The 56,034-nt window shown below is 60.8% G+C and carries 51 protein-coding genes (2 of these 51 running past the window's edge); 24 read left to right on the top strand and 27 right to left on the bottom strand.

All coding sequences use genetic code 11. The annotated features are described in order from the left end of the window. Positions 1–853, top strand: the 3' portion of a protein-coding gene (gene rarD, locus CAL20_RS13655) for an EamA family transporter RarD (protein WP_094838133.1). Its footprint begins 77 nt before the window's first position; the window shows 853 of its 930 coding nt (coding positions 78–930); its start codon lies beyond the left edge, outside the window; the stop codon is at positions 851–853. Positions 854–867: 14 nt separating this feature from the next. On the opposite strand, the gene CAL20_RS13650 is transcribed toward rarD, so the two are convergent. From CAL20_RS13650 to CAL20_RS13635, 4 genes are all read right to left on the bottom strand, one after another. Next, the gene (locus tag CAL20_RS13650) at positions 868–1,071 is read right to left on the bottom strand and encodes a hypothetical protein (RefSeq protein ID WP_094838132.1); all 204 of its coding nucleotides are present in this window, start codon (positions 1,069–1,071) and stop codon (positions 868–870) included. After that, positions 1,068–2,240, bottom strand: a complete 1,173-nt coding sequence (locus tag CAL20_RS13645) for a PepSY-associated TM helix domain-containing protein (protein ID WP_094821679.1) — start codon at positions 2,238–2,240, stop codon at positions 1,068–1,070. Before CAL20_RS13645 ends, CAL20_RS13650 begins: the two co-directional genes overlap by 4 nt. Positions 2,241–2,300: 60 nt before the next feature. After that, positions 2,301–4,973 carry a penicillin-binding protein 1A gene (locus CAL20_RS13640; protein ID WP_094838131.1) on the bottom strand — a complete coding sequence of 891 codons (2,673 nt, stop codon included), beginning with the start codon at positions 4,971–4,973 and terminating at the stop codon, positions 2,301–2,303. A 149-nt stretch (positions 4,974–5,122) separates the two neighbouring features. Beyond that, positions 5,123–6,982, bottom strand: coding sequence for an alpha/beta hydrolase family protein (locus tag CAL20_RS13635; RefSeq protein WP_373558295.1), 1,860 nt, complete (start codon positions 6,980–6,982; stop codon positions 5,123–5,125). A gap of 142 nt (positions 6,983–7,124) precedes the next feature. On the opposite strand from CAL20_RS13635, the gene CAL20_RS13630 reads away from it, so the two are divergent. Next, positions 7,125–7,562, top strand: coding sequence for a BPTD_2524 family lipoprotein (locus CAL20_RS13630; protein WP_094838130.1), 438 nt, complete (start codon positions 7,125–7,127; stop codon positions 7,560–7,562). 134 nt (positions 7,563–7,696) lie between these two features. On the opposite strand, the gene CAL20_RS13625 is transcribed toward CAL20_RS13630, so the two are convergent. After that, positions 7,697–8,110 carry a PaaI family thioesterase gene (locus tag CAL20_RS13625; RefSeq protein WP_094822102.1) on the bottom strand — a complete coding sequence of 138 codons (414 nt, stop codon included), beginning with the start codon at positions 8,108–8,110 and terminating at the stop codon, positions 7,697–7,699. A 249-nt stretch (positions 8,111–8,359) separates the two neighbouring features. Here CAL20_RS13625 and dinB point away from each other — a divergent pair, with 249 nt between their 5' ends. Further along, a complete protein-coding gene (gene dinB / locus CAL20_RS13620) occupies positions 8,360–9,451 on the top strand; it encodes a DNA polymerase IV (protein ID WP_094838129.1) in 1,092 nt (363 codons plus the stop codon). A gap of 6 nt (positions 9,452–9,457) precedes the next feature. Here dinB and CAL20_RS13615 read toward each other — a convergent pair whose 3' ends face one another. After that, entirely contained in the window at positions 9,458–9,922 is a 465-nt protein-coding gene (locus CAL20_RS13615; RefSeq protein ID WP_094838128.1) for a GatB/YqeY domain-containing protein, read from the bottom strand. 1,049 nt (positions 9,923–10,971) lie between these two features. On the opposite strand from CAL20_RS13615, the gene hmpA reads away from it, so the two are divergent. The 3 genes from hmpA (at position 10,972) to CAL20_RS13600 (ending at position 14,011) form a co-directional block, all read left to right on the top strand. After that, positions 10,972–12,192: an NO-inducible flavohemoprotein gene (gene hmpA / locus CAL20_RS13610; RefSeq protein WP_094838127.1), complete on the top strand. Its 1,221-nt coding sequence runs from the start codon at positions 10,972–10,974 to the stop codon at positions 12,190–12,192. 18 nt (positions 12,193–12,210) lie between these two features. Then, a complete protein-coding gene (locus CAL20_RS13605) occupies positions 12,211–12,648 on the top strand; it encodes an RrF2 family transcriptional regulator (protein WP_094838126.1) in 438 nt (145 codons plus the stop codon). A gap of 115 nt (positions 12,649–12,763) precedes the next feature. Beyond that, a complete protein-coding gene (locus CAL20_RS13600) occupies positions 12,764–14,011 on the top strand; it encodes a D-amino acid dehydrogenase (protein WP_094821671.1) in 1,248 nt (415 codons plus the stop codon). A gap of 88 nt (positions 14,012–14,099) precedes the next feature. Here the strand turns inward: CAL20_RS13600 and CAL20_RS13595 are convergent, their stop codons facing one another. The 3 genes from CAL20_RS13595 to imuA are packed head-to-tail and all read right to left on the bottom strand — an operon-like array spanning position 14,100 to position 19,475. After that, on the bottom strand, positions 14,100–17,309 hold the full coding sequence (locus CAL20_RS13595; RefSeq protein ID WP_094821670.1) for an error-prone DNA polymerase: 3,210 nt from the start codon (positions 17,307–17,309) through the stop codon (positions 14,100–14,102). Further along, complete coding sequence (locus CAL20_RS13590) at positions 17,309–18,781, bottom strand: Y-family DNA polymerase (RefSeq protein ID WP_094821669.1); 1,473 nt, start codon at positions 18,779–18,781, stop codon at positions 17,309–17,311. Before CAL20_RS13590 ends, CAL20_RS13595 begins: the two co-directional genes overlap by 1 nt. Next, on the bottom strand, positions 18,711–19,475 hold the full coding sequence (gene imuA / locus CAL20_RS13585) for a translesion DNA synthesis-associated protein ImuA (protein WP_094838125.1): 765 nt from the start codon (positions 19,473–19,475) through the stop codon (positions 18,711–18,713). Before imuA ends, CAL20_RS13590 begins: the two co-directional genes overlap by 71 nt. A gap of 93 nt (positions 19,476–19,568) precedes the next feature. On the opposite strand from imuA, the gene ypfH reads away from it, so the two are divergent. Beyond that, complete coding sequence (gene ypfH / locus CAL20_RS13580) at positions 19,569–20,273, top strand: esterase (RefSeq protein ID WP_094821667.1); 705 nt, start codon at positions 19,569–19,571, stop codon at positions 20,271–20,273. Between the two features lie 103 nt (positions 20,274–20,376). Here ypfH and CAL20_RS13575 read toward each other — a convergent pair whose 3' ends face one another. From CAL20_RS13575 to CAL20_RS13555, 5 genes are read right to left on the bottom strand one after another with little or no spacing between them, the layout of a single operon-like run. After that, the gene (locus CAL20_RS13575) at positions 20,377–21,849 is read right to left on the bottom strand and encodes an efflux transporter outer membrane subunit (protein ID WP_094822101.1); all 1,473 of its coding nucleotides are present in this window, start codon (positions 21,847–21,849) and stop codon (positions 20,377–20,379) included. After that, positions 21,849–22,727, bottom strand: coding sequence for an efflux RND transporter periplasmic adaptor subunit (locus CAL20_RS13570; protein WP_094838124.1), 879 nt, complete (start codon positions 22,725–22,727; stop codon positions 21,849–21,851). The genes CAL20_RS13575 and CAL20_RS13570 overlap by 1 nt, the downstream gene beginning before the upstream one ends. A gap of 4 nt (positions 22,728–22,731) precedes the next feature. Further along, a complete protein-coding gene (locus CAL20_RS13565; RefSeq protein ID WP_094838123.1) occupies positions 22,732–22,944 on the bottom strand; it encodes a DUF1656 domain-containing protein in 213 nt (70 codons plus the stop codon). Beyond that, positions 22,941–24,995, bottom strand: coding sequence for an FUSC family protein (locus CAL20_RS13560; protein WP_094838122.1), 2,055 nt, complete (start codon positions 24,993–24,995; stop codon positions 22,941–22,943). Before CAL20_RS13560 ends, CAL20_RS13565 begins: the two co-directional genes overlap by 4 nt. Further along, positions 24,992–25,471: a MarR family winged helix-turn-helix transcriptional regulator gene (locus tag CAL20_RS13555; RefSeq protein ID WP_256981486.1), complete on the bottom strand. Its 480-nt coding sequence runs from the start codon at positions 25,469–25,471 to the stop codon at positions 24,992–24,994. The genes CAL20_RS13560 and CAL20_RS13555 overlap by 4 nt, the downstream gene beginning before the upstream one ends. A 162-nt stretch (positions 25,472–25,633) precedes the next feature. Between CAL20_RS13555 and CAL20_RS13550 the strand changes: the two genes are divergently transcribed. Next, positions 25,634–25,954 (top strand): 4a-hydroxytetrahydrobiopterin dehydratase, encoded by a 321-nt coding sequence (locus CAL20_RS13550; protein ID WP_256981485.1) that lies wholly within the window; start codon positions 25,634–25,636, stop codon positions 25,952–25,954. Between the two features lie 90 nt (positions 25,955–26,044). Here the strand turns inward: CAL20_RS13550 and CAL20_RS13545 are convergent, their stop codons facing one another. Then, the gene (locus tag CAL20_RS13545; protein ID WP_094821661.1) at positions 26,045–26,641 is read right to left on the bottom strand and encodes a helix-turn-helix domain-containing protein; all 597 of its coding nucleotides are present in this window, start codon (positions 26,639–26,641) and stop codon (positions 26,045–26,047) included. A 196-nt stretch (positions 26,642–26,837) separates the two neighbouring features. On the opposite strand from CAL20_RS13545, the gene CAL20_RS13540 reads away from it, so the two are divergent. Together CAL20_RS13540 and CAL20_RS13535 are read left to right on the top strand one after the other, a co-directional pair. Next, complete coding sequence (locus CAL20_RS13540) at positions 26,838–27,626, top strand: aldolase (RefSeq protein ID WP_094821660.1); 789 nt, start codon at positions 26,838–26,840, stop codon at positions 27,624–27,626. 13 nt (positions 27,627–27,639) lie between these two features. Further along, complete coding sequence (locus CAL20_RS13535; RefSeq protein WP_094821659.1) at positions 27,640–28,725, top strand: TRAP transporter substrate-binding protein; 1,086 nt, start codon at positions 27,640–27,642, stop codon at positions 28,723–28,725. 10 nt (positions 28,726–28,735) lie between these two features. On the opposite strand, the gene queD is transcribed toward CAL20_RS13535, so the two are convergent. From queD to CAL20_RS13520, 3 genes are all read right to left on the bottom strand, one after another. Continuing rightward, entirely contained in the window at positions 28,736–29,179 is a 444-nt protein-coding gene (gene queD / locus CAL20_RS13530) for a 6-carboxytetrahydropterin synthase QueD (protein WP_094821658.1), read from the bottom strand. Positions 29,180–29,210: 31 nt separating this feature from the next. Further along, positions 29,211–29,843 carry a 7-carboxy-7-deazaguanine synthase gene (gene queE, locus CAL20_RS13525; RefSeq protein WP_094821657.1) on the bottom strand — a complete coding sequence of 211 codons (633 nt, stop codon included), beginning with the start codon at positions 29,841–29,843 and terminating at the stop codon, positions 29,211–29,213. 67 nt (positions 29,844–29,910) lie between these two features. Continuing rightward, positions 29,911–31,032: a LacI family DNA-binding transcriptional regulator gene (locus tag CAL20_RS13520; protein ID WP_094838119.1), complete on the bottom strand. Its 1,122-nt coding sequence runs from the start codon at positions 31,030–31,032 to the stop codon at positions 29,911–29,913. A gap of 122 nt (positions 31,033–31,154) precedes the next feature. Between CAL20_RS13520 and CAL20_RS13515 the strand changes: the two genes are divergently transcribed. From CAL20_RS13515 to arfB, 4 genes are all read left to right on the top strand, one after another. Next, positions 31,155–32,129 carry a Bug family tripartite tricarboxylate transporter substrate binding protein gene (locus CAL20_RS13515; protein WP_094821655.1) on the top strand — a complete coding sequence of 325 codons (975 nt, stop codon included), beginning with the start codon at positions 31,155–31,157 and terminating at the stop codon, positions 32,127–32,129. A gap of 14 nt (positions 32,130–32,143) precedes the next feature. After that, entirely contained in the window at positions 32,144–32,944 is an 801-nt protein-coding gene (locus CAL20_RS13510; protein ID WP_094821654.1) for an HpcH/HpaI aldolase family protein, read from the top strand. Between the two features lie 31 nt (positions 32,945–32,975). Then, positions 32,976–34,736: an IlvD/Edd family dehydratase gene (locus tag CAL20_RS13505; protein WP_094821653.1), complete on the top strand. Its 1,761-nt coding sequence runs from the start codon at positions 32,976–32,978 to the stop codon at positions 34,734–34,736. 150 nt (positions 34,737–34,886) lie between these two features. Continuing rightward, positions 34,887–35,303: an alternative ribosome rescue aminoacyl-tRNA hydrolase ArfB gene (arfB, locus tag CAL20_RS13500; RefSeq protein ID WP_094821652.1), complete on the top strand. Its 417-nt coding sequence runs from the start codon at positions 34,887–34,889 to the stop codon at positions 35,301–35,303. 14 nt (positions 35,304–35,317) lie between these two features. Here arfB and CAL20_RS13495 read toward each other — a convergent pair whose 3' ends face one another. From CAL20_RS13495 to CAL20_RS13485, 3 genes are read right to left on the bottom strand one after another with little or no spacing between them, the layout of a single operon-like run. Continuing rightward, positions 35,318–36,088, bottom strand: a complete 771-nt coding sequence (locus CAL20_RS13495) for an NRDE family protein (protein WP_094821651.1) — start codon at positions 36,086–36,088, stop codon at positions 35,318–35,320. Between the two features lie 38 nt (positions 36,089–36,126). After that, positions 36,127–36,609, bottom strand: a complete 483-nt coding sequence (locus CAL20_RS13490) for a YbaK/prolyl-tRNA synthetase associated domain-containing protein (RefSeq protein ID WP_094821650.1) — start codon at positions 36,607–36,609, stop codon at positions 36,127–36,129. A gap of 45 nt (positions 36,610–36,654) precedes the next feature. Beyond that, positions 36,655–37,575: a LysR family transcriptional regulator gene (locus tag CAL20_RS13485; RefSeq protein WP_094821649.1), complete on the bottom strand. Its 921-nt coding sequence runs from the start codon at positions 37,573–37,575 to the stop codon at positions 36,655–36,657. 150 nt (positions 37,576–37,725) lie between these two features. Between CAL20_RS13485 and CAL20_RS13480 the strand changes: the two genes are divergently transcribed. After that, positions 37,726–38,577, top strand: a complete 852-nt coding sequence (locus CAL20_RS13480; protein WP_094838118.1) for an isocitrate lyase/PEP mutase family protein — start codon at positions 37,726–37,728, stop codon at positions 38,575–38,577. Between the two features lie 30 nt (positions 38,578–38,607). On the opposite strand, the gene CAL20_RS13475 is transcribed toward CAL20_RS13480, so the two are convergent. Further along, positions 38,608–40,326: a glycerol-3-phosphate dehydrogenase/oxidase gene (locus tag CAL20_RS13475; protein WP_094838117.1), complete on the bottom strand. Its 1,719-nt coding sequence runs from the start codon at positions 40,324–40,326 to the stop codon at positions 38,608–38,610. A gap of 47 nt (positions 40,327–40,373) precedes the next feature. Next, positions 40,374–41,243, bottom strand: a complete 870-nt coding sequence (locus tag CAL20_RS13470; protein ID WP_256981481.1) for a DeoR/GlpR family DNA-binding transcription regulator — start codon at positions 41,241–41,243, stop codon at positions 40,374–40,376. Between the two features lie 134 nt (positions 41,244–41,377). Between CAL20_RS13470 and CAL20_RS13465 the strand changes: the two genes are divergently transcribed. From CAL20_RS13465 to CAL20_RS13440, 6 genes are all read left to right on the top strand, one after another. Then, the gene (locus tag CAL20_RS13465) at positions 41,378–42,454 is read left to right on the top strand and encodes an ABC transporter ATP-binding protein (RefSeq protein WP_094838116.1); all 1,077 of its coding nucleotides are present in this window, start codon (positions 41,378–41,380) and stop codon (positions 42,452–42,454) included. Continuing rightward, on the top strand, positions 42,454–43,572 hold the full coding sequence (locus tag CAL20_RS13460; protein ID WP_094838115.1) for an ABC transporter ATP-binding protein: 1,119 nt from the start codon (positions 42,454–42,456) through the stop codon (positions 43,570–43,572). Before CAL20_RS13465 ends, CAL20_RS13460 begins: the two co-directional genes overlap by 1 nt. Then, positions 43,569–44,450: a carbohydrate ABC transporter permease gene (locus CAL20_RS13455; RefSeq protein ID WP_094821644.1), complete on the top strand. Its 882-nt coding sequence runs from the start codon at positions 43,569–43,571 to the stop codon at positions 44,448–44,450. Before CAL20_RS13460 ends, CAL20_RS13455 begins: the two co-directional genes overlap by 4 nt. Then, positions 44,443–45,255, top strand: coding sequence for a carbohydrate ABC transporter permease (locus CAL20_RS13450; protein WP_094821643.1), 813 nt, complete (start codon positions 44,443–44,445; stop codon positions 45,253–45,255). The genes CAL20_RS13455 and CAL20_RS13450 overlap by 8 nt, the downstream gene beginning before the upstream one ends. A 13-nt stretch (positions 45,256–45,268) precedes the next feature. Next, positions 45,269–45,577 carry a DUF2160 domain-containing protein gene (locus tag CAL20_RS13445; RefSeq protein WP_094821642.1) on the top strand — a complete coding sequence of 103 codons (309 nt, stop codon included), beginning with the start codon at positions 45,269–45,271 and terminating at the stop codon, positions 45,575–45,577. Between the two features lie 90 nt (positions 45,578–45,667). Continuing rightward, positions 45,668–47,398: an ABC transporter substrate-binding protein gene (locus CAL20_RS13440; protein ID WP_094821641.1), complete on the top strand. Its 1,731-nt coding sequence runs from the start codon at positions 45,668–45,670 to the stop codon at positions 47,396–47,398. A 212-nt stretch (positions 47,399–47,610) separates the two neighbouring features. On the opposite strand, the gene CAL20_RS13435 is transcribed toward CAL20_RS13440, so the two are convergent. The 4 genes from CAL20_RS13435 to CAL20_RS13420 all read right to left on the bottom strand — a co-directional run bounded on the left by CAL20_RS13435 (position 47,611) and on the right by CAL20_RS13420 (position 50,762). Then, entirely contained in the window at positions 47,611–48,753 is a 1,143-nt protein-coding gene (locus CAL20_RS13435; RefSeq protein ID WP_256981479.1) for a hypothetical protein, read from the bottom strand. 120 nt (positions 48,754–48,873) lie between these two features. Then, positions 48,874–49,449, bottom strand: coding sequence for a restriction endonuclease (locus tag CAL20_RS13430; protein ID WP_094838114.1), 576 nt, complete (start codon positions 49,447–49,449; stop codon positions 48,874–48,876). A 99-nt stretch (positions 49,450–49,548) separates the two neighbouring features. Beyond that, positions 49,549–50,259, bottom strand: a complete 711-nt coding sequence (locus CAL20_RS13425) for a DUF502 domain-containing protein (protein ID WP_094838386.1) — start codon at positions 50,257–50,259, stop codon at positions 49,549–49,551. 32 nt (positions 50,260–50,291) lie between these two features. Beyond that, on the bottom strand, positions 50,292–50,762 hold the full coding sequence (locus CAL20_RS13420) for a winged helix-turn-helix transcriptional regulator (protein WP_094821638.1): 471 nt from the start codon (positions 50,760–50,762) through the stop codon (positions 50,292–50,294). 139 nt (positions 50,763–50,901) lie between these two features. Here CAL20_RS13420 and CAL20_RS13415 point away from each other — a divergent pair, with 139 nt between their 5' ends. From CAL20_RS13415 to CAL20_RS13405, 3 genes are all read left to right on the top strand, one after another. Continuing rightward, positions 50,902–52,209, top strand: coding sequence for a D-amino acid dehydrogenase (locus CAL20_RS13415; RefSeq protein WP_094838113.1), 1,308 nt, complete (start codon positions 50,902–50,904; stop codon positions 52,207–52,209). 95 nt (positions 52,210–52,304) lie between these two features. Next, positions 52,305–53,420, top strand: coding sequence for a metallophosphoesterase family protein (locus tag CAL20_RS13410; RefSeq protein WP_094838112.1), 1,116 nt, complete (start codon positions 52,305–52,307; stop codon positions 53,418–53,420). A 67-nt stretch (positions 53,421–53,487) separates the two neighbouring features. After that, on the top strand, positions 53,488–56,034 hold the 5' portion of the coding sequence (locus CAL20_RS13405; RefSeq protein WP_094838111.1) for an AAA family ATPase. 84 nt of this gene lie beyond the right edge of the window; only the first 2,547 of its 2,631 coding nucleotides appear in the window; the start codon lies at positions 53,488–53,490; the stop codon falls past the right edge of the window.

Genomic DNA, 56,034 nt, shown 5'->3' with positions numbered 1-56,034 from the left:
GTTGTTTGCCATCATGTACGGCTACACCAGCTTGCTCGCAGAGCTGGGCGGCGAGGAGATCTATGGATGGCGTATCTTGTTGACCGCGCCGTGCCTGACGTTGATGGTGTTGCTCACCGGCCGCTGGCACGAGGTGCGTGCGATTTTGCATCGCGTTCGCCACGAGAAATGGTTCTGGGGAAAACGCCTGTTGTCGTCCATTTTGCTAGGGGCGCAGTTGTGGCTGTTCATGTGGGCGCCGATCAATGGTTATGGGCTGGACGTGTCTCTGGGCTATTTTCTCTTGCCGTTGGCGATGGTCGTGCTGGGGCGTGCGGCATTCGGCGACCGGCTCAGCGGGTTTCAACTGGCGGCGTGTTTGCTGGCGCTGGCGGGTATCGTGAATCAGGTGGTGATTGCGCGTGCAATCTCATGGCCCGTATTGGCAGTATGTCTCGGGTATCCCTGGTATTTTTGGCTGCGCCGAGTCACTAATACCAATACGCTGGGCGGTCTGTGGTTTGACATGAATTTGAGTCTGCCCATCAGCCTATTTTTCATTTTTCAGGGCGGCGAAGTGTTGGGCACATTGGACAGTTCGTCCCATTTACTATGGCTGGTGCTGGGATTGGGGGTCATTAGCGCCTCGGCATTGGGGTGCCAGGCATTGTCTGCGCCGCGGTTGAATCTGACGTTATTTGGACTACTGATTTATGTTGAGCCTGTGTTGTTGGTAGTCGTATCAGTTTTGTTGGGCGAGACCATTGCCGCCGCGCAATGGCCCACCTATATCGCGATCTGGTTGGCGGTCCTGGTGTTGATGACAGAAGGCGCATGGCGCTTATATCGCGCGCAACGACCCCGGGGAGCCTGAGAGACCTTTCGATCTCAACGCTTGGCAGTCGAATCCGCTGGCTTTGCCGGGAACCACCAGTACTTGACGATGACCACCAGCAGGATCGCCAGCGAGAGCCAGGAGGCCCAGTGCCATAGGCCCGTACCCAGCAGGGCCGCCAGCAGTCCGAAGACGCTGAGCAGGCCCAGCACAATGGGTGCACCCCATACGAATAAAAAGCGGCTGCGTGAACTCATGCGGGGGTTTGTTGCGGTTTGAGTTGTTGATGACGCCGAACAAGTTCTGCGATGCGAGCGTTGTTTGCCTTGCGGCGAGCGATCCAGAGGTACAGGCCGCTACCGAGCACCACGATGGTGACGAGATCGAGCAGGGTCCACAAAATTTTCAACGGCATGCCGCCATAGTCGCCAAAGTGCAGGGGGCGCGAGACCTCCAGGGCCGTCAGGTACCAAGGCATGCGCGCTACGGCGCTGAGGTCGCCGCTGACGCCATCCACCAGCACGGGCGTATTCAGTTTTGAGGTCAGGGGAGTGTCGCCCTTTAGCCAGACCACGTAATGGTGCGGGCTGCCGTAGGCGTTGCCGGGATAGGCGATGAACGAGACTTCGCGACCTGGCAGGGCTTTGATTGCGGTATCGGCGGCGTTTTGCACAGAGGCCAGGTCCTTGGGCACGCTGCGGCCCTGATAGGGCGCCAGAATGCGCGGCAGTTCCGAGGCTTGCCACATACGGAACAGGGGCGTGGACAGTTCGTTGATCACGCCCGTCACGCCGACGACAAAGGCCCAGACGAGCGTAACAATGCCCAGCAGGTTATGCAGATCCAGCCACTTCAGGCGAGTCGATCGCGCGGCACGCACGGTGCCGAACTCCACTTTTTTCATGAAAGGGCCATAGAGGACAACGCCTGACACGATGGCGATCACGAAAAGCAGGCCCATGAATCCCAGGAACAATTCGCCAGGCAACCCAGCGAACAGGTCTACGTGCAGCGCCAGCATGATGCCCATGAACGAGAAACGATCCTCGGAATAGGGCGGTGCATCGTGCAGGACTTCGGCGGTGCGCAGATCGACACGTACGGCGTGGCCTTTTTCTACCGCCGTGCCCAGCTCTGGGGCAAAGCCTACGTAGACCTGAGGCTCGTGATCGTCCATGTAGACGTAGTCGACGTATTCTTCTGGATATAGGGCCTTGGCCGCAGCGACGATTTTGTCCAGGCTGGCGGGTGGCGTGCCCTCGGGCAAGGCCGCGACGGGTTTGCCTTCGTCGAACAAGTGTTCGATTTCGTGATGAAAAATCAGCGGCAGCCCGGTCAGACAGATGACCAGTAGGAATACGGTGCAGATAAGGCTGGTCCATTTGTGGACCAGATACCAGGTTTTGATCGTGGTGGCGGCAGTCATGGTCGTTGCGAGCTAAGTTGACCTAGTCCGCAACGATATCACGAATAATATTTATTCCTATCAATATTCTGTGACAGGACGCGGGCTGGCCGGTGGCGGAGCCAGTGGAATGGGGATGGCCAGTGCCGCATCGTGCTGGCCCGGTGAGTCGCTGCCGGACGCGCCAGGTGTGCGGTTGGTGGCGGAACGTGTGCCGGGCGATGCTTGTGCAGCAGTAGCCGGTGGCGGGGCTGGAACAGCGACGGCCGGCGCAACGATGGTCCCCTGTGCGGGAGAATTCCCCTGGCTCAGCGGCGCGGCAGGGCTCGCTGGCGCAGGCAGGCTGCCGCCAGGCGTATTTAACGGACGCACTTGCGTCGGGGCGCCATCGCTGGGCCGCATGTTATTGAGGAAGTCGGTCAACTGATCGCCGGTGGGCAGATCCAGCGAAGCGATGGCTTGGCCGGGCGGGAATTCCGAGTAATAGTATTCGCCGTTATCGACCAGCAAACCGTCGGGACGAGGGCGCTGAGGTTGTTCGGGCACGTCTTTGAGCACGGGCTGCATATAGTCCAGCCAAGTCGACAGCGCCAGGCCGCTGCCGAATGCGTTGCTGCCCAGTGACTGCGGTTGATCGAAGCCCATCCAGACGGCGGTGGCCAGTGCTGGGGTGTAGCCCGCAAACCAGACGTCGACCGCATCATTGGTGGTGCCGGTCTTGCCCGCGACGTCGCTGCGCTTGAGTGTGCGCTTGGCGCGCGCCGCCGTGCCGCTGGCGGCCACGCCACGCAACATGTCGTCCATGACCCACGCGGTGCGCGGATCGATGGTACGAGCGGCCTCGTCGCCCGCTACGACGGGTTGGGCCTGCATCAGGACATTGCCCGAGCGGTCCGTGACTTTGTCGATCAGATAGGGCGGCACGTGGTACCCGCCATTGGCAAAGACGGCATAAGCGTCAGCGACCTGCAATGGCGTTGCGCCGCCTGCACCCAAGGCCATCGGTAATACCGCGGGCCAACGATCTTTCTGGAATCCGAAACGAGTCAGGTATTCCTGGGCGTATTGCGGCGTGATGGCCTGCAGGATGCGGATGGAGACCATGTTTTTGGACCGATACAGGCCCTGGCGCATGGTTTGCATCGGCTGATAGTCATTGCCGTCGTTTTTGGGCGTCCAGGGGCGAGAACCGGTCTGTTCTACCGACAGGGTAAAGGGCTGATCCGATATCTGCGTGGCGGGCGTCATGCCGCGCTCGAGCGAGGCCGCATAGATGAACGGCTTGATGGTCGAGCCCGGCTGGCGCCATGCCTGCGTCGCACGGTTGAAGGTGCCGCTATAGAAATCGAAGCCGCCAATCAGGGCACGGATGGCGCCGTCCTTGGGCGCCAATGAGACCAACGCGGCTTGCAGCGTCGGCATATTCAGGATTTCCCACTGATCGCCGTTTTTATGCAGGCGTACGACCGAGCCGCGCTTAATGCGCTGGGTTTCGCTGGCCTGTGGGTTGAGAGCCCGGGCCACTACGGCCAGGGCTTTCTTATCGGAGATGGTGATGACTTCTTTGGCGCTGCGCGCCACTTTGATTTCGGTCGGACTGGCCGAGAGCACCACAGCGGTCAGCAGGTCGCTGCTGTCAGGCGTTTCGTCTTGGACGCCATCGAGGATTTCTTCGAAAGCTTGCGGATCCTGTTCGATGCCGGCAGGCAGGTCGATCTGGTCCTCGGGGCCTGGATAGGCGGCGCGGCGGGTGTAGTCCAGCACGCCCGTGCGCACCGCCTGATAGGCCGCCTGTTGGGCTTTGGAGTCGATGGTAGTGTAGACGTCGATGCCGCGCGTATATGTGCCGTCCTGGAACAGGCCGTACATGATCTGGCGCACCAGTTCCGCCGGATATTCGCCGTGGACCGTGAAGTCGTCGCTTTGGTCGCCTGGGCGGCCGCGAATCTGCAGCGGCTGCTCGCGGGCGGCTTGGGCTTGTTCCGGCGTGAGATAGCCTAGCGTTTGCATCCGTCCCAGCACGTAGTGCTGACGGACGACGGCGCGGTCGAGATTCGTAATCGGGTTGGAGCGCGAGGGGGCTTTGGGAATACCTGCCAACAATGCGGCCTCCGCTGGGGTGACTTCGGCCAGGGGCTTGCCCAGATAGGTGCGCGAGGCGGCCTCGAAGCCGTAGGCGCGGTGACCCAGATAAATCTGGTTCATGTAGAGCTCCAGGATCTGGTCCTTGGTCAGCTCGGATTCGATCTTGAAGGTCAGCAGCAGCTCGTAGAATTTGCGCAAATAGGTCTTGTCGGACGACAGATAGAAATTGCGCGCGGCCTGCATGGTGATGGTGCTGGCACCCTGACTTTTCGACATGTGGACCAGATTGGTCAGCATGGCGCGCGCCATACCCATCCAGTCGATACCGCCGTGGGAGTAAAAGTCGTCGTCCTCGGCTGCCAGCATGGCTTGTTTCATCACCAGCGGGATTTCGTCAAAGGGCACGACGTTGCGGTGTTCCTGGCCAAACTCGCCGATCAGGACGTGATCGGCTGTGTAAATACGCAACGGCACGCTGGGCCGGTAGTCGGTCATGGCGTGCAGCGACGGCAGATTGGGCCAGGTCAGCGCGACCGCGAGGCCCACGAGCACTGCGCCGCACACGCCCAGGCCCGCCACGCCGACTGCCGCCTGCGCCACGATACGTTTGCGCAGAAACTGCTTGATGCCCCGACGGGGGGCTGAATTCGATTTTTCAGGGGTATTCATTTGCTGCTGATTCTAGGCCAGAACCAGATAGACACACCCTCTGCGGATTAGGTTTCCGTAACCAATCGTGGCAAAGGGCGATTTATCCGCCCCGGGGCGAGGCGGTGTTGAAGCTATTTTATCGGGGATCGTCCCTGTTTTGGGATGAATCAGGGTTTGAGATGGGCGACAAAAAATGCCTCCATGGCCTCATAAAACTCGAATTTGTTCTCGTCGTTGTGGAAACCGTGGCCCTCGTTGTCTTTGACGAGGTATTGCACTTCGACGCCGCGTTCGCGTAGCGCCTGTACCACTTGATCGCTTTCGGCCTTGTTGACCCGCGGGTCCTGCGCGCCCTGGGCGATCAAGAGCGGCGTCCGGATGCGATCGACGTGCAGCGCGGGCGAGGTGGCGGCCAGGCGTTCCTGATCATGCTCTGGGTGTCCGACCATGTCGTACATTTTGGCCAACAGGGGTTTCCAATAGGGCGGGATGGTGTTCATGAAGGTGAACAGGTTGGACACGCCCACGTAGTCCACTGCAGCGGCATAGAGGTCGGGGGTAAAGGTGATGCCCGCGAGCGTGGCGTAGCCGCCGTAGCTGCCGCCATAGATGCCGATGCGCGCAGGATCGGCAATACCCTGGTCGATGAGCCACCGCACGCCGTCAGTGATGTCGTCCTGCATGGCCAGACCCCATTGACCGAAACTGGCTTCCCAGAAACGGCGGCCATAGCCTGTGGATCCACGGAAATTCATCTGCAAGACGCAGAATCCGCGGTTGGCCAGGAACTGAATCTCGGGGTTATAGCCCCAACCGTCGCGCGCCCAGGGGCCGCCGTGCGGATTGATGATGCAGGGCAGGCCTTTCGGGTCGCGGCCGGCAGGCAGGGTCAGATAGCCGTGAATCTCCAGGCCGTCGCGGCTGGTGTAGCGGATGGGCTGCACCGGCGACATCTCCGCCTCGGGAATGGACGGGTTGATATCCGCGAGCTTGTGCAGCGCGCCCGTTGCTGTCTGGAACAGGTAGCGCGCGCCAGGCGTGCGGTCGTTGTAGGCCGCAACGATGAAGGTGTCCTCGTTGCGATTCAGGCCCTGGATGGCCAGATCGTAGCCGGGCAGCAGGCTTTCCAATTGCTGGTATAGCGCCTCGGTCTGCGCGTCGAAATAGTGACGGCGCGGTTTGTCGGTTTGATAGGCGGCGACAGTCAGGACACGGCGCTTGCGGGAATAGCCGGCGGCATCGAGATCAACCTCGTCGGTGGCGAATATCAGTTCCTCTTGGTCGGGCGTGGCGGGGTCGATGATGACCAGCGCCAGTTTGTCGCGGCCGCGATTGCTCAGGGCGTAGAACTTGCGATCGTCAAAGGTGAAAAATGCCGGACTGACGGTGGTGCGGTAGTCAGTGGTGATCAACGGCTTGAAAGGCGCCGCCTCGTTGTCACGATAGAGCAGCGTCGTGTCCAGCCCATCGCTGGTGATGGCGGCGCGGACTTTACCGGCGTGATCGGTTTGCCAGCCTACGACATTGCCCGGGTTTTGCGCCACAAGGACGGCCGCGCCGGTATGGACGTTGACGCGATAGACGTCGAATACCTGCGGATCGCGCTGGTTGTGGCTGATCAGGACATGGTCGGGATCGTCAGGCAGATCGTCTTCGATGCCGGCCCGGACGTTTTCGTAGGGGGTCAGATCGTGGGCCACGCCAGTTTGCGCGTTGACAGCCAGGACGTGGAAATTTTCGTCTCCACCGAAATCTTTCTGATACAGGACGATGTCGTCGCCTTTCCAGAAGAAATTGCTGATATCGCGAGCAGTTTCGCTGGTCAGTCTGCGCGGCTCGCCCACGGGCTGGGCGTTTTGCAGGGCTTGCACAAAAATATTCATGCGGGCCGGCTGGTCGTCCAGCGCCACAGGCTGCATGAATCCCAGCGTCTTGCCGTCGTCGGCCAAGCGGAAATAGCCGCGGTCGGGATTACGGAAAAAGTCTTTCAGCGGGTATTTTTTGGGCAACGGCGTGGTGTGAGGCAAAGTCGGTCTCCTGAGCGGCATTCGGGCCGGCGGTTTTACCTCTTGATCATGCCATAGGGGGCAGGGTTCCGTCGAACCGTGGGGCAAACTGGCGATGGAGAGCCGGATTGCGGGATAATCGCGGCTGGTTATTGGAGTGAACATGATCAGAATTGCAGTGGCGGCGCTCGCCGTGGCCGGCCTGGCGGGCTGCTCGACCGGGATTTCATCGGGCGGAAATATGCCGTCGGATAGTTTGACGGTGCAGTCGGATTACCGTTCGACGTACGAGGCGGCGACGGCGCAGGCCGAGCGGTGCCTGCGCGGCACAGGGGCGTATACCGTGCATGGCACGGTGGACGATGCGAGCCGCACCGCATTGATGCGGGTCGAGGCGCCGATTACGGGTGACGACGTGGCGAGGGTGAAAATCACCGGCCAGGGCGATCGTGAGTCTCAGGTGGACATCCTGATGTGGGGGCGCGGCATCTGGAACGAGAAAGCCGTCGACGCCATGCGTGCGGCGGTGATTTACCAGGTGCCGTCGTGCACGACGTATATGCCCAAGGATCCGCCTGCGGAGCAAAAATCCCGAAAATAAGGATAGTAGGACAGTGCGATAGCGAGTGATCCGCTGTTGTCTTGACTGCGGTCGCGGCTATGCTGCTGGGATAGACGCCTGGCGGGCTGCCGTGAGGCCGTTTCGCTGCTTGCCGCGTCGCTCAGTCATGCAGGTCAGTCACTGCCGGGCCGTCGTTTGATGACTTTGAAGGAGGCCGAGGCCTTGGCGACGATTTGACCTTCGGTATTGCGGATTTCTCCTTCACAGAAGGCGATCGATGTGCCCAGGCGCAGACAACGGGCTTCGATGACGAGGTCGCTGTTGCCGGGGGAAAGGAAACTGGTGGTCATGTCGATGGTGGCCATGCCCAGCTCAGGATCGCTGCCGCGGGCGGCGGCGCTGAGCGTGAAATCCAGCACGCTCATCAGCGTACCGCCATGAATATCGCCGCGGCTATTGGTCAGATCCTCGCGCCAGGGCAGTCGCGTACGCGCATGGCCAGGGCCGATGCTTTCGGGAATCACACCCATCAGGTGCATCAAAGGAATCGTCAGGCCAAAATAGTCAGTCGTGGCAGGCGTGGTCATGGATACGAGAAGATCAGCAAAATTGTTAAAAGCGCGATGCGATAGCGCGTCATAATATTCTTTTTTTGGATTGGGCTGCCGGCAGGCGTGACGATTATCGGTCTGTTTACCTGGGAAGCATTGGCGTATTTTTGTCCGCACGGTGGTCGTTCGCATGCGGCAGCCAGTGTGATATCTGCTTATTGGCGGATCCGCCCGTTGCAGTGAGTGTGATGCCGGTTTCCCGGCAGATTGTTATCCCCATTTGTCATGCTTTCGTTTTCGCGCAAGATCGTACATGTAGACATGGATGCGTTTTATGCATCGGTGGAGCAGCGCGATAACCCATCGTTGCGCGGGTTGCCCGTGGTCGTTGCCTGGGAAGGGCCGCGGTCGGTGGTCTGTGCGGCCTCTTACGAAGCTCGCCGGTTCGGGGTGCATTCGGCCATGTCGGTGGCCCGCGCACAGAGGCTTTGTCCCAATGCCATTTACGTGCCGCCCGATTTCAATCGATATCGCGAGGTCTCGCGCCAGGTGCGGCAGGTTTTTGCGCGCCATACCGATTTGATCGAGCCTTTGTCCTTGGATGAGGCTTATCTGGATGTGACGGTAAACAAGATGGGCCTGGCATCGGCCACGGAGGTTGCCCGTGTGATCCGCAGCGAGATCTTGCAGGAGACGCGTCTGACGGCCTCTGCGGGCGTTGCGCCCAATAAGTTCCTGGCCAAAATTGCCTCTGACTGGAATAAGCCCGATGGCCTTTTTGTGATCAAACCATCGCAGGTGCTCGCATTTTTGCAGCCGTTGCCGGTGCGCAAAGTACCCGGGGTGGGCAAGGTCATGCAGGGCAAGCTCGACGCGCTGGGCGTGCAGACTGTGGGCGATTTATCGCGTTTTACTGCGGTCGAATTGGAGCATCATTTTGGGCGCTATGGGGTGCGATTGCACGAGCTGTCACAAGGCATCGACAATCGCGCTGTGCAGCCTGATGCGCCATTGCAGCAGATATCGGCGGAAACGACTCTGATGGTGGATCAGCCGATCGAGGCATTGAATGAGGTGCTGGGGCGTCTGGCGATCAAGGTCTGGGATCAGGGACTGAAAAAGGGCGCGATTGGCCGCACGGTGGTCCTGAAGCTGAAGACAGATCGTTTTCGTATCGTGACGCGCACGTTGACGCTGACACGCGCGCCGGCCTCGGCCCAGGATCTCGCGATGGTTGCTCAGCAGCTCTGCCTGCGCGTGGATTTGCCCGGCACGACGCGGTATCGATTGGCCGGTGTGGGTATGAGCAATTTTGAGGATGTTGCCGAACAAGCCCGACAGGCTGATCTGGACTTGTTCGGCGAGGCAGCTTGCTGATCAGAATCAGCCGTTCAGGCGCTGTTTGACCTGTTGCGATACTTCGGACATATCGGCTTTGCCAGCTAATGCGGGCTTGAGAATCGCCATGACCTTGCCCATGGCAGCACCGCCGCTCAGGCCCTGTGCCGCGACTTCTGCGAGGGCTGCGTCTACTGCTGCAGCGATTTCCTCGGGGGAGGCTGCTTGCGGTAGGAATTCACGCAGCACGTCCAGCTCGGCAGTTTCCTGTGCCGCGGTTTCCAATCGGCCGGCTTGCTCGAACGCGGCAATCGATTCGCGGCGTTGCTTTACCTGCTTTTCGATGATCGCCGTGATGTCTGCGTCGCTCAGTTCTCTGCGTTCGTCGACTTCTTTCTGTTTGACCGCGGCAACGAGGAAACGTAGCGTGGACAAGCGCTGGGCGTCACGGGCGCGCATGGCTTCTTTGACGGCGTCGGTCAGGCGGGTTTTGAGCGTAGTGGTGCTCATGGGGAAACCTTTGTTTAGATACGGAGGGGGAGAGTCAAGTGTAAACCGGATGAGGGTGGGGGTTAGTGCTATTGGACGTCGATGCGGGGCAGTGGCTGCGTGGGGGCTTCACGTTGGCGGTCCGGCGCGCGGGCGCCGGACACCGCGTTCGCTCACCTCGTCCGGCCCGTTCGGGCCTACCTACGGTGTCCGCTCCGCTCGCCAACGAGGCGCCCCCACGCAGCCACTGCCCCGCATCGACTCGCAGTAACTCAAGCTCATCACATCGCTGGCACGGGTTTTTTGCTTGGCATTCTTCTGCATCAGTCTGGGTGAAGAGAAAGATCTTGCAGGGCTGCGATGACCGGGTGCCCTGCACACCCGGTCATCGCGTTCGGGATCTGCATGCAGAGGCTGTGGCACCGTTACCGGCGAAAGATCTCTCGAGTCACATTGACGTAATGCCACGCATGGCACTCGTTCTAGCGCCATCATGGTGAGCGCAAATCATGTCTGCGACAATGAACTCGTGATCCAGAGCACGAGCATGCTACGGATACGCTGCCGAAAAAAAGTAGCCTACGCATCATCGCCGCAAGCCTCACTCGCTGCCAAGCAGATCTTCCAATCAGCCACCACGCCACCCCGTCGCATGCCCGGACCGATCGCTTGAGGTAGGCGCGCTGGGCGCCTGCCGAAAGCAGCACTGCAAGATCTTTCTCTCTACCAACGCGGCTGCAGAAAAATGCCAAGCAAGAAAGTCGTGCCAGCGGTGCAGAGAGCTCTAATTGCTGCCAGTCGAGCCGAGGCAATCGGCCCGGCCGGGCGCCTCAAAGTCGAGTGGAGCGGACACCGTAGGTAGGCCCGAACGGGCCGGACGAGGTGAGCGAACACGGTGTCCGGCGCCCGCGCGCCGGACCGACTTTGTGAAGCCCGGCCGGGCCGATTGCCTCGGCTCGACGACCAATAGAACTCCTACCTCACTTCATACCCACCTTATCCATAGGCAAACTAAATATGTATAATAAATACATGTTTAAAGTTTTCTAGTAGCCGAAGGAGCTAGCATCATGTTGAGCCAGGAAGTCCGCGATCTGGTAAAAGCCACTGCGCCGGTATTGAAAGTCCACGGTGAAACGCTCACCTGTCACTTTTATGCCCGCATGTTCCGCCACAACCCGGAACTGAAGCAGGTGTTCAATCAAGGCCACCAGGACGGCGGGCAACAGCAGCAGGCCTTGGCCGCGGCCGTTGCCGCGTATGCAGAGCATATTGATGATCCTTCGGTGTTGATGCCGGTAGTGACCCGCATCGTGCACAAGCACGTCAGTTTGGGGATACGGCCTGAGCATTACGCGATTGTCGGCAAGCATTTGCTGGCCTCGATCAGAGAGGTCCTGGGCGAAGAGGCCGCGACCGATGAGTTGATTGCGGCCTGGGCTGCGGCTTATGGTCAGTTGGCCGATCTGCTCATCGCCGAGGAAGCCAAACTTTACGCAGAGTCCGCTGGCAAGGACGGCGGTTGGACTGGCTGGCGTGGTTTCCGCGTGGACAGCAAAGTCCCCGAAAGCGCCGAAATCACGTCGTTCTACCTGGTCCCCGCAGATGGCGGCCCTGTACCAGATTATCTGCCCGGGCAATACATTTCCCTGCGCGTCTATGTGCCTCAATTAGGCATCATGCAGCCCCGTCAGTACAGCCTGTCGGATGCGCCAGGCAAAGGCCGTCTGCGCATTTCGGTCAAACGCGAGGATGGCACTGACAATACGCCAGCCGGCAGCGTGTCCAATGTTTTGCACGCCAACGTAAAAGAGGGCGACGTGGTGGACCTGGCTCCCCCGCAAGGCGAGTTCACCTTGAACGATAAAGGCGCCGCGCCAGTCGTGCTGTTGAGCGGCGGCGTAGGTTTGACGCCCATGGTATCGATGCTGAATCATCTGGTGGCACGCGACGACGGCCGTCAGATTCGATTCGTACATGCTTGCCGCGACCGTTCGGTGCATGCCATGAAATCGCATGTGAACGACATTGCGAATTCGCGGCCCAATGTGCGTAAAGTGGTCTATTACGAAACCGTCTCGCCGGACGATCAACAAGGCCAGGATTATGACTACGCAGGCCGTATGAACCTGGAGGCGATTCGCGATGTCGCTGTGTTGCCGGACGCGGATTACTACTTGTGCGGTCCTTTGCCCTTTATGAGTGCGCAACGTCAAGCGTTGACCTCGCTGGGCGTGGCGCCGGAGCGCATCCATGCCGAGTTGTTCGGCACGGGCGGGCCGGGCGCTTAACCGGTATAGTTCGACCGCATGCAACTGACCAAATACACTGATTTCGGCCTGCGCGTCATGATGTACCTGACGCAGGGCAATGGCCGTAAAACGCCGGTGACGATCCCCGAGATCGCCGAGCGGTTCGACGTGTCGCGCAATCATTTGGTCAAGGTCGCGCATTTCCTGGCCCAGCAGGGCTGGGTGACCACCGCCCGGGGCAAGGGCGGTGGCCTGCGGCTGGCGCGCGCGCCGGCCGAATACCGGCTAGGGGACCTGGTGTATGCCCTGGAGAATCAAAAAGCGTTGGTGAATTGCGGGGAGCCTGTTTGTGCACTGCAGGGTTTTTGCCTGCTCTCGGGCGTACTGGCAGACAGCCTGAAGACGTTTTACGACGAATTGAATCGCCATACCTTGGCCGATCTGGTGCGAGCCCCCACGGGCGAGGCGATTGTGAGGCTGCAACTGGTGGCGTGACGGGCTAAGGGTAAACCTTAGGTTATGACTACCCGTCAGATTGGCATTTGTGGGACCGGGGTCAAGCTCTCAGAATAGGAAACAGCGTAAATGTCTCTTATCAGCCAGGGTTTCGATGAAAGTTTGTGTAATTGGTGCCGGCGTCATCGGCGTGACGTCGGCTTATTTTCTGGCGCGTCAAGGTCATGATGTCGTGCTGGTGGATAGCCGTGCGCGTCCGGCGACGGTGTCCAGTTACGCCAACGGCGGGCAACTGAGCTACAGCTATGTGGCCCCGTTGGCAGGGCCGGGCGTGTTGCCCAGCGTGCCGGGCTGGCTATTGCGGTCCGATTCGCCATTGCGGTTCCAGCCACGTCTGGATCCGCATCAATGGCTGTGGTGCCTGCAATTCGCATTGGCTTGCCGCGCGTCCGTGGCCCAGGCGTCGACCGCGCAATTACAGTCCTTGTCGTATCTGAGCCGGGATGTATTGCACCGCCTGCTCGAAGAAGAAGACCTCGATTTCGGTCATGTCCGCAACGGCAAACTGATTGCCTATCGCAGCCCCGAATTGTTGGAGAAAGCGCGCCGATTGGTGGACTATCAGGCGGCGTTGGGGGCTGAGCAGCGGGTATTGAGCGCGGCCGAAACGATTGCACTGGAGCCTGCCTTGTCAGGGCTGGGCGCGAATCTGGCGGGCGCCGTCTACACCCCCAGCGAAGAGGCGGGCGATTGCCGTCAATTCACCGAGGGTTTGTTCCGGCGTCTGAAAGACCTGGGCAACGTTGAATGCCGCATGGCAACGCCCGTGCAATCGCTGCGTCGCGAGGGCCGCAAGATTGTGGCGGTTGAAACCGCGAATGGAGATATACCGGTCGATGCGGTCGTGTTGGCGGCGGGCGTCGCATCGCGCAGTCTGATCAAGCCTTTGGGCCGGGATTTGCCGCTGTATCCGTTGAAAGGCTACAGCCTGAGCGTGCCGATGGAGCCCGGCGACGACACTGCGCCCGAAATCAGTGTGACGGATTACGAGCGGCGCATTGTGTATGCGCGCATCGGGCGAGTATTGCGCATTGCGGCCATGGTGGATATCGGCAGCCCGAATGCCGATATTGACCCGGCGCGTATTGCATTGCTGAAACGGCAAGTGCACGAGGCCTTTCCCCAACTGGATCTGACCCAAGCCGTACCGTGGGCAGGGCAGCGCCCGGCGACGCCCACCGGCAAACCCTTGATCGGCGAGAGCCGCGTCGCCGATAACCTATGGTTGAACGTGGGGCAGGGCGCTTTGGGCTTTACGCTCGCCTGCGGCAGCGCGGCGCTGTTGACGGCGCAGATGTCGGGATTGGAATTGCCGATTGACGCGATGCCGTTTCGGCCTTGATATGTATGGCGATGGCTGATTATCGATATCCGGCACACATAGTGGACGTTTCTATAGCGTATGTTTGGTGGCGATAATCGACGTGCCTTTAATGGAAATCCCGGCTGCGTGCCGCCAGTCCGCCCAGCAAGGACGATAGATCGACCAGCCGTTTCGCAATGAGATGGCGGATGCCCTGGACGCTTTGCCACGTGCCATAAACCCCTAGCAACGTAGATCCGAGAAGCTCCCGGCGTTGGCGCTCTATGAGTTCAGGACGGACGACGACGTTTACAGAGCCTGTTTCGTCCTCCAAGGTGAGAAAGATCACGCCTTTGGAGGTTTGCGGACGCTGGCGGTTGATGACGAGTCCGCAGGCGCGCGCCAGGCGCCGGTCGGGATAGGTGTTGAGTATCTCGGCGGACTCAAAGCGCAGGCTTTGCAGATGTGTGCGCAGCAACGCCAGCGGATGGCGTCGCAAGGTCATGCGCAAGCTGCGATAGTCGTCGATGATCGCCTGGCCTTCTGTTTGGGTAGGCAAGGACGGTGTTTCGCTGTCTATGATATCGGCGTGGCGCAACAGGTCGCGGCTGGCTACGCTGGCGCTGGCCTCCCAACTGGCCAGCCTGCGATGGCCGGCCAAACTGTACAGCGCATCGGCCGCGGCCAGCGCATCGAGGTCGTGGCGCGTGAGCTCCGCGCGGCGGGCGAGGTCTTGGATGTGAGCGAAAGGCTGTCTGGCGCGAGCCTGTTCGATGCGTAGCGCAGCGGCTTCTGAGAGGCCTTGGATTTGGTTCAAGCCCAGCCGGACGGCGGGACGTGGGGATGTGGATTGCGCGGAGGACTCATCCACGGATGACGTGTTGCGATGTGCGTTAGTCTCCAATGTTGCGTCCCAGTTGCTGATGGTGACATCGGTCGGTAACACGCGCACGCCATGGCGTTGCGCGTCTTGGATTAATTGCGCGGGAGCATAGAAGCCCATCGGTTGGGAGTTCAATAGCGCTGCCAGAAAGGCTTCGGGTTCGTGGCACTTTATCCAAGCGCTCGCATAGGCCAGCAGAGCAAAGCTGGCAGCATGGCTTTCCGGGAAACCATATTCGCCAAAGCCTTCTATTTGGCGGATGATGGCGGTGGCGAATGCTTCGGTGTAGCCATTTTTTAGCAAGCCATTGATCAGCTTTTCATTGAATTTTCCGATGCCGCCTTTGCGTTTCCAGGCTGCCATGGAGCGTCGTAATTCGTCAGCTTCGCCAGGCGAAAAATCGGCTGCGACCATAGCGATTTGCATGACTTGTTCTTGAAAAATGGGTACGCCCATGGTGCGTTTCAGTACACCACGCACGGCGTCGCTCGGATAGGTTTCTTTTTCGAGGCCTTGCCGCCGTTTCAAGTATGGATGCACCATGCCGCCCTGAATCGGGCCTGGCCGTACGATGGCGACTTGCACGACCAGATCGTAATATTTTTGCGGCTTCAGGCGTGGCAGCATGCTCATTTGCGCGCGCGATTCAATCTGGAATACGCCGACAGTGTCAGCCTTGCAAATCATGTCGTAAGTAGCAGAATCCCCTTCTGGAATATCGTCCAGGGACCAAGAGCGTCCGCGGCGTTGACTGACAAAATTCAGCGCGCGATGCAAAACGGAGAGCATGCCCAGCGCGAGCACGTCGACTTTCAACAGCTTGAGTGCATCAAGATCATCCTTGTCCCATTGCACGACGCTGCGATCGGGCATGGCCGCGTTTTCGATGGGGACCAAACGCGCCAAGTTGTTGCGCGCGATCACGAATCCGCCGGGATGCTGCGACAGATGGCGCGGAAAATTGATCAAAGTTTCGGCCAAAGCGGCCCACTGCCTGGCGACCGTTGAGTTAGGGTCGAGACCGCAGCTATCCAGGGTGCGCAACAGAGCGAGTTTGCTATCCCACCATTGGTGGGCGCGGGCGACGGCATCGATGACGCCTGGGTCGACTCCCAGCGCACGGCCAGTATCGCGCAGTACGCTGCGGGGCCGATAGGAAATGACAACGCCGGTCAGCGCTGCGCGATGACGGCCGTATTTGTCGTAGATGTACTGGATGATGTCTTCGCGGCGTTGATGTTCGAAATCGACATCGATATCGGGAGGCTCGTTGCGTTCTTTGCTGATAAAACGTTCGAACAATGCCTGGCTGCGTTGCGGATCGACGGCAGTAATGCCCAGGCAATAGCACACGACTGAATTGGCGGCCGAGCCGCGCCCCTGGCAGAGAATGTCCAGGCGCTTTGCCTCTTGCACGATGTCATAGACCGTCAGGAAATACGGCTCGTACTCCAACTCGACGATGAGCTTGAGCTCTTTTTCGATGGTCTCGAGCACGGAGGAAGGAATGCCCTCGGCAAAGCGTTTTGCGGCACCCGCATAGACCTCTTTTCGCAAATAGCTGGTGGGCGTTTCCCCCTCGGGCACGATCTCATCGGGATATTCGTAACGCAAGCTGCGCAACGAAAACGTGCAGCGTTGTGCGATAGCTATCGTTTCGGCCAATATTTCTGCGGGATAGAGCGAGGACAGACGCAGGCGAGTGCGCAGATGCTGTTCGGCATTAGATTGCAGATCGTAGCCGCATTGCGAGACCGCGCGTTTGCTGCGGATGGCGGTCAAGGTATCGTGCAGCGGCTTGCGTGAACGCAGGTGCATCTGCACATTGCCAAGCGCGGTGATGGGTAACCCGGTGATACGGGCGGCATGTTGTATAGCCGCGCGGTGCAGATCATCGCGCGCCTGATGCAGCAAAGTCATTCCGATCCAGGCGCGGCCCGGAAAGGTGCGCGCCAGCCAACGGGCTTGTTCCACGATGATCTCGGGCGGCGTGCCATGAGGGGGCGCCAAAATCGCCAAACATTCAGGCATATTGCGCAGATGTGCATAGGGCGGCTGAGGGGCGGCGATGTCATCCCGATAGAGCTGATAATGGCCTTTCTCTGTGCGCGATCGGCCGAGAGTGATCAGTTCGGACAGATTGCCATAACCCTCGCGCGTTTGTGCCAGCAGCACAAGTGATAGCGCGTGAGCGTCAGGGGCAAAAGGCGCAGCAGCTAAACGCAATGTGCTCCCGATGATGAGCGAGATCTCGTGCTTTTCTGCTTCGACCAGTGCGCGTACTACGCCGGCCAATGAACACTCGTCGGTGATGGCGATCGCGGCGTAACCGAGTTGCGCGGCTTGTGCGACCAACTCCTTTGGATGCGAGGCACCCTGCAGAAACGAAAAATTTGAAAGGCATTGCAATTCCGCATAAGCGGGCAATCCAGGCAAGGGCGCGGCGTGTGTCATCAGGCATAGCGTCCATGCAAAAACCAACGAGCGTTTTCGGTGTCGCGTTCGCGATAAATCCAATAGCGGGCGGACGCGGCATCCTCCGCAACGAAATAGTCGCGTACGGTCAAGGCCGCATCCCACCAGCCGCTTTCGATGCGCTCGGGGCCACGTACGAGACGCAAGGACTGGCCCGCATAGGTGGGACGATTCTGCAGAACCTGCAATGGAATGGGAGGATCCAGCAGCCAGAAGGGGCGGTCCATGAATGCAAATGAGCTCTGCTGGGGCGCTGGCGACGGTTGCTGTGCCGCGCACCAGCGATTGGCAGTCTCGGGGCGATGATCGGCGATGGGGTTGGCTTGCAGCACGCGTTCGCGTCCCAGGCGCGCACTGAGCAGATCCAGCAGACGGGCATGATCCGCCGGCGAGCCGCCAGGTTCGGGAAACAGGCTGGTGCTGGCCGCGGGTTGTTCGACAGTGTCGTCTACGCGCAGACTGAGGGCGATGGCAGGCGCCTCCAGCGGCAAACGGCCGAGTTTTTCACGCAGCAGACTCAGTAAATGCGAGGGCTGCCATGCTGGCTGAGCCAGGTCGATGGGCAGCGTAGTGGGGGCGCGCGCGCGCCGGCCGCGTTCGTGCTCGAGTTCCAGCGTGAGATGTTGAACGGCACGGCGTCTCGCGATGAGCCAGCCGCAAAGGGGCTCTATCAACCGCTGCGCCCAGGACAAGACGGCCTCGGCATGTTCGATGTAATCGGGTAGCTCCAGACGCTGGAGAAACCGCGCAGGCGGCTGAATCCACGCATGGCATTCGGGGGCGGCGCCATAGGCGGCATCGAGAGAGTGCAGCAGTTCGGTGCCGCAACGGCGTTGCAGGCCGGCGCGTGGCAGGCGGCGCAAATCGCCCAGCGTGCGGCAGCCTATGCCGTGCAACCAATCCAGACGAGGCTGTGCGCTGGGCAATAAGGCACAGGGCAATGTGTCCAGCCGCCGCGCCAATGTGCTGAGCTGTAATGCGCGCCGCGATGCCCGTGCGCGAGCCTGATGCGCTAACAACCACGCGCCTTGAGCGGTGGGCGCCATGCCTGACCAGGTATGCAAACCCATACTGTGCAGTGTGGCGGCCATGCGCCCATGCAATCGTCGCGGGCCGCCAAAATACGTCAGGCTGGCGCCGACCTGTAAGAGCAGCGTGTCGGGTTCCGCTATTGCAATCTCGGGCGTGTATTGCAACAAAGCCAGTGCCGTTTCGTGCAGCAGATGCTGTTCGATCAACGGATCACGTGCGAGCAAAGGCACGTCCGGCGCGATGGCGGCAGCACCCGCGCGGCGCATTCCGACATGGATGCCCGACGCTGCGGCAGCAGGCGTCAGCGCCGCGATACGCGCCGCCTGATCCAGCATCGCAAACGCTGCATCAGGAGACCATCGTGGGCGTGCGGCGTCCAGCGGCAGGCTGTGCAGAAAGATGGCGATCCAGAGAGGCATGATCAGAGAGACTGCCAACCGGTACGCTGGCAGTCTGGACAACAGAGGTGTGAATGGTTTCTTCAGTGGCAGACGTATGCGCCGCCGCAGATTCCAACACTAAAAATAACGGCTGCGTGCAACTCGGGCCACGGCGTTTCAGGATGTGCACGGACAGGCCGCCGGGCGCAGGCGATAGGGCCAGCCGCAGCGGCGCGGGAGACGCCTGTTGCGCAGCGGTAGCCGGACGCAACACAAAGCACAGCGTTTCGGCCATCTGCGCTGCCAGATGCAGGCGGCGCAAGGATTCCGGCCGCACACGCGGCAACCAGCACAGCAGCGCCCCGCAACTGCCATGCTTCAGAATCTGTTCGGCTGCCCAGAGCGCATCCAGGGGGCGTTCGGGAGCGACCCAGAGCAATTGCGCAGGATTCAGACGCCAGCCTTGCCAACAGGCCAGATGCGGCACATGAGGCGGCTGCACCAAGGCAATCGGATGCCGGCGGTCGAGTTGCGCCAGCGCGGGCTGCAGCAGGCGGATTTCGCCGATGCCGGCGTGCGGCGTCAGGAGCTCGATCAGGGCGCCCACCGGCCAGCCGCCGCCGGGCAACTGGGCCGACAGCGCCGCATAGCCGGTGGAAATGCCACGATGGGCGCTATGCGCCAATTGAGTAGCACGCCATAAAGCAGGATGGATATGTTCTGGGGACGACATGATAAATCTCGTTTGCTGTATAAATATACAGTATTTTGAGAGGGGATTTACAATGGCTTATTGGGGCCAGGTTGATGCCCCCTGGAGCACCCCATGACAGAGCCCGCCACCCTCGAATTCCTGCCTGACGCCGATACCGAGATCAAACAACTCTTTATCCTGCTGCACGGTGTCGGTAGTACACCGCACAGCCTGGCGGCCTTGATTCAGGCTGTACGCACGGCATTTCCGGCGGCAGCGATTTTGGCGCCGGCGGGGTTTGAGCCCTATGACGGTGGGGGCGAGGGGCGCCAATGGTTTTCGGTGCGAGGAATCGACGAAGACAACCGCGCGGAACGTGTGGCCCGTGCTTTGCCGCCGTTGGTGGATTACGTCCGCGCCGCCCAGGCTCGATTTGGTCTATTGCAGTCCGATACCGCGCTGGCCGGTTTCTCGCAGGGGGCGATCATGTCGCTCGAGGCTGTACAGGCACATGATGGTCTGGCAGGGCGCGTGCTGGCATTTTCCGGCCGCTATGCCCAGCTACCTAAGGTCCCGCCGCAATACACCACGATCCATTTATTGCACGGGGCTGATGATCACGTGATGAACGTGTCGTATGCCCAAACGGCGCAGGCGTGGCTGGATTCTCTGCACGGGGATTGCACCATCGACGTGGCCAGCCGCGTCGGCCACGAACTGCATCCGGCCTTGATTCAACGCGGAATCGAGCGTCTGCAAACCTGCGTGCCGCTGCGCAGCTGGGAAGCCGCGCTGGGACTGGATCAGGCGCCGTCAAAGGGCGAGACGCTGCATTGATCCGATGTGCGGCACGCTCAGCCGTTCTGAGGGTGTCAACACAAAGCGTCGTCCAGGCAGCGCGCTCTCGTCGCGGTGCCTATCGCAGGCCTCGCGTGGCCACTTATCGCGGCGTCGATGCCGGTTGCGACACGGGTTGCACGGGCGCATCCTGCCACCCACCCCCCAGCGCCAGGAACACATCAATCTGATCGCCGCTCAGCGCAGCCTGCGAGGCCGCGAGCGCGCTCTCGTCCGTCGCCAGGGTACGCTGCGCATCCAGCACGTTCAGATAATCGGTTTTACCTGCATGAAATAGCTGCTCGGCTTGCTTGGCCGCGATGGCGCTTTGATTGCGTGCTTCTTGCAGCGCAGCGTGTCTATCGAGTTGCCGGGCATAGGCGACCAGCGCGCTTTCCGTTTCACGCAATGCACCCAACACCGTATCGTCGAAGTTGGCCAGTGCAGAACTCGCGACCGCTTTCGCTTGAGCGATTTGTGCCTGCGCAATGCCGGTATTGGGAATGGTCCAGGAAATCAACGGACCCACGCTCCAGCTATACGTGCCGCGTTCGCCTATCATCGTCATGGGGGCTGCGGACGAACCGGACAGTCCCAATGAAATCGTCGGATATAACGACGCTGTGGCCACGCCGATGCGCGCGGTAGCGGCGGCGAGCTTGCGTTCGGCTTCGCGGATATCGGGGCGGCGGCGCAATAGGGCAGCGCCGTCTCCGACCGGGATCGGTTGCGTCAGTTGTGGCGGCGTATGGCACGCCAATAGCGACGCAGGCATTTCGGCCGGTGTACGGCCGGTCAAGGCTGCCAGGCGATAGAGCGCCTGGCGTTGGCTGGCCTGAAAGGGCGGCAGGTTGGCTTGCAGTTGCTGTAATTGACTGCGTGCGCGTGTGACATCCAGCACGGTGCCGCGGCCGGCCTGCTGCAGGCGTTGTACCGCATTGAGCGAATCGCGCTGTACGGCGACGGAGCGCTGGGCCGAGGCGAGCTGCATGCCGCTGGCGCAGATGTCGGCATAGGCACGCGCCGTTTCCGCTACGACCGTCACGCGCGCGGCATCGTAGGCAGCCTGGGCGGCGGCTTCATCGCCCTCGGCGGCTTCGATGGTGCGGCGGATTCTGCCGGCGAGATCAATCTGGTAGCCAATACTGATGCCGCCCGAATACGACCAGCGATTCTTGGGACGCGTGTCCGGCGCCAGCACCGATACTCCCGACGAATGTCCGTAGGTGGCTGGTGACGCGTTCACGCCGATGGTGGGCTGTTGCGCGCCGCGGGCTTCTTCGGTCAGGGCCTGAGCGCGTTCCAGATTCGCCGCGGCCATACGCAAACTCGTATTGGCTTGCAGCGCCTGGCCGATCAGTTGGTCCAGCGTGGGGTCCTGGTATAACCGCCACCACGTGCCCGGCACTGCGTTCTGCTGAAAGACGGCCTCGTGAGATTGTTGAAACTCGCCAGCTGCGGCGGGACGATTTACCGCCGCGTCCTCTGGGACTTTGTAGTCGGGGCCCACTGCGGCGCAGCCGGCTATTGCCAGGGTGATGGCCAGTGCCAATGGGGTCAATACGCGAGAGGAAATCATTTTGGATCGATCTCCACTGTTGCGGTTTGCCCCGCCACCAGACGCACCCCCTCGGGAACTTGATCGATATGAATGCGCACCGGGATACGCTGCGCCAGACGGACCCAGTTGAAATTGGGATTCACATTGGGCAGCAGGTTGGCGCCTGTGCTGCGATCGCGATCCGCGATGCCCATTGAGATGCTTTCGACATGGCCCTGGATTTGGCGCGATTCGCCCATCAGGGTGACCGTGGCGGCGTCGCCCTCGTGGATGTGAACCAGTTTGGTTTCCTCGAAATAGCCTTCGACGTAGAACGAGTTCGCATCGATCATCGCCATGACGCCTCGGCCCGCCGTGACATAGGAGCCGGCGCGCAGATCCAGGTTGGTCACGCGGCCATCGACCATGGAGACCACGCGGCTGCGATCCAGATTCAGTTTGGCTGTATCGAGCTGGACGTGGGCTTCGGCCAGCGCGGCCTCGGCTTGTTGCAATTTGGCCTGGCTTTGTTCGACGTCCTCGGTCGAGACCAATGAGCCTAGCGAGCGATTGCGTTTGACGTCTCGTGCGGCTTGATCGCGGGCGACTTGCTGTGAGCGCAAGGCAGCCTCGGCCTGATTCAGCGCCAATTGGAAACGGGCGCGATCGATCTCAAAGAGGACATCTCCTTTTTTGATGTCCTGGTTATCGTGCACCGGAACGGCGGTCACCAGGCCGGATACATCAGGGGCGACCTGCACGACGTAGGCCTTGACGCGGCCGTCGCGTGTCCAGGGGTCCATTTCATAATGCACCCATAATTGCCAGCCGGCATAGACCGCCACGCAGACGGTCAATACCGTCACGAAGAATTTGCCTAGACGGCGAAAACGCGGCGAATTGAGGATTTTCATGGAACTACTGCTTGAATATATAAGGTGAAATCAGAAACACGCCATAGAGCAAGACCACATACAGCGCGACATCGAACAAGGCCGGATGCCATACCAGTCGATAAAAGCCGACACGTGCCAATACCCGGCGCACAACCCAGGACACACCCAGCGTGATCAGCCCCAGCACCAGAGGCCAGGGAAAATAAATGCCGTAAAAATTAAACTCGCCGATCATGATGCGTGGGCCGGCTGCAGAATGCCGGATTGATAGTCAGGGGCCTCAGGGAACAAGGCGCGGCGAACCCCGACCAGGGCCACGACGGCACGCTCGCGCGCCACGAGGGCGCCCGGGGACGCTGTGACACGCGCCAATGCGCGGTCGATGTTGTCGAGCAAGTTCGGGAAATCAGAGGCCTTGCGATGATGGGTTGCACGTTGACGGAAAAAGTCGGCCAAGCCTTTCAGTACCGGCCGAACACTGGGGTCAATCGCCGGCAGGATACGGCGGGCACGCTGCAATTCCGCAATGTCATTGCCCACGCGTAAATCTTTCAAGGCATCGTCGGCCAGATGATCGTCTGCGCGTTTGGCCAGCGACAAGCGCGGCTGCAGCATGCCGATCCGGTCCAGCATCCGCGCGGCATAGGCCGAGCGCGAGGGCACCTGGCTGGCGCTCGCCAATGCCACCAGTTCTTTCCAGTTGGCGATCTGGATGCGGCGTGCGCTGCGATCGGCACTGATGGTGCGGAAAATCGCGGCAATGATGGCTGCGGTCGCGACGCCCATGATTTGCGCCGTCATCGTATCGACAAACGACACCAGGTCGGCCGTGTTCGTATCATGCAACGCAAGCGTGCCCAAAAAACCGAACAGCAATGCCATGGCTTTGCCGGTGTAGGCCGGGCGGGGCAGTAGTACACCCAACGCCAATGCTACAGGCGCCATCACCAGCGCCAGCATTTCGAATGAATGGACCGCCGGCAAAATCCCCAGCAGATACAGCGCCGAGATGGGGATCGAGTAAATGGTGTAAGTCAAAAACTGCATGATGCCCGGCACGGGGTTGTCCTGTGCGGCAAAAAAGCAGCTGAAAATCGCCGCCATCATGACAGCGGTCGAGCCGTTGGTCCATGAGGTCTGGATCCAGAAAATGCAGCATACCGACACGGCCAAACCAGCGGCCAGTGCAGACAGCAAGGCCAAGCCATGGTCGCGGTGCATGGTCGAGCCGCTGCCAAAGCGCGCCTGGCGCCCGGACTGGCGGGGTACACCGGCCAGGCCGTCATGAATGTCCTGCCTCAGCGCCAGGCAGCGATCATAGCCGTCAACCAATTCACGCAAGCGATTCACCAGACTGACCATCAGCACATCGTGCCATTGAGAGGCAGGGCCGATCTCGGGGTTGAGCTCTGTCAGCGCAGTGCGCAGCGTATGCGCCTGCGAGCGATCGGCCTTGGGGCCCGCATCGACCCAGGCGGCAATGTCCTGCAGGATCGCGTTGACCGCGTCGGGTAGCGGTTGTCCGTCCTTTTGCAGAGCGTGCAAGCGATCGTCGACGGCTGACACCAATGGCGTCAGGGCTGCGATCTGATCCTGCATGGCGCGCACCGCGCCTGCTGTCCAACGGATATTGCCGGTATCGAACGGCACGTGGGTAGACAGCATCCGCAGTTGCGACAGATCCTCGGCCAGGACGCGGCGCTCTTTACCGCGCTGCACGGTCTCGCGATTGGTCAGGATGTCGTGGACCCAGTTGCGTGCATCGCGTACGGTGGCGTCCAGCCGGGCCATCAAGGGGCCGGCGATGCCGCGCGGGAAAATCAAACTATGAGCCAGCGTCGCACACACAATGCCCAGACAGATTTCCTCGACCCGGGCGAGCGCCGTATCGAATACCGTCAAGGGATCGGTGACGCTGGGAAAACCGATCATGGCGGCGGTGTAGCCCGCCAACATGAACAGGTACGAGCGCGGCGTGCGGTCAAGCACCGAGATATACAGGCATATACCTATCCATAGCGACATGGCCAGCACCATCAGCACGGGCTGGTTGGACAGGCGAGGGACCAGGTAGACAACGACTGCGCTGCCAAAGAATGTCCCGCCAAGCCGGAAAACCGCCTTTGAACGCACGGCGCCGGCCCATGGCTGCGACACGACATAGGCCGTCGTCATGGCCCAGAATGGACGCGGCAGCCCGATCGTGTACGACAGATAAAGCGCCGTGATGGCGCCTATGTAGCACTTGACCGAGAACAGCAGCTCGTTTGCATCGGGCAGTTTCATGGTCGATGTTCCTTTCGTACAGGAACGGCATCGTCGCGGCCTAGCGCTGTTTTTAGCGTGTCGAATACCCGCAGGCAAGCCTGCAAATCTTCGTGGCTCACATCCTTGAAAATTTGGCGGCGCAGCTTGACCAGGACGCCCTCGACTTGTTCGCGCAGGGCGTGGCCATCGGGAGTGAGATGGATGGTGCGGGCGCGGCGGTCATGAGGGTCCTCGCGGCGCTGGATCAGGCCTGAGGAGACCAATTGATCCAGCACGCGGACCAGCGAAGGCCCCTCGACACCGAGAGCCTCGGCCAGCGCGCCCTGGCGCACGCCATCGCCCAAGCGGCCCGTCAGGATGACGGGCCAGGCGGTCGCCTGTGACAAGCCATATTCAGACAGGGCGTTATCCGCTACGCTGCGATAAGCACGCGATAGCACCATGAGGCTGGCGGTGGTCGCCATGAGGCAGGAGTCGGTGTGTGGATTCGTCATATATGCATTGTATGCTATTTATTAGCATCCTATCAATATATTTGAGCGAAAATGTTTGGGTCCTTTTTGCCCCCGGGCCGCCCCAAGGCAAAGACGCCCCTTGGGGGGCAGCAAGCCGCAGGCGCAGCATGGGGGTTTTTACCGCTATTCAGGAGCGCTACTGTGAATAAACCATCCTCACCCCGGCTCGGCGCGCAGAGCGTACTGTCCGGCCTTGCCGGCTGGCGGGCGCATGCCGAGCGTGACGCCATTCAGAAAAGCTTTCAGTTCAAAGACTTCAACGCCGCCTTTGGTTTCATGGCACGCGTGGCCATGTATGCCGAAAAGCTCGATCACCATCCCGAATGGTTCAACGTGTACAACCGCGTTGACGTGGTCCTGTCCACCCATTCGGCTGATGGCGTGACCGAGTTGGATGTGCGCATGGCCCGCTTCATGAACGAGACGGCGGTATCCGTGGGGGTGGCTGCCGTGGGCGGCTGAAGACCTCTCTACTGAGACTCTCGCTCTTCATTACCCGAGATCCGAGCGTATTATTCCGTGGCGGCGGGGCACCGGTCAGGCAAGGCCCTATCAGGTCTGATCGCTGGCGATAATGATGAGCGCCCGCGCGGTCTTGCGGCCCTCGGCGCACAGGCTGTGTGGCAGATAGCCCGGAAAACGCACGCTATCGTCGCGTTCCAGCAGCACTGTATGTTCGCCGAAATGCACGCGGACGCGGCCTTCCAATACAAAAATCAACTCATCGCCGCCATGGTGGGCCACCGTGCGTTCGCCATGCGTGCCGACCTCTACCACCATAACCGACAGACCGCTGTTGCTGGCTCCCATGGTGATGGCTTCATAAGTATGTTCGCCCGGCTCCGTGTCTGACGAGCTCAATCGGTGCCGCTCGCCTGCACGCACGATATGGATTTCGTTTTTGGGATCGGCCTCGCCGAGCAGGGCGGAGAGCGGTGTCCCCAACACCGTCGCCACCGTATGCAGCGTGCCGACCGAGCCGAATTTTTCGCCGCGTTCCAGGCGCGACAGAAACCCCTTGTCCAAGCCGGTTTGCTCCGCTAGTGCTGTCAGCGTCAACTTGCGCTGGCGCCGTGTCGCCCGGATACGTAATCCCACTTGCTGAGCATCGGGGGGCGTGGCGGCTAGAGGTGGACGTTTGGGCGGCATGGAAAGACGGCAACTATCTCGGGCGAAAACGCGATGATGCCACTTTTAGGCGTGACGCACAGCGCGGCCTTGAGGGTTTCCCCTCGTTGCCTATAAAGGCAATTATTTGTACTTTGGGCAACATGTTGCCTATTAGGCAAAACGGACGGGATAGCCGATACGCGTTGTCTCTCCCCTGGAATCAACGGATATCAAGATGTCGGATTACGCTTTTCAAGATAAAGACGCCCTGCGCAGCCGTGTCGATCGCGAGATCGAATCGCGCGCGACGCCCTCGGCGAATTGGACCTCCGCGCAAAAAATGGCCCTGGCTTGCCGGATGCTGGCAGCGCAAGGCCATTGGCATGGCGGCCTGGCCGGTCAGATCACCTCGCGGGGCGATGAGCCTGGCACGATCTGGACCCTGCCTTTCGGGATCGGCGCCGACGAGGCGCGTGCGAGCGAGCTGATTCTGATCGACGAAGACATCAATCCTCTGGACGGCAAATCGCTGCCGAATCCGGCCAATCGTTTCCACGCCTGGATTTATCGCCATCGCCCGGAAGTCCAATGCATTGTGCACACGCATCCTCCCGCCGTGTCGGCGCTGTCGATGGTGGGCGAGCCGCTGGTGGTGGCACACATGGATGCCACGCCTTTCTTTGATGATTGCGCCTATCTGCCCGAGTGGCCGGGCTTGCCCATCGGCGATGACGAAGGCGAAATCATCTCCAAGGCATTAGGCAACAAGCGCGCGATCCTGTTGGCGAATCACGGCCTGCTTACGGCCGGCAAATCGGTCGAGGAAGCCACGGTGATGGCGATCTGGCTGGAACAAGTCGCCGCGCTGCAATTGCGCGCGCGGGCGATCGGGCCAGTCAAATCCGTGCCCGCTGACCGCGCCCGCGAATCCCACGATTTTCTGGTCAAGCCCAAGATACTGGAGCTGACTTTCGCCTATTTCGCCCGTCGCGCCTTGCGCGAGGCGCCTGACTGTCTCGACTAAGAGGAGCTTTGCCATGCAACGCCGCCGTTTCCTAACTTTGGCAGGGGCGGGTGGGGCCCTATTGTCTGCGCCTGTCGTGGCGCAAGAGGCTCCCGCCATCAATTGGCGTATGCCCAGCAGTTTTCCACGGTCCCTGGACACCGTCTGGGGAGCTGCGGAATACCTGACTAAGCGCGTTTCCGATCTGACGGACGGGAAATTCACGATCCGAGGATTCCCTGCAGGCGAGATCGTGCCGCCATTACAGGTGCTGGACGCTGTGCAGAACGGCACGACGGAGTGCGGGCATACGGCGGGTTTTTATTATCTCGGTAAAGAGCCTGCCTTGGCATTCGATACCGGGGTTCCGTTCGGGTTGACGCCACGTCAGCAGATGGCGTGGCTCTTGCATGGCGGAGGTGGCGCATTGATGGACGAGTTGTATGCGCGCTTCAATGCTTTGGCGATTCCTTGCGGGAATACGGGCGCGCAGATGGGAGGCTGGTTTCGCAAGGAAATCAAGACAGTCGACGATCTGAAGGGACTGCGGATACGCACGCCCGGCATGCTGAGCATGGTGTACGAAAAACTCGGCGCCATTCCGCAGCAGGTCGCGGGCAGCGATATTTATCCCGCGATGGAAAAGGGGGCGCTGGACGCAGTGGAGTTTGTCGGGCCATACGACGACGAGAAACTGGGCTTTGCCAAGGTCGCGAGCTACTACTACGGTCCTGGTGTGATGGAACTGGGAGCGAACCTGTGCCTGGCGATCAATCGCGACAGCTGGGCCAAACTGCCGCCTCGCTACCAAGAGGCATTGCGTGCCGCCAGCGCCATGGCAGCGGACGATTTACTGGCCAAATATGACGCCAACAATATCGTGGCGCTCAAGCGCCTGGTCGGGCAGGGCGTCAAGCTGAAAGCCTGGCCGCGCGAGGTCATGCATGCGATGCAAAGCGCGACCAAACAGGTCCTGGAAGACTACGCAGCCAAGAGCCCGCAGTTCGCCAAGGTCTTTGCCTCGTGGCGGGAGTTTCGGGCGGATCAACTGCTGTGGAACAGCGTGAACGATGGCGCGGCCGAAAACTATCTGATGGCAACGCGAGAGAAAGGCCTGTGAGAAGGAGGCTTCAGCCCTCGCAATCCGCCCAGCAATTAGGCGTCTCGTACAGGCGCACACGGCTCAGGCGCAGTTGTGCGCCATAGTGCCCATGATAGTGCGGCGCCAGGGTGCGAAAGACAATGCTGGCCAGGTTTTCGACCGTGGGGATGCAGTCCAGCACCACGGTCTTGTGGCCCGGCAGCGTGTCCAGAAAGCCGCGCACCGTCTCATCGCCGCGATACACCAGAAAGGCATGATCCCAGGGGTCGACGATATGCTGCTTGGCGATGGATTTGATTTCCGAAAAATCCATCACCATGCCGTTGTCGGATTCCCCCGGTGCATCGACGATATCGCCGGTGAGCGTGACCTCCAGGACGTAGCGATGGCCATGCAGGTTGCGGCATTGGCTGCGGTGATCGGGGATGCGATGCCCGGCATCGAATTCCAGCTTGCGAGTCACTGAGATCATCGCAAGCCTCGCTGGGCGTGAGGGGTCATCATTAAGGAATGCCTATGTATTTATGGGTTTGCAGGCTGAGCCGCCATTGCGGGTGCTGCAAACAGTACTGAACGGCCTGCTCGGTGTTCGCGGCGCGCGCCGGCCCATCCATGGGCTGCAGGAAAAAATGCTCGAAATCCAGGTGAGCGTAGGTTTCGGGCAATGCATTGGCTTGAGGGTAGACCAGCTTGAGCTCGTGGCCGCGTTCGATCACGACGGGCGCAGTGCCTTTGGGGCTGACACAGATCCAGTCGATGCCCGGGGGCGGCGGCAGCGTGCCGTTGGTTTCGATGGCGACGGTAAAGCCGTGCGCGTGCACGGCCTCGAGCAAGGCCTCGTCGAGCTGCAACAGCGGTTCGCCGCCGGTAAAGACAACGTAGCGGTCCTTGGTATCCGGGCCCCATGTCGCCGCGATGGTATCGGCGAGCAGGGCGGCCGTGGCGAATTTGCCGCCACCCTCGCCATTAGTGCCGACGAAATCCGTGTCACAGAACGTACAGGCGGCACTAGCCCGGTCGGCCTCGCGGCCCGACCAGAGATTGCAGCCGGCGAATCGGCAGAACACGGCGGCACGCCCCGCCTGGGCGCCTTCGCCTTGCAGGGTTTTGAAGATTTCTTTGGCGGAATAAGTCATGCGAGAACGGCATGGGCCGATCTAGGGTAATCCAGTATTTTACCGGGTTATGCGAAAACCTCGCGGTTCAAGCCCGAAGCCGGCTGCTGTTGCGCACGACCAACTCGCAGGGCACGTGATGGACGGTGGGGGCAGTGATCTCCCCCGCAGCGTTTTGCATGGCAGTCACTAGCGTGGCGGCGGCTTGCTCGCCGATTTTGTAGGGTTGCGTGCGTACCGTGGTCAGTCCGGGTTCGACTATGCTGGCCAGCGGGACATCGCCAAAGCCTGCGATCGCGCAGTCGCGCGGTATGGATAGACCCAATGTAGGCGCGCGCAACAGTGCCGTCAGCGCCAGATGATCGTGCGCAAAGATGACGGCCTCGGGGCGTTGCTCTGCGGGTTCCTGGGCCAACCGTGTCGCGTGAGCCAAGCCCGCCGCGTAGTCATCGTCAGCCGCGACGCGCACGATGTCGCTGCTGAGCCCCGCCTGCTGCATGGCCTGTGAATAGCCTTGCGCCCGCCGTTCGGCGCGCGTGTCCTGCGTGCCGTGCGCGCCATGCGCCATGGCAAAGCGGATGCGCCGCGCGCCTTGCTGCAGGAAATGCTCGGCCAGCATCAGCCCGACATCGTGCTGAGAAAAACCGACTTGGTGATACGGGCGGCCTTCGAGTATTTCCCAGGCCTCTACGATAGGGATCTGCAAGGTCTGCAGCAGGCTGTCGATGGCAGGGGCGTGATCGCCACGAGTCAATATGAGGCCGCTGGGGTGCCATCCCACAAAGGCACGAATCGCGCGTGATTCAGTGTCCACCGAATACTCGGTATTGGCCAGCAGCAATTGCAATCCTTGCGCCTCGAGCGCATCGGTCATTCCCCGTACCATCTGGGCGAACGTAGGGCTGCTGACGTTCTGCATGATCGCACCGACAGGGCCGCCATGAGTCGAGGCGAGCCGCCGCGCGATCTGATTGGGGGCATAGCCGGTCTGGGCGATGACGGCATCGATGCGCTCGCGCAGCTTTTGCGAGACCTTATGCGGCGCATTGAAATAGCGTGACGCGGTGACAGATGAGACGCCGGCCAGGGCGGCCACGTCATGGATCGTGTAATGACCCAGTTTGGGACGGGTGCGGGACCGTGGCTGAGATTCCGCGGGGGGATCGGCCGCTTGGTCAGAGTCAGGAGAGGGCGGGGGTGCTTGCGTCATAGGACGGAACTATACCGCTTGCATGTGCAAAATGATACCGGTACCATAACAAATGAAACCGGTATCATTTGATCCGGAAGCAGATAACGACAACCCTGAATCTGGCAGACAGGAGACAAACCATGACGATCTCGCGCCTAGGCTGCGCCGTTTTTTCCGCGGTGGCGTTGGCCGCCGTGCCGCTTGCCCACGCGGCGGACTATCCGCAGAAACCCGTCACGTTGGTGGTGCCGCAGCCTCCCGGCGGCGCTGCCGATGCAGTGGCCCGGCCGTTCGCGCAGGCCTTGGCCGCCCGGCTTGGCCAACCTGTCGTGGTCGAGAACCGGGCGGGGGCAAACGGCAACATCGCGGCGGCCTATGTGGCGCAGCGTCCGGCCGATGGCTACACCATTTTCTACGGCTCGATCAGCACGCTGGCGGTCAATCCGCATCTCTATAAATCGCCGGGCTTTGATCCGTTTAAGGATTTTCAGCCGATTACGCTGACGAACCAGACGCCGAACGTACTGGTGGTCGGTGCTCAGACGCCATACAAATCGGTGGCCGATGTGGTCAAGGCGGCAAAGGCTGAACCTGGTCAATTGGCGTTTGGTTCTGCCGGTAACGGCAACACCATGCATTTGACCGGCCTGCAGTTCGAGGCCAGTACGGGAACCAAATTGGTACATGTGCCGTACAAGGGCGGGCCAGCCGCCCTGACCGATGTCATGGGCGGACAGATTCCCATGATGTTCCACAATCTGTCGGCGGTGTTGCCGGTGGCGCAAGCGGGCAAGGTGCGCATTCTGGCAGTAGCCGATGAGAAGCGCTCGCCGCTGGCGCCCGACGTCCCGACGATGGCGGAGGCCGGCGCGCCTGGCACCGTGCAGATCGCGTGGAGCGGCATGTTGGTGCGTAGCGGTACGCCAGCGCCCATCGTCGATCGGCTGCACAAAGAAATGGTCGCCATTCTCGCCACGCCGGAGTTTCGCAAACCGCAAGAGGCCCAAGGCAGTGAAATCCTGTCGTCCACACCCCAGGAATTCGAGGCGCGCCTGAAAGCCGATTCCCAACGCATGGCCGAGGTCATCAAGGCCGGCAACGTACACATCGATTGATTTTCTATTCTCCTATGCCTAGCCCTAATCTTTTCAAACGTGCCTTGCAGGCGCGCCAGGCACAGATCGGCCTGTGGTCGACGCTGCCGTTTCCCATGGTATCCGAGCTCATCGCAGGCGCCGGTTTTGATTGGCTGCTGATCGATACCGAGCACACGCCCAGTGATCCCATTGTGGTTCAGCAGCTATTGCAGGCCGTCGCCGCGGAACATGATCGGCCCGCATCCGCCGTCGTGCGGCCCGCGTGGAATGACACGGTGCTGATCAAGCGGCATCTCGATGTGGGAGCGCAGTCGCTGTTGCTGCCTTTTGTGCAAAACCGCGATGAGGCCGAGGCGGCGGTGGCGGCGACGCGTTATCCGCCGCGAGGCGTGCGCGGGATGGGAGGCTCGATGCGAGGTTCGCGTTTTGGCCGGGACACGAATTACGTGCAAGAGGCCGAACGCGAGCTTTGCGTGTTGGTGCAGATCGAGACCATGGAGGCGTTGGATCAGTTGGAGCAGATTGCTTCGGTTGATGGCATCGATGGGGTATTCATCGGTCCCGCGGATTTGTCAGCCAGTATGGGCGTTCCTGGAGAGTTGCATCATCCCAAGGTGCGTGCAGCGATTGACAGCGCCATCCCCCGCATTCTCGCTTGTGGAAAAGCGCCGGGTATATTGATGCTGGACGAGCCCCGCGCCCGCGAATGCCTGGATTTGGGCGCCTTGTTTGTCGCTGTGGCGACGGATCAAGTACTGCTGCGCAAGGCCTGCGATGAGACGGCAGCCCGGTTCGCGAAACGCGGCGCCGATGTGACGCCTGCCACCTATTAACCTGATCGGCCTCGATTATCTGATCGTCCCCATGACCACACCCAAACGCAAGACACCAGAAACGCTGCGCAGCCACCGTTGGTTCGCCAGCGACGACATCCGCGGTTTCGCGCACCGCCAGCGTATGCAGCAACAGGGCCTGAACCGTGAGGAATTCATGGGACGGCCAGTGATTGGCATCATCAACACCTGGAGCGATTTATCTCCGTGCCACGCGCATTTGCGCGAGCGCGCCGAAGCAGTCAAGCGCGGTGTTTTGCAGGCGGGCGGTTATCCGCTGGAACTGCCTGCACTGAGCCTGGGCGAAGTGATGGTCAAGCCCACCACCATGCTGTATCGCAATTTGCTATCGGTAGAGTGCGAGGAGTTGTTGCGCAGCCTGCCTATAGACGGCGCCGTGCTGATGGGAGGCTGCGACAAGACACCGCCTGCGTTGGTGATGGGCGCGTTGTCGATGGACTTGCCCGTCATTTTCATGCCGGCGGGCCCGATGTTGAACGACCGGTATCGCGGCGAAGCCGTAGGCGCCGGCACGCATACTAAAAAGTTCTTTGCCGAGTACACCATTGGCGCCATCGACAAATCGGAATGGGTAGCCATGGAGTCGCGCATGACGCGCAGCGTGGGGACCTGCAACACCATGGGAACGGCCAGCACCATGACTGCCATCGTCGAGGCTCTGGGACTATCGCTGCCGGGCTCGATGGCGATTCCGGCGGTGGACGCTGCACATACGCGCATGGCATGGCAGTGCGGCCATCGCGCGGTTGAAATGGTGTGGGAGGACTTGAAACCCTCGCGGATTTGCACGGCTGCGGCATTTCGCAATGCCGTGGTGACCTATGTCGCCCTGGGCGGCTCGACCAATGCCGCGGTGCATTTACCCGCCATGGCGGGCAGGGCTGGGATCGAGTTGAATCTGGACGAAATCGACGCGATTGCGCGAGACGTTCCGGTGATCGCTAATCTTTATCCATCGGGCACGCGCCTGATGGAGGATTTTTTCTACGCGGGTGGATTGCCGACGGTATTGCGCAAGGTGGCTGCACATCTGGATCTGTCCACGTTGACCTGTACCGGCCGCACCCTGGGTGAAAACCTCGCAGACTGGCCAGAGGTCGAGGAGGACGGCACGATCCTGGACCCTGCGGCGCCGCTCAAGCAGGGCGTAGGAGATTGCGCCGAGGCCGGTCTGGCGATGGCTGTGGTACGTGGCAACCTTGCTCCCGACGGCGCGGTCATCAAGCCTTCGGCAGCGAGCCCGCATCTCTTGCGCCATACCGGTCCGGCGCTGGTATTCGATTCGAACGCCGAGATGTTCGAGGCTATGGCGGACCCCGATCTGGATGTGGACGAGAACACGGTCCTGGTGCTGCGCAACGGCGGACCCATCGGCGGGCCTGGCATGCCGGAATGGGGCAATCTGCCGATTCCCAAAAAGCTCCTGCAAAAAGGCGTACGCGACATGCTGCGTATTTCCGATTCGCGGATGAGCGGCACGCATTACGGTACTTGCGTGCTGCACGTCTCGCCCGAATCAGCCATCGGCGGGCCGCTGGCGTTGTTGCGCACGGGCGATATGGTCCGATTGGACATTGGCGCGCGCAGCCTGGATATGCTGGTGTCCGACGAAGAGCTGGCTGAACGCCGTCGCCAATGGTCGCCGCCGCCTCAGCCGTATACGCGCGGCTTTACGCGCATCTATCAAAACGAGGTGACGCAGGCCCATCTGGGGTGCGACTTTGCCAGTCTGTCAGGCAATGACCCTACGCCGGAGCCTCCTATCCATTAATGCGTGCGGGTATTGCGCTCGATCCGATAAGCAGCAGAATGTGATCGATACTTCACAAAACCGGAAAATAACGATGAAATGTGAGCTGTAGCTCTCATTTTGATCCAGCGCGGCGATGGATGTGTCCTTTGCCGCGCTGATTTTCTATTCATGTATCACATTCAAGACGACCTATACCTCGACGAGCGCGATATCGAGTTCGGCATGATCCGCGCCCAGGGGGCGGGCGGCCAGAACGTCAACAAGGTCTCCAGCGCGGTGCATCTGCGGTTTGATGTGCGGGCATCGAGCTTGCCCGATCACATCAAGGACGCGCTGTGCGAGTTGCCGGATCGGCGTGTGTCGAAAGACGGCGTCATCGTGATCAAAGCACAGGCCTACCGCAGCCAGGAAAAAAATCGCGCCGAGGCGCTGGAGCGCCTGGCGGAGATGGTGCGCGCAGCGGCTCGGCCAGTAAAGGCTCGGCGGCCAACGCGACCGACACGCGCGTCGCAGCAGCGCAGGGTGCAGCGCAAGGTACTACACGGAGAAATCAAGCGCCTGCGCGGGAGAGTGACGGGCGACTGAGCGGCAACGGCGGTTTATGCCTGCCAACTGAACGTCAAATCGCTATCACCCACCGGTTCGCCATTCGGACTGTAGCGGCGTTCGTGCAGTTCACCACGGCCATCCGCGTGCAAGGCCAACACGGTCGAGGCGCGCGTGCCGTAGTTGGGGCTGACGATAAAGGGGCTGCTGAGCAGGCGTTCGCGGTCCAACGGAATGCCAGTCGCCGGTAGATCTGCGTCGTCGGCAGGCGTGCGGTCAAAGAGATTGGCGTAGAGCGCGGGCACGTCGGGTTGCGGCGTGGCCTGCAATATGCGTTCAAAGCCGATCTTGGTACGCGTGAGTTTGGGCCAGGGCGTATCCAGCAGATGGTTCGAGAGGGCATAGATCCCCGGCGGCAGCGCACGCGGTGCGCCGTCGCGATTGCTGAGATAACAGGCGCCGGCGATGTCGCCTACGATCAGGTTGAATCCGTTGTAGAGAGCATCGCGCTCATGCACCGCGGCGAGATAGTCGGCCGGGCTGGCGTCGCTGCGTAGAAAGTCTTCGACCAACGCGCCACGCGACGGGGCGTCGTTCAGCACGTGCTGCGGATCGCGAAAATTGGTGACGATGGCGTAGCGGCCGTGTTCGTTCACGCCCATCCAGGTGCCGCCCGCGCGCAGATCACGGCCCGCATAGATGCGGGGCTCGCCGGGCCACATTGATGCTGCTTGAGCCGGACGCTCGTGAAACTCATCGCGATTGGAGGCAATGAGAACGGGAATGCCGGTGAGGTGGTGGAGGGCAAGTACGGCGAGACACATGGGATGATTCAGTGAGGTGAAAGAGTCAGCGTGCGTCGTCAGCCATGCACAAAAGCCGCCTGTACCGGCTGCGCCAGACGAAAATAATCCTCTGTGCGCATGATGATGGATGCGTCTAATCGTCCTGCGTTGAAAACAATTTCGTCATGCCGTTCGCGCAGCGAAGGATCTACCAATAGCGATAGTTCGTCGTTGAACGAGAAAGGAGGAATGGCGCCGATTTCGCAGCCTGTGAGCTCGCGCGCGAGGTCTTGTGAAGCCAGCGAGGCCTTTTTACCGCCAGCTGCTAAAGCAATGGCGGCCAGATCGGCTTGTTTATCGGCCGGAAAAACCGCCAAGACATTTTTGCGCTGATTAGACGTGATCTTGACGCGGCAAACCAGTGCCTTGGCGCCTTGACTGACGGCAGTGCCGCGGATGACGGCGACTTCTTCGGATTTGCCCGCAGGCTCGTGGCGTAGGAGGCGATAGGAAATCTGGTGATCGGTCAGCAGGGTTTGCAGTTGCTGAAATACATCCATGGCAAGTGAGCAGTGCGGTAGTCGACCCCGAGATAATACGCCCTCTCAATGGGTCGGGCTATCGAGCGCACCGGTTCGGCCATCGCCGGCCTCACTTACCAACTGCAGCAGATTCGACACCACGCTCGACGTTTCATCGCGGCGCGTGGCCAAGCCCAGCACGGCTTTGGGCCAGGACGAGTCCAGAGGGCGAAAGGTCACACCCGCCGGCTGCATGCAGCGCATGGAGGCTGGAATGACGGCGATGCCCATGCCGGCGGCGACCAGGTTGACGGCGGAAGACAGCTGGGGTGCGCGCTGCCCGATGTCAGGGTTGAAGCCGTTTTGACGGCAGGCGGAAATGATGTCGGCGCTCAGGCCATAGCCTGATTTGCGGGCATAGATGATGAAGCGTTCGGCATGCAGATCCCGCAGTTGCAGCCGGGTCTGCGCAGCGAGAGGATGATTGTTTGGCAGCACGACCACGAGCGATTCTTCGGCAAGCTTCACAAAATGAATGCCGCTGGCCACGGAAAAGGGCGGCCGTACAAACACAGCGTCAATCGTCTTGTCACCGAGCGAGGCGATCAGTGACTCGCTGTCGCTTTCCTCCAGGCTGACTTCGACCTCGGGATGCCGATGCTGGTACAGACTGATAGTGTGCGTCACCAGATCGTTAAAGGACGCGGATTCGGTAAAGCCGATGCGCAGCACGCCAGCCTCGCCGCGTGCGGCACGCTGCGCCGTGTGCAGGGCATCATCGACGCGCGACAAGATATCGAGGGCGCGTTCCAGGAATACTTTGCCCACGCTGTTGAGCACCACGCCGCGGCCGACGCGATCGAACAGCGGGGTGCCTATTTCCTTTTCCAGCTCGCGTATCTGCTGGCTCAGGGGCGGTTGCGCAATACCCAGTTGCTGCGCGGCGCGGGTGAAATGTTCCGCCTGCGCGGTGGCTACGAAGTAACGCAGATGGCGTAGTTCCATATTGGTATTTAAAAGGTATTGATTATTGATTTTCAATATATTAGACGTAATGATTTGGCCGCGCCATAATTTGCGCCGTAATTGACATGGCCATCTATCTGTATGGGACACATGCGGCTCCATTCAGAATCAAATGACGAGGAATAGCAAATGAAAGCGACGCAGCAATTGCGGCAGGCATTGACGACGGGCAAGACCTTGGTAGCGCCAGGGGCGTTCGACGGGCTGTCGGCGCGTTTGGTCGCGATGGCGGGTTTCGATGCGGTCTACGCCAGCGGCGGGGCGATCGCGCGCGCGGCGGGGGTGCCCGATCTGGGCCTGCTGAGTTTTACCGAGGTCATGGACCGGGTCGAGAAAATCGTCGAGGCCAGCGGACTGCCGGTCATTGCCGATGCCGATACCGGTTTTGGCGGATCGGCCAACGTCGAGCGTACCGTGCGCGTCATGGAACGTGCGGGCGTGGCGGCTTTCCATCTGGAAGACCAGTCATTTCCCAAACGTTGCGGCCATCTGGACGACAAGAGTCTGGTCGATACGGACGAAATGGTGCGCAAGATCAAGATCGCCCGGCAGACCCTCACTGATCCCGATTGCCTGGTGATCGCGCGCACTGACGCCATTGCCGTCGAAGGCTTTGAATCCGCGCTCGTGCGCGCCGAGCAGTACGCCGCCGCTGGTGCGGATATGTTGTTTGTCGAGGCCCCAGAGACCATCGAGCAGATTCGCGAGATCGCGCGACGGATTCCCGGCCCGAAGCTGATCAACATGTTTTACGGTGGCAAGACGCCACTGGTGCCTATCGATGAATTGTCGGCCTTGGGCTATCAGATCGCCATCATCCCGTCCGATTTGCAGCGTGCTGCTATCCACGCCATGCAGATTACCTTGCAGGAGATCAGGCGCACTGGCGACAGCAGCGCGTTGGCTGAGCAACTGACCAGCTTCAAGGAGCGCGAGCAGATCGTGCAAACCAGCCGGTATCTGGATCTGGATAAGCTGTAAAGCGCGGGCCGGAGGATCTACGGCTACGTGTTATTTGTTCAGACGATAATGCGACGCCGTGTGCATGAAAGCCTCCAGCGTGGCTTTTTGCCAGGCGGCGTCGTGGCCCAGTTCTTCAGCGAGAATGCGCGCGACTTCGGGCGCGGCGAGGATGGCGGCTTCGCTATCGAGGAACAAGGCACGGTTGCGCCGGGCCAGGACGTCTTCGACGGTGCGCGCCAGCTCGTGCTCCGCGGCAAAGCGCACATGGGCCTCCGTCAGGCCGCTGGCCCTGACGAGCACATGCTCGATGCCGGGCAGGGCGCGCAACGTCGGCAGATCCGTGCCGTAATAGCTGTCGGGTGTGCCATGAGCCGGTTGATGCGCGAACGGCGACATTGGCGTGTTGCGTGTCGCATTGGCGTAGGAGTCCGTGTTCGAGCCCGTACGCAATGTCGCGCCCGTGCTGGCCCCGCCAGGCGGTGTTCCCGCTGGACTTGCGCCATGCAACGGCAGATCCGCGGTCCGGCAATGCGCCTGAGGCAACAACTGATGCTGAATCGCGGTGTCGATGACATCCTGAGCCATCCGGCGGTACGTCGTCCATTTCCCGCCCGTCACGGTGACCAGGCCGTTGCGCGACACCAGGATTGTGTGTTCGCGCGACAGCGTTTTTGTCGCGGCCTCGCCGGTGGCCTTGACCAGGGGACGCAGGCCTGCCCAGACGCTCGTCACATCTGCGCGCGTGGGTTTGCGGCTGAGATAACGGGCCGCCGTTTGCAGAATGAAATCGATGTCGGCGTTTGAGGCGACCGGGTCCAACGGCAGATCGTCGCGTGGGGCATCGGTGGTGCCGACGATGGTATGGCCATTCCATGGAACGACAAAAAGCACGCGGCCATCGTCGGTCTTGGGAATGAGGATGGCTTTGTCTCCCGGCAGAAAGTCGCGCGGCAACGTCAGATGCACGCCTTGGCTGGGCGCCACCATGGTCTGAGCCTGCGGGTCATCCATGCGGCGCACGCTGTCGACCCATACGCCGGTAGCGTTCACCACACAGCGCGCACGCACGGGGTATTCCGTACCGCTGAAAACATCCTGCACGATCACGCCTTCGATGGCGCCTTTACTCTCACGGGCAGCGCTGCCACCTAGCAGGCCCGCGGCACGTACGTAATTGATGGCGGTACCGCCCAGGTCGAACAAGGTGCGCATTAGCGCTATCGCCAATCGTGCGTCATCGAATTGGCCGTCGTAATACAGCACGCCGCCTCGCAGACTGCGGCCGCTGACGTTCGGGGCAATGGTGCTGGCCGCGGCCAAGGTCTCTTTTTTCGACAGCCAACGGCTGGGCGCCAAGTTGAGTTTGCCGGCCAGCATGTCGTACATCTTGAGCCCGACGCCGTAGAACGGCTGATCAAACAGACCGTAGGCAGGCACGACGAACCCCAGGGGCCATACCAAGTGCGGTGCGTTGCGGTTGAGCAGCCCGCGTTCATGCAGGGCCTCGCGTACCAGGCTGATATTGCCTTGTGCCAGGTAACGTACACCGCCGTGTACGAGTTTGGTGGCTTTGCTGGAGGTTCCTTTGGCGAAATCCTGGCCTTCGACCAGCAAGGTGCGGTAGCCGCGTGCGGCGGCATCGACCGCGGTCCCCAGCCCGGTCGCACCCCCGCCGATCACGACCACATCCCAGGTCGCGTTGTCATTCAGTGCGCCCAACAGGGCATCGCGGCCGGGAATGGCTTTGGGAACGGGGGCGGTGTTCATGGTGGTTTTATTGGTGTGGGCAGAGAGGGGAAATAGTGCGTACAGCGTTACGGGCGCGCGCCGCCTGAGTCACGGACCTGAGTGTCCCGGCCCGAGGCGGCTGCCTCAGCGGCGCCCGCAATAGAGGAACCTGCATCCAGAGCATTTGCGTCCGCTTCGGCGATCACGCAGCGCACGCCGGATTCCTGCAGCACCTGGGCCAGGGGCGGTTGGGGATAAGCGTCCGTAAAGAATCTGTCGATCTGCGAAATATGCGCCAGCTCGACCATGGCTTGCCGCTGGAATTTGCTGCTGTCGGCCGCCAGCCAGACCTCGCGCGACTGGTCGATGATGCTGCGCGCGACGCGCACCTCGCGGAAATCGTAGTCACGCAGGGTGCCGTCGGCCTCGATGCCGGAAATGCCGATCAGGCCAATATCGACCTTGAACTGGCGGATAAAGTCGATGGTGGCCTCGCCGACAATGCCGCGGTCGCGCGAGCGCACGACGCCGCCTGCGATGATGACTTCACAGTCCGGATTGTCGGACAGGATATCGGCCACATGCAGATTGTTGGTGATGACCCGCAGACCTCGATGATGCAATAGCGCGCGAGCGATGGCCTCGGTCGTCGTGCCTATGTTCAAAATCAGCGAACAGCCGTCCGGGACGGCTTTCGCAACGGCCTGGGCGATGCGCTGCTTGGCCTCGGCGTGCAGGCCCTGGCGCTTGCGGTAGGCGATATTTTCGATGGTGGACGACTCGATGCGTACGCCACCATGAAAACGTGACAGGAGGCCGGCCTCAGCCAGCAGATTGACATCGCGCCGCACGGTCTGCAGCGTGACATCAAAATGCCGGGCCAGGGACTCGATGCTGGCCGATCCGTGGGAACGGACCATTTCTACCAGCGCGCTTTGGCGAGGATTTAGGATCATGTTTGTATATTAAAACAACAAAAGCGAAAAATAATGACGCACTGCAAGATTGTTTTTCTTTCGTTTGTTAGGTAAAACGCAAAAAACCAAAAATACAACGAAAACGCAGCGAATCCGTGATCCGGAGGAGAGCAATGCAGTTGACGCTGGACCAGATCGCCCTGCAGGCAGGGGCGCAGACTCATCTGTATCCGATGAGCTTGGCGCCCATACCGGGGGTGATGACCGTGCTGCTAGGGGTGACCCAGGCCGGCAAGACCTCGTTGATGCGCATTATGGCGGGCCTGGATCGACCCACCGCGGGGAAGGTGTTGGTCGACGGCACCGACGTGACAGGGGTGCCTGTGCGGCGCCGCAACGTGGCGATGGTGTACCAGCAATTCATCAACTATCCCTCGATGTCCGTCTACGACAACATCGCGTCGCCGCTGAAGCTGCGCGGCGCTGCGGACATCCCGGCGCGGGTCCGAGCGATGGCCGAGCGGCTGCACATCGAACATCTGCTCAAACGTTATCCGGCGGAGCTGTCGGGCGGCCAACAACAGCGTGTGGCCTTGGCCCGCGCCTTGGCCAAGCAGGCGCCGTTGATTTTGCTGGACGAGCCGCTGGTCAATCTGGATTACAAGCTGCGCGAAGAGTTGCGCGATGAGTTGGGCAGCCTGTTTGCCGGCGGCGAGTCGACTGTGGTGTACGCCACCACCGAGCCGACCGAGGCTTTGCTGTTGGGCGGCTACACAGCGGTGCTGGATGCGGGCGAACTGCTGCAATATGGTCCGGCGGCAGAGGTGTTCCATCAGCCGGCCTCCTTGCGGGTGGCGCAGGTGTTCAGCGATCCTCCAATGAATTTATTTGCTGCGCAGCGCCAAGACAATGGCATCGTCTTGCAGGGAGGCGTGACCGCCGCGCGACGATTGCCCGAAGGGGCAGGCGACGCCGCCATTACGGCGGGACTGCGTGCCGGAGCCTTTAGCGTCGAGCCGGACCAGAATCGTGTCGCCCTGAAAGGCGCAGTGAAGCTTGCGGAAATTTCCGGATCGGATACCTACGTGCATGCCGAGACGGCGGCGGGGCCTGTGGTGGCGCAACTGGCCGGCGTGCACCGCTATCAGCTGGAGGACCCTTTGACCCTGTATTTCGATCCGGCAAGCTTGTACACCTTTGATGCGGGCGGCCGGCTGCTTGCGGCCGGTAATCCGGCGGGGGCCGCCTGATGGCTGCGATCGAACTGGATTTAGCTCATGCGTATGTCAGTCATCCCCAATCGGATGACGATTACGCGTTGTTGCCCTTGCGTTTTACGTTTCGCGATGGGGGCGCCTATGCTTTGCTCGGGCCGTCGGGGTGCGGCAAGACGACGCTGCTCAATTGCATTTCCGGTCTGTTGAAACCGTCGCAGGGACGTATTGTGTTTGATGGCCGGGATGTCACGGACTTGACGCCGCAGCAGCGGAATATCGCTCAGGTGTTTCAGTTTCCGGTGGTGTACGACACGATGACGGTGGCCGATAACCTGGCTTTTCCGCTGCGCAATCGCGGTATGCCCGAGGCCCATATCCGGGAACGCGTAGGCCGTATTGCCGAGATGCTGGATATGTCCGCGCAATTGAATCGCCGCGCGAATGGATTGAGCGCAGATGCGAAGCAAAAAATCTCACTGGGCCGAGGACTTGTGCGCAGCGACGTATCTGCGGTGCTGTTCGACGAGCCCCTGACCGTGATCGACCCGCATCTGAAATGGCAACTGCGGCGCAAGCTCAAAGAAATCCATCAAGAACTGAATCTGACGCTGATTTACGTCACGCACGATCAGACGGAGGCACTGACGTTCGCTGAAGAGGTCGTTGTCATGTCGCGCGGCAAGGCGGTGCAGATTGGCACACCTGAGGATCTGTTCGAACGTCCCGCGCACACATTTGTGGGAAATTTCATTGGCTCGCCGGGGATGAATTTCTTGCCGGCGCAATGGCAGGGCGGTGTCTTGACGGTCGGGGCGCAGCGCTTGTGGGATGGGGCGCTCACGGATGTCGTGCTGCCCGCGGGCTGGTCATCAGACAGGGCGGCAGCGCTGGCAGAAGCCGGCGAGGTTCGACTGGGCGTACGGCCAGAATATTTGCATCCTTGCGCGACCGATACATCTGGGGCCGCGTCTGTACGGGTATCGCGAGTACAGGACCTGGGGACCTATCTGCTCTTGAGTTGCGAGTTCGAAGGAACGCTGTTGCGCGCCCGTGCGCGTGCCGGCAGTGCAATCGCCGTAGGCGATACGGTGTGGCTGCCTTTGTTGAATGCGCATACGTGCTTCTACCGGAACGAGGAACTGCTGACATGAAACCGATCAATCAGCGTGCCTGGCTATTGGTGTTGCCGGTGGTGATATGTGTGGCGTTCTCGGCGATTTTGCCGCTGATGACGATCGTCAATTATTCGGTGCAAGATATCCTGTCGCCCGAGCGGCGTGTATTTGTCGGCACGGAATGGTATGCGGCGGTGCTGCAGGACGAGGAGCTGCACAGTGCCTTGCTGCGGCAGATAGGTTTTTCCCTGGCGGTGCTGGCGATTGAAATCCCCTTGGGTATTCTGTTGGCCCTGTGCATGCCCGCCTCGGGGTGGCGCGCATCTGCGGTGCTGGTGATCATTGCGCTGTCGTTGTTGATCCCGTGGAACGTGGTCGGCACGATCTGGCAGGTATTCGGGCGCACCGATATCGGGCTGATGGGCGCTGCGCTGACATGGTTGGGCGTGCAGTATCAATACACGGGCGACCCGCTGGATGCATGGCTGACGGTGTTGGTCATGGATGTGTGGCATTGGACGCCGTTGGTGGCGCTGTTGTGTTATGCCGGGCTGCGCGCGATTCCCGAGGCTTACTACCAGGCTGCGCGTATCGACGGCGCCACGCGGTGGGCGGTGTTTCGCTATATCCAGTTGCCCAAGCTGCGCGGCGTGTTGATGATCGCGGTGCTGCTGCGTTTCATGGACAGCTTCATGATTTATACCGAGCCCTTTGTCCTGACCGGTGGCGGGCCGGGCAATGCCACGACGTTCTTATCGCAATATTTGACACAGAAAGCGGTAGGCCAATTTGATCTGGGGCCGGCGGCGGCATTTTCCATTGTGTATTTCCTGATCATTTTGCTGCTGTGCTTTGTTCTGTATAACTGGATGCAGCGCGCCGGCACGGCCACGCAGGAGGAGTCTCATGGATAACCGGGGCCGAGCCTGGCGCACAGGCTTTCTGCTGTTGTATCTGGTGTTTGCCATCCTGCCGCTGTATTGGATGTTGAACATGTCGTTCAAGACCAATACCGAGATCGTCGGGTCGTTGACCCTGTGGCCGCGCGATTTCACCTTTGAACACTATCTCACCATTTTCACGGACTCGGCCTGGTATTCGGGCTATATCAATTCCCTGATTTATGTGGTGATCAATACCTTGATTTCGCTGGCAGTGGCGTTGCCCGCCGCCTACGCGTTTTCTCGGTATCGCTTCATCGGCGACAAGCATGTATTTTTCTGGCTGCTGACCAATCGCATGACGCCGCCGGCGGTGTTTCTGTTGCCGTTTTTCCAGCTGTATAGCTCGCTGGGTTTGATGGATACCCATCTGGCAGTGGCGCTGGCGCATCTGGTGTTCAACGTCCCGCTCGCCGTGTGGATCCTGGAGGGCTTTATGTCCGGCGTGCCGCGCGAGATCGATGAGACGGCCTATGTCGATGGCTATTCGTTTCCGCGGTTTTTCCTGACGATTTTCTTGCCGCTCATCAAATCGGGTGTGGGGGTGGCTGCGTTCTTCTGCTTTATGTTCAGTTGGGTAGAGCTGCTGCTGGCGCGCACGTTGACGTCGGTCAATGCCAAACCCATTGTGGCGACGATGACGCGGACGGTGTCGGCCTCGGGCATGGACTGGGGAGTGTTGGCGGCCGCAGGCGTTTTGACCATCGTGCCCGGCGGCATCGTGATCTGGTTCGTGCGGCATTACATCGCAAAAGGCTTTGCGATGGGCCGGGTCTAAAGGAGCGCGCACCATGTTTCAGTGGATGGTATGGACGACGCCGGTTGCGGTGTTCTTCATTTGCATCGTGCTCATGCTGGCCGGCATGACGGTGTGGGAATTGAAATCGCCGACGCGATTGCGTAAAGGCTTTTTGCCTATGGCGACGACGCGCGGCGATCGGCTTTTTATCGGTCTGATGGTGATGGCCTGGATCAATCTGGCCTATGTGGGATTCGGCGAAAAATTGATGGACTGGCTGGCATTGGACGATCCGCCGACCTTGTGGATCAGCTTTGCCGTGTCGCTGCTGGTGCTGGCCTGGATCATGCGCAAGGGTTGAATAACAAATAGCAGGGAAACGACCGTCGGCCGAATTCTTCCCAGGCCCAGGTCCGCAGCATAACGGGAAGGTATTTCGAGGAGATGGGGCATGAAATTGCGTATGCGGACGATGGCGCTGGCCATCGCGTTAATCGGCAGCTCGGCGGCCTGGGCCGGCGCGCCCGAGGCAGAGAAATGGGTGAACTCAGAGTTCCAGCCATCGACCTTGTCCAAGGACAAGCAGATGGCCGAAATGCAGTGGTTCATCGACGCGGCAGCCAAGCTCAAGGCCAAAGGCGTCAACGAAATCAATGTGGTGTCCGAGACGATCACGACCCACGAATATGAGTCGAAAACGCTGGCGCGCGCCTTTACCGAAATCACCGGTATCAAGGTCAATCACGATCTGATCCAGGAAGGCGACGTGGTCGAGAAACTGCAGACCTCGATGCAGTCGGGCAAGTCGATTTACGACGGCTGGATTTCCGATTCGGATTTGATCGGCACGCATTATCGCTATGGCGCGATTCTGCCGCTGTCCGACTATATGAGCGGGGACGGCAAGGAATGGACCAATCCCGATCTGGATATCAAGGACTTTATCGGCACGAGCTTTACGACTGCGCCTGATGGCAAACTCTATCAATTGCCTGATCAGCAGTTTGCCAACGTGTATTGGTTCCGTGCGGACTGGTTCGCGCGGCCGGACCTGCGCGAGAAATTCAAAGCCAAGTATGGCTATGAATTAGGCGTGCCGACAAACTGGTCCGCCTACGAGGACATCGCCGATTTCTTTACGAATGATGTGAAAGAGCTCGACGGCAAGAAAGTCTATGGTCACATGGACTATGGCAAAAAGGATCCGTCGCTGGGCTGGCGCTTTACCGATGCGTGGCTGTCGATGGCGGGCGCTGCCGACAAGGGCTTGCCAAACGGCATGCCGGTCGATGAATGGGGTATTCGTGTCGCCGACGATAAATGCACGCCGGTGGGTGCGTCGGTGGAGCGGGGCGGGGCGACCAATAGCCCGGCTGCGGTCTATGCGCTGACCAAATACATCGATTGGATGAAAAAATACGCGCCGCCGCAGGCGATGGGCATGACGTTCTCTGAGTCGGGGCCCGTCCCGGCGCAGGGGCATATTGCACAGCAGATCTTCTGGTACACGGCCTTTACCGCGGATATGACCAAAAAGGGTCTGCCTGTGGTGAACGAGGATGGCACGCCGAAATGGCGGATGGCGCCATCGCCTTATGGCCCGTATTGGAAAGAGGGCATGCAGAACGGCTATCAGGACGTGGGCTCGTGGACGTTCTTCAAGTCCACCGATCCGAATCGCCTGGCTGCCGCATGGCTCTATGCGCAGTTCGTGAACGCCAAAACCGTATCGTTGAAAAAGTCCATCACTGGGCTGACCTTTACGCGTGACAGCGATATACACAGCGATTACTTCACGAAAAATGCGGCCAATTATGGCGGCCTGATCGAGTTCTATCGCAGCCCGGCGCGGGTGGCGTGGACGCCTACTGGCAACAACGTGCCCGACTATCCCAAACTGGCTCAACTCTGGTGGAAGAACGTCGCCACCGCCGTTACCGGCGAGCAGACGCCGCAAAAAGCCATGGACAACCTGGCAGATGAGATGGACAAAGTGATGGCGCGCCTGGAACGTGCGGGGATGGCACAGTGCGCGCCAAAACTGAACAAGAAGAGCGATCCTTCCAAGTGGCTGTCGGACGAGCATGCGCCGTGGAAAAAACTGGCCAACGAAAAACCACAAGGCCAGACCATTCCATATGATCAACTGCTGCAAGCCTGGAAAGAAGGCAAGGTACGGTGAGTTGACTGAGGCAGGAAGCCGCCGTGGTACGGGGCTTTTTCCCGCCACGGTTGCAGTCTGTGGCATGCGTGGTGCGGAGTTCTTTTGGCGCAGGAGGTCGGCGTGTAAAAGCGCCGCCGGGCCTATCGCCGCGACTCGGCCCGCTTCGCGGGCTAAATCGCGGCTCAACGGCCCGGCGGCGCTTTTACACGCCGACCTCCTGCTCGTAATGGCTATGGGCAATCCGGCAGTTTGATTTGTGCCGTACCTGGCAGGATCCACTGCACGCATTCCCGTGTCGCATCGATGCAGCCGCCGTCGGCGTATACCCCTTGCGGGTCACGCCGTCGCAGCATGCGATCGAGTACGGCCCGCAGCGCCTCGGGGTCTTGCAGCGTCTGGGCCGCGCGGGCTTCGACGATGGTCTCGTCGATGACCAGCCGGTCTTGCTCATCGGTGCGTGCGCCATCGCGCCAGTGATAGATCTCTACGCATTTGGACGTCAATGTATAGGGCTGATCGCGTTTCCAAAAATTATTGAACCGGCCGTCGCCCAGATAAAACACCCAGGATCCTTCATAGCCTTCGACATTTGAGGAATGGGAATCCGGGTTGCGAAACCACAGGCGGTCTCCGGGTACGTAATACTTGGATGGCAGAGGCTCGTCCATCGATCCATACTCGCGCAGAAAGACTTCGTGAAAAGCGCCCGACATCACGGCGCGCGTTTCCCACTGCTGTTGCAGCTTGGCATAGAGCCCGGGGTGGGCGTCCCGCAATTCCAGCGCGATGCCCAGCAGGGTGACATATTCGGTGGCCCGATAGCACGAGAACGCATAGCGCTTGTCCGAAGCGTCGGGTTGCGTGGCCTTGGTCAAGGCGTCGATCAACGATACGCCGGGTTCGATGGTAAAACCGCGCGCTTCGTCGTAGCGCCAATAGCCGGCGGGGCGCTCGGCCTGCTCGGTGTCGAAGGCCAACGCGGTTTTGCGCGCGGCCTGCACGATGTGCTGACGAATGCGCACGGCGCTACGCAGTTCGGCCGCGCTGGGAAAGGGGAACGCCACCGGCCCCAGCAACATGGCCAGCACGATTTCGCGAGCGAGATCATCGGGACGATTTTCCGTGTCCAGTTGCAGCGTGGTACACAAGGCCGTCGTATCGCGTTGCGGCGCCAGGGCCAATAAGGTCTCGCTCGGCTCGAAATGGATCGCGTTGGCGCCGTCTGGCACCGTGGTCAGATAGGCATTGAGGCCCAGCGTCTGCAACCAATCCAGCGCTGTCTGAGTTTCCATGGGCAACGCGCTGGGTACAGGCGTGACGATGTGGATGCCTTGCCGCAGGGCAGGATCGCGAGGGGATGCGGATGTGGGCATGCGAGGGCTCCGTAGACCGGAGCGGTCCCCAACGTTGGGGAGAAAAAGCGCGCCGTGTCTGGCGCGAGAAATTCTACTGCTGCTGGGCGTTGGTGAGGGAAGAGAGCAGTCGGATTCTGGTCAAAGTTTCTGATGACGGAACAACTGCGTCAGCGATTCGGCGTCCATGAACTGGATATTGTTTTGGGTCGCGTAGTCCTGCGCGGGCTTTGAAATATCGCCCAGCGTGACGTAGATCCCCTCGCTGGCGCCTGCCGCGCTGCGCGCCGTCTGCAGGCGTTGCAGCGGTTCGACACCCGTGTGAGCGGCTTTCCAGCGGCGGGCGGATATCAGTGCGCGCCCAGCGCCGGGGCGCGCGACCTCGAAATCGGCAGCATCGGTTTTCAGGCGTTTGACCTGGCAGCCGTCATGACGCAACGCGGCCTCGAGCTGATTGGCAAAGGTGGCCCAGGACATGGCCGACAGAGCCTGCGCCGTTTGCTCGACGCGGGCTGACGAGGGCTTGTTGCGTTGTTTCCAGGCGGCGATGCCGGAAATAATGATGAACGGCACCGCGCCACATATGGGAAACAGCGCATAGGCCGGCGGTACGACTGCAACGGCCACCAGAATCAGAGCAGCCGCCACGAGCATGCTGATCCACCATGACGAGCGGAGCAAAATCGCAAACAACGAATTCTTGGCCATGAATTTCATGGATGGAGGTCCTGAGCAGCTTGTCGAAAGGGTGAGTTGGAATGATCGCAGGATTTGCGATCATCGCGCTCTCTAGCGTCTTGGAGCTTGTCGCAGCGGTCAGTGACTCTGCGTATCCGACGGATGCGTAGGAGCCGAGGGCGCAGGGCGCACGCCTGGTACGTGCTCCGGCGGCGTGCCGCCCGATGAGGGCGGAGTCGATGAGCGTCCCCCTGCCGTCGAGTCGCCCGGCGCGCGCGCCATCCAGGCAATCAGCGAGGCTCGCATGGCTTCCTCGACCGACATATCGATGGGTTGGACCCAGTCGGTCGGGACAAACACCGTATAGCCGCCAATCATGTATCCCATGGGTAGATAAACAGCGACCCGTTCTCCAGGCAGAAAACCCTCAGGCAGTCCCTCGGTGCTGCGCCGCGTGATCAGGCCGACCAGCTCCAGCGGTTGACCCGGAATACGCAGCACGACGACGTGCTGAGTATCGGCTTTCGCGCTGGGCGAAAAATAATCCGCAAAACTTTTCAGCGACGAATAAATACTCTTGACGACCGGGATATTGGTAAACGGCATTTCCACAAAATGGAATATCCGTTGCATACGCTCTTTGGAAACCAGATAGCCAACCAGCAAAATGCCCAGGACACCCAGGGCCAGTCCCATGCCGGGAATATAAAAGCTGCCAATAAAGGGGCTGAGCAACGACAGGGCGGCAGTTTCCGTCCATGCCAAAAAGATGAACAGCAGATATAGCGTCAGTGCGATCGGCAGTACGGTAATCAGCCCGCGGAAGAAATATCGAGACAAACGCGTCATCATAGGGTGAAGCTCCGGTAATACGTAGTGATTCAATGGCCGGTGACAGGCAAGCTCAAGGTTTCCTTGATTTCTTCCATGACCACATAGCTATGCGATTCGGCCGAGGCGGGCAGGCGTTTCAGTATTTCGCCCAATAACCGCCGGTATTCATTCATTTCACTCAATCGTGCTTTGACGAGATAGTCAAAATCTCCGGATACCAGATGGCATTCCATGACCTCGGGGACATACAGCAATTCCTGTTTGACCCTATCAAAGACGTCGCCCGATTTGGCCGACAGCTTGATTTCCAGAAAGACCAACAGATTCAATCCCAGCGCGGCAGGGTTGACGCGAGCATGATACCCGGTGATGACACCTTCGCGTTCCAGACGCTTGACGCGTTCGGAGCACGGCGTCGCCGACAGGCTGATCCGCTCCGCCAGATCGGTGATAGACATCCGCCCATCGCGCTGCAATATATCCAGAATTTTCCGGTCGATACGATCGAGTTCGCGCATTTCACTTTGAGCGGGGCCATTTAGCCCCTGTTGTCAGTAAAAGTACATTTCAGAGCCGCTGATTTTAGTGCTTTTCACTGGTGACATCGTCCTAGACTATTGATTCATCCATCAGAGATGCCTAACTCAGGGGATTTTCATGCATGTCATCGTCTTGGGCAGTGGCGTGATCGGCACGACCACCGCGTACTACCTGGCACGTCAGGGCGCCAAAGTGACGGTATTGGACCGCCAGTCCGAGGCTGCCAGCGAAACCAGCTACGCCAACGCCGGCCAGGTGTCACCGGGTTATTCCACCCCGTGGGCCGCGCCGGGTATCCCCCTGAAGGCGCTGAAATGGATGTTCCAGAAAGACCATGCCCCCTTGTCGATCCGTCCGGACGGCACGCTGTATCAGTGGCGCTGGATGGCGGCGATGTTGGCCAACTGCTCGGCCAGTCGTTACGCCGTGAACAAGGAGCGCATGCTGCGTCTGGCCGAGTACAGCCGCGATTGCCTGAAGGCCCTGCGCACTGAGACGGGCATCCAGTACGAGGCGCGTACGAAGGGGACCTTGCAGCTGTTTCGCACCGAACACCAATACGAGGCGGCGCAGCGCGATATCCAGGTGCTGGAGGCGTGCGGCGTGCCGTATGAACTACTCGATCGCAATCGCCTGGAAACTGCCGAGCCGGCTTTGGCGCGCACCGCGCACAAATTGACTGGCGGTCTACGCCTGCCCAACGACGAAACGGGTGATTGCCGTCTGTTTACGAGACGATTGGCGCAGTTGGCGGCAGAGTTGGGCGTAGAGTTTCGCTATGGACAAAGCGTCACGCGTCTGGAGACCGCGCGCGGGGAAATTACCGGTGTGCGTGTCGGTGACGACGTACTCACCGCGGATCGCTACGTCGCGGCATTTGGCAGCTATTCGCGTGGTTTTCTGGCGCCGCTGGGATTGGATTTGCCGGTCTATCCGGTCAAAGGTTATTCCTTGACGATTCCTTTATTGAACGCAGATGCTGCGCCGGTTTCGACAGTGTTGGATGAGACCTACAAAGTGGCGGTCACGCGTTTTGACCACCGTATCCGCGTCGGCGGCATGGCGGAGCTGGCCGGCTTTGATCTGCGGTTGCATCCAGAGCGCCGCCGCACCCTGGAGTTCGTGGTCAATGATTTGTACCCGGGCAGCGGCGAGGTAGAGCAAGCCGAGTTCTGGACCGGTCTGCGGCCCATGACGCCCGATAGCACACCTATCGTGGGTGCAACGCGTTATACCAATCTGTATTTGAATACGGGGCATGGCACGCTGGGGTGGACGATGTCTTGCGGCTCTGCCAAGCTCTTGTCGGATCTGGTCATGGGCCAACGGCCGGAAATCCGCGCCGATGATCTGGCACTGTCGCGCTATGGCGCGGCAGCCAAGCGTCAGCCTCGCGTCGCGCTAGGCGACCACGCCGCAGCCTGAGGGCTCGATTCGTCACGCCGCCTGCTTGCCGTCCCTGCCTTTGTGCCACAATCGCGCCATGACGCCATCATGGCGCAGGCACTTGCAGGGGCTCCGTGACACATCTCATCCATACCGCTGATTGGCAGATCGGACGGCAGTACGGTCAGTTTGAAACCGACGATGCGGCCATGTTGGCCGAGGCACGCTACGAAACCGTCGCGCGCATTGCCGCTCTGGCGGCCGAGCGCCGCGCCGATGCGGTGCTGGTGGCGGGAGATGTGTTCGATACGCAGGCCGTGTCGGACCGCAGCATTCGACGCTTGTTTGACGCGTTAGGCGCGTTTGCCGGGCCATGGGTCATGATTGCCGGAAACCATGACGCCGCCTTGGCCGACAGTGTGTGGTCGCGTGCGCATCAACTGGGATGCATCGGGCCCAACGTGCATATTCCCCTGCGGCCAGGCGTGGTCGATTTGCCAGGGCAGAACCTCGCGGTATTGGCGGCCCCACTCACGCAGCGCCACACCTACGACGATACGACGGCCATTTTTGATGTCTTGGAGACCGAACCTGGGCGGTTGCGCGTGGGCTTGGCGCATGGCAGCGTGACGGGCCGCCTGCCGGACACTGTGGATTCGGCCAATCCCATTGCCGCCGACCGTGCTGCTCACGCGCGCTTGGATTATCTGGCGCTGGGCGATTGGCATGGCACCTTGCAGATCGATGCGCGGACTTGGTATGCCGGCACGCCGGAACCGGATCGTTTTCGATCCAACGCCAATGGCAGCGTGCTGGACGTGCGGCTCACGCCTGGGGCGGAACCCGTCGTGCAAAGCGTGCCTGTCGGGCGATTTCGCTGGACGTTGTGGGCCGAGTCGCTGATCTTGGCGTCAGACGCCGAGGCATTGGCCCATCGGCTGCAGGATCTGGGCGCAGAGGACGTGTTGCGACTAGAACTGTCAGGACAACTGCCGCTAGAGGCGTGGGATGCACTGCAGGCCGCTATCGCGCGCGCCGCGGCACGCAGCCGGGCATTGTTATTAGACACCGACGGTTTGTCCTTGGCGCCTGACGCCCAGGATCTGGCGGCGCTAGGAGCGAGCGGCTATGTAGGCGAGGTCGCGGCGCAACTGCAGGCCATGCAGGACGATCCGGCCCAGGCCACCGCCGCGCGCCAGGCGCTGCGGTTGCTGGTGCAATTTCAGCGCGAGCGGGAGGGGGCGCAATGAAGCAGCACTGCATCGCTGCGCTGGTGTCTCCCGTTGCGCGGTTTCACGTCGCCCTGCAGGTGTCGCTATGAAGCTGCACCGCATCGCGCTGCAAGAGTTCCGAAAATTCCGCGATCCGGTCGTGCTGGATGGCTTGGCCGACGGGCTCAATGTCATTGCCGGGCCGAACGAGGCCGGCAAAAGCACCCTGGCGGCGGCGATTCGTGCGGCCTTTCTCGAGCGCTACAAGACAACCAAAGTATCCGACCTGGCGCCGTGGGGCATGTCTGGCGCTCGGCCTTCGGTGGAGATCGCGTTCCAGCACGACGGCCATGAATATCTGCTGCGAAAATCATTTTTGAGCCGAGCGCGTTGCGAGCTGGTGGTCGACGACGGCGTCGAGCGGCACGAGGGCGAGGCGGCGGAAAACGCCTTGGCAAGCTTGCTGGGATTTGAATTCTCGGCAAAGGGCAATAGCCGCCCAGAACACGGCGGCATTCCCGGGCTGCTCTGGATCGCCCAGGGCGAGGGGCAAAACCTGCTAGAGCCCGCAGGTTACGCACAAAGTCACGTTCGGGATGCACTGACACGATTGACGGGCGAATTGACCTCGGCCGACGGCGATTCGCTCTACGAGAGGGTCGAGGTCGAGCGTGCTGCCTTGCGCGATGGGCGCAGTGGCCGCCCCAAGGGGGCCTATAAAGACGCCGAGGACGCGCTGCTGCGCGCGGAGGAGTCCGTCGCCACCTTGACCGCCTCAAAACAGGCGCTCGATGCCGACGTGGATCGCCTGGCGCTATTGCGCCGCGATCATGACAAAGCCGAGCAGGAGCAGCCTTGGCTCAACCTGGAGCAGCGCGCCGCCCAGGCGCGTGCCCGCTTGGCCGAAATCAGCCGCGAGCGGGACGCTCTGGCCGGTCTGCAGCGCGAGCTGACACAGGCCGATGACACCTTGGCTCTGTTGCACGAGCAGGTCGAACGCGATCAGCGTGATGCAGCAGCCCTGGTGACATTGCAAGCCGATGCAGAGGCGGCTGCCGCCAGTCTGGTGCCTGCGCGCGAGGCGCTGGACCGGGCTCTGCTGCAACAGCAGCGCGCGGCCCAGAATCTGGCGCAGGCCAATGCTCAGGTGGCCGCGGCCCAGCAGGCGGCTCAGCGGGCGGATTGCCTGGCGCAAATCGATCGCTTGAACCAGGAATTGCGCCGGGCGCAGGACAGTATCGTGCAGGCCGAGCAACTCGCCGAGCAGGTCCGCACCCTGCAGGCATCGTCCGCGCAACTGGAAATCGATGACAAGGCACTACACACCTTGCGCCAGCTGGAACAGCGTCTGGCGCAGTTGCAGGCACAACAGAATGCCGGCGCGACGCGGGTGCATCATCGTTTGCTGGACGGGCAGACACTGCAGATGGCCGGCCGGGATGTCGCGGGCGAGGGCGAGGTCCTGGTCTCCGAGGCTACCGAGCTACAAATTCCCGGAATCGGCGTGTTGCATATCGAGCCGGGCGGCAGCGACTTGCCGGCCATATTGACGGCTATCCAGCAGACGCAGACAGAGCGCACCGCGTGTCTGGGCCGTTTGGGCGCGACGTCGCTGGCTCAGGCCGAGGCACGGGCCGTGACATATGAACAGACACGGCGCGATCTGGACATGGCCCGCCAGACCTTGCGTATCCAGGCGCCGGAGGGCATCGAGGCATTGCGCGAATTGCAGTCGCAGGCGCAATCGCGATTGACGCAATTGCAGGGACAACTGGCCGTGCTGCCCGAGAGTGCCGCAGCGCCCGTGGATCTGGCCCAGGCCCAGCAGGCTTTGCACGCCGCGACCGTCGAGGCCGACCTCGCCGGTCAGGCGGTGACATCCGCTCGCACCGCACTGGATACCCAGCAGACCAAGGCGCAGATTTTTCAGACCCAGTGGGCTGCACTCCAGGCGGAACTCGGCGCGGTGGGCCGGGTAGAGCAACGCGAACAGCGAGGCGCCCGGTTGGTCGAGGCACGCGCGACCCGTGACACCTTGGCGCAACGCTGTCAGGCGGCGCAAGCCGCTTTGCAGGCGCTGCAGCCGGAACTGATCGAGCAGGATGCGCAGCGTTTCGAGCAGTCCGCTCGCCTGCAGCGCGAGGAGCAGCAGCGCCGCCACGCTGAATTACTGCAGTTGCAGGGCAAACTCGAACAAGCCCAGGCTCATGGCCTGGGCGAGCAACTGCTGCAGGCGCAGGCTGAGGCGCAGCGGCTGACCCGGCGGCGCGACGAGTTTGCGACCCGGGCGCAGGCGTTGGACCTGTTATGGCAATTGCTGGGGCAGCGGCGCGCCGACGCCACGCAACGTTTGCTGGACCCGCTGGCCCAGCGTCTGCAACACTATGTCGGGCTGTTGTTTCCTGGGGCGCAATGGCGCCTGGACGATGCGCTGATGCCGGCTGCGGTGGTGCGGGGGACAGGTCCCGATGCGACCGAAACGTTGAACGCCTTGAGCTTCGGCACGCGAGAGCAGCTCGGCGTCCTGGCGCGTTTTGCCTATGCAGATTTGTTACAACAAGCTGGCCGGCCCACCTTGCTGATATTGGACGATACTCTGGTGCATGCGGATCAGGAGCGCCGAGAATTGATGAAGCGCGCGCTGTACGACGCC

The sequence above is a fragment of the Bordetella genomosp. 4 genome (genome assembly GCF_002261185.1).
In the GTDB taxonomy this organism is placed as follows: domain Bacteria; phylum Pseudomonadota; class Gammaproteobacteria; order Burkholderiales; family Burkholderiaceae_B; genus Bordetella_A.
Note: the sequence above shows the minus strand (reverse complement) of the source record. Positions and strands in the feature narration are given on the sequence as shown.

What these genes read in the sequence shown, in the direction of transcription:
- CAL20_RS13415 (WP_094838113.1), top strand. Translation starts at nt 50,902, where the DNA reads ATGCATGTCATCGTCTTGGGCAGTGGCGTGATCGGCACGACCACCGCG.
- CAL20_RS13505 (WP_094821653.1), top strand. Translation starts at nt 32,976, where the DNA reads ATGACCACACCCAAACGCAAGACACCAGAAACGCTGCGCAGCCACCGT.
- CAL20_RS13515 (WP_094821655.1), top strand. Translation starts at nt 31,155, where the DNA reads ATGACGATCTCGCGCCTAGGCTGCGCCGTTTTTTCCGCGGTGGCGTTG.
- CAL20_RS13630 (WP_094838130.1), top strand. Translation starts at nt 7,125, where the DNA reads ATGATCAGAATTGCAGTGGCGGCGCTCGCCGTGGCCGGCCTGGCGGGC.
- CAL20_RS13645 (WP_094821679.1), bottom strand. Translation starts at nt 2,240, where the DNA reads ATGACTGCCGCCACCACGATCAAAACCTGGTATCTGGTCCACAAATGG.
- CAL20_RS13615 (WP_094838128.1), bottom strand. Translation starts at nt 9,922, where the DNA reads ATGAGCACCACTACGCTCAAAACCCGCCTGACCGACGCCGTCAAAGAA.
- CAL20_RS13545 (WP_094821661.1), bottom strand. Translation starts at nt 26,641, where the DNA reads ATGCCGCCCAAACGTCCACCTCTAGCCGCCACGCCCCCCGATGCTCAG.
- CAL20_RS13445 (WP_094821642.1), top strand. Translation starts at nt 45,269, where the DNA reads ATGTTTCAGTGGATGGTATGGACGACGCCGGTTGCGGTGTTCTTCATT.
- CAL20_RS13495 (WP_094821651.1), bottom strand. Translation starts at nt 36,088, where the DNA reads ATGTGTCTCGCCGTACTTGCCCTCCACCACCTCACCGGCATTCCCGTT.
- imuA (WP_094838125.1), bottom strand. Translation starts at nt 19,475, where the DNA reads ATGTCGTCCCCAGAACATATCCATCCTGCTTTATGGCGTGCTACTCAA.
- CAL20_RS13460 (WP_094838115.1), top strand. Translation starts at nt 42,454, where the DNA reads ATGGCTGCGATCGAACTGGATTTAGCTCATGCGTATGTCAGTCATCCC.
- CAL20_RS13595 (WP_094821670.1), bottom strand. Translation starts at nt 17,309, where the DNA reads ATGACACACGCCGCGCCCTTGCCTGGATTGCCCGCTTATGCGGAATTG.
- CAL20_RS13590 (WP_094821669.1), bottom strand. Translation starts at nt 18,781, where the DNA reads ATGCCTCTCTGGATCGCCATCTTTCTGCACAGCCTGCCGCTGGACGCC.
- CAL20_RS13470 (WP_256981481.1), bottom strand. Translation starts at nt 41,243, where the DNA reads ATGATCCTAAATCCTCGCCAAAGCGCGCTGGTAGAAATGGTCCGTTCC.
- CAL20_RS13520 (WP_094838119.1), bottom strand. Translation starts at nt 31,032, where the DNA reads ATGACGCAAGCACCCCCGCCCTCTCCTGACTCTGACCAAGCGGCCGAT.
- CAL20_RS13640 (WP_094838131.1), bottom strand. Translation starts at nt 4,973, where the DNA reads ATGAATACCCCTGAAAAATCGAATTCAGCCCCCCGTCGGGGCATCAAG.
- CAL20_RS13455 (WP_094821644.1), top strand. Translation starts at nt 43,569, where the DNA reads ATGAAACCGATCAATCAGCGTGCCTGGCTATTGGTGTTGCCGGTGGTG.
- CAL20_RS13650 (WP_094838132.1), bottom strand. Translation starts at nt 1,071, where the DNA reads ATGAGTTCACGCAGCCGCTTTTTATTCGTATGGGGTGCACCCATTGTG.
- CAL20_RS13535 (WP_094821659.1), top strand. Translation starts at nt 27,640, where the DNA reads ATGCAACGCCGCCGTTTCCTAACTTTGGCAGGGGCGGGTGGGGCCCTA.
- CAL20_RS13510 (WP_094821654.1), top strand. Translation starts at nt 32,144, where the DNA reads ATGCCTAGCCCTAATCTTTTCAAACGTGCCTTGCAGGCGCGCCAGGCA.
- arfB (WP_094821652.1), top strand. Translation starts at nt 34,887, where the DNA reads ATGTATCACATTCAAGACGACCTATACCTCGACGAGCGCGATATCGAG.
- ypfH (WP_094821667.1), top strand. Translation starts at nt 19,569, where the DNA reads ATGACAGAGCCCGCCACCCTCGAATTCCTGCCTGACGCCGATACCGAG.
- CAL20_RS13420 (WP_094821638.1), bottom strand. Translation starts at nt 50,762, where the DNA reads ATGCGCGAACTCGATCGTATCGACCGGAAAATTCTGGATATATTGCAG.
- CAL20_RS13475 (WP_094838117.1), bottom strand. Translation starts at nt 40,326, where the DNA reads ATGAACACCGCCCCCGTTCCCAAAGCCATTCCCGGCCGCGATGCCCTG.
- CAL20_RS13440 (WP_094821641.1), top strand. Translation starts at nt 45,668, where the DNA reads ATGAAATTGCGTATGCGGACGATGGCGCTGGCCATCGCGTTAATCGGC.
- CAL20_RS13625 (WP_094822102.1), bottom strand. Translation starts at nt 8,110, where the DNA reads ATGACCACGCCTGCCACGACTGACTATTTTGGCCTGACGATTCCTTTG.
- CAL20_RS13465 (WP_094838116.1), top strand. Translation starts at nt 41,378, where the DNA reads ATGCAGTTGACGCTGGACCAGATCGCCCTGCAGGCAGGGGCGCAGACT.
- queD (WP_094821658.1), bottom strand. Translation starts at nt 29,179, where the DNA reads ATGATCTCAGTGACTCGCAAGCTGGAATTCGATGCCGGGCATCGCATC.
- CAL20_RS13570 (WP_094838124.1), bottom strand. Translation starts at nt 22,727, where the DNA reads ATGAAAATCCTCAATTCGCCGCGTTTTCGCCGTCTAGGCAAATTCTTC.
- queE (WP_094821657.1), bottom strand. Translation starts at nt 29,843, where the DNA reads ATGACTTATTCCGCCAAAGAAATCTTCAAAACCCTGCAAGGCGAAGGC.
- CAL20_RS13480 (WP_094838118.1), top strand. Translation starts at nt 37,726, where the DNA reads ATGAAAGCGACGCAGCAATTGCGGCAGGCATTGACGACGGGCAAGACC.
- CAL20_RS13605 (WP_094838126.1), top strand. Translation starts at nt 12,211, where the DNA reads ATGCAACTGACCAAATACACTGATTTCGGCCTGCGCGTCATGATGTAC.
- CAL20_RS13485 (WP_094821649.1), bottom strand. Translation starts at nt 37,575, where the DNA reads ATGGAACTACGCCATCTGCGTTACTTCGTAGCCACCGCGCAGGCGGAA.
- hmpA (WP_094838127.1), top strand. Translation starts at nt 10,972, where the DNA reads ATGTTGAGCCAGGAAGTCCGCGATCTGGTAAAAGCCACTGCGCCGGTA.
- CAL20_RS13435 (WP_256981479.1), bottom strand. Translation starts at nt 48,753, where the DNA reads ATGCCCACATCCGCATCCCCTCGCGATCCTGCCCTGCGGCAAGGCATC.
- CAL20_RS13540 (WP_094821660.1), top strand. Translation starts at nt 26,838, where the DNA reads ATGTCGGATTACGCTTTTCAAGATAAAGACGCCCTGCGCAGCCGTGTC.
- dinB (WP_094838129.1), top strand. Translation starts at nt 8,360, where the DNA reads ATGCTTTCGTTTTCGCGCAAGATCGTACATGTAGACATGGATGCGTTT.
- CAL20_RS13430 (WP_094838114.1), bottom strand. Translation starts at nt 49,449, where the DNA reads ATGAAATTCATGGCCAAGAATTCGTTGTTTGCGATTTTGCTCCGCTCG.
- CAL20_RS13560 (WP_094838122.1), bottom strand. Translation starts at nt 24,995, where the DNA reads ATGAAACTGCCCGATGCAAACGAGCTGCTGTTCTCGGTCAAGTGCTAC.
- CAL20_RS13425 (WP_094838386.1), bottom strand. Translation starts at nt 50,259, where the DNA reads ATGACGCGTTTGTCTCGATATTTCTTCCGCGGGCTGATTACCGTACTG.
- CAL20_RS13555 (WP_256981486.1), bottom strand. Translation starts at nt 25,471, where the DNA reads ATGACGAATCCACACACCGACTCCTGCCTCATGGCGACCACCGCCAGC.
- CAL20_RS13490 (WP_094821650.1), bottom strand. Translation starts at nt 36,609, where the DNA reads ATGGATGTATTTCAGCAACTGCAAACCCTGCTGACCGATCACCAGATT.
- CAL20_RS13600 (WP_094821671.1), top strand. Translation starts at nt 12,764, where the DNA reads ATGAAAGTTTGTGTAATTGGTGCCGGCGTCATCGGCGTGACGTCGGCT.
- CAL20_RS13565 (WP_094838123.1), bottom strand. Translation starts at nt 22,944, where the DNA reads ATGATCGGCGAGTTTAATTTTTACGGCATTTATTTTCCCTGGCCTCTG.
- CAL20_RS13450 (WP_094821643.1), top strand. Translation starts at nt 44,443, where the DNA reads ATGGATAACCGGGGCCGAGCCTGGCGCACAGGCTTTCTGCTGTTGTAT.